Annotated in this window: 61 protein-coding genes, 1 pseudogene and 1 riboswitch (2 of these 63 running past the window's edge); of the genes and pseudogenes, 35 read left to right on the top strand and 27 right to left on the bottom strand. The window is 72.0% G+C overall.

The window, feature by feature from the left end; all coding sequences use genetic code 11:
• The 3 genes in view from JYK18_RS32520 to JYK18_RS32530 are tightly spaced (each overlapping or abutting the next) and all read left to right on the top strand, a layout consistent with a single transcriptional unit that may run on beyond the window.
• On the top strand, positions 1 to 2,326 hold the 3' portion of the coding sequence (locus JYK18_RS32520; protein WP_307796158.1) for a non-ribosomal peptide synthetase. 7,694 nt of this gene lie to the left of the window's left edge; only the last 2,326 of its 10,020 coding nucleotides appear in the window; its start codon lies beyond the left edge, outside the window; its stop codon occupies positions 2,324 to 2,326.
• Positions 2,323 to 3,723 carry a DHA2 family efflux MFS transporter permease subunit gene (locus JYK18_RS32525; RefSeq protein ID WP_206807232.1) on the top strand — a complete coding sequence of 467 codons (1,401 nt, stop codon included), beginning with the start codon at positions 2,323 to 2,325 and terminating at the stop codon, positions 3,721 to 3,723. Before JYK18_RS32520 ends, JYK18_RS32525 begins: the two co-directional genes overlap by 4 nt.
• Positions 3,716 to 4,708, top strand: a complete 993-nt coding sequence (locus JYK18_RS32530; RefSeq protein ID WP_206807233.1) for a 3-deoxy-7-phosphoheptulonate synthase — start codon at positions 3,716 to 3,718, stop codon at positions 4,706 to 4,708. The genes JYK18_RS32525 and JYK18_RS32530 overlap by 8 nt, the downstream gene beginning before the upstream one ends.
• A 241-nt stretch (positions 4,709 to 4,949) precedes the next feature.
• Here the strand turns inward: JYK18_RS32530 and JYK18_RS32535 are convergent, their stop codons facing one another.
• The 5 genes from JYK18_RS32535 to JYK18_RS32555 all read right to left on the bottom strand — a co-directional run bounded on the left by JYK18_RS32535 (position 4,950) and on the right by JYK18_RS32555 (position 9,396).
• Positions 4,950 to 5,333: a tautomerase family protein gene (locus JYK18_RS32535; RefSeq protein WP_206807234.1), complete on the bottom strand. Its 384-nt coding sequence runs from the start codon at positions 5,331 to 5,333 to the stop codon at positions 4,950 to 4,952.
• Positions 5,334 to 5,373: 40 nt separating this feature from the next.
• Entirely contained in the window at positions 5,374 to 6,180 is an 807-nt protein-coding gene (locus tag JYK18_RS32540; protein ID WP_206807235.1) for a hypothetical protein, read from the bottom strand.
• Between the two features lie 52 nt (positions 6,181 to 6,232).
• Positions 6,233 to 7,660, bottom strand: a complete 1,428-nt coding sequence (locus JYK18_RS32545; protein WP_206807236.1) for an amidase — start codon at positions 7,658 to 7,660, stop codon at positions 6,233 to 6,235.
• Positions 7,661 to 7,904: 244 nt separating this feature from the next.
• Positions 7,905 to 8,699 (bottom strand): arginase family protein, encoded by a 795-nt coding sequence (locus JYK18_RS32550; RefSeq protein WP_206807237.1) that lies wholly within the window; start codon positions 8,697 to 8,699, stop codon positions 7,905 to 7,907.
• Positions 8,692 to 9,396, bottom strand: a complete 705-nt coding sequence (locus JYK18_RS32555) for a GntR family transcriptional regulator (protein WP_206807238.1) — start codon at positions 9,394 to 9,396, stop codon at positions 8,692 to 8,694. Before JYK18_RS32555 ends, JYK18_RS32550 begins: the two co-directional genes overlap by 8 nt.
• A 96-nt stretch (positions 9,397 to 9,492) precedes the next feature.
• On the opposite strand from JYK18_RS32555, the gene JYK18_RS32560 reads away from it, so the two are divergent.
• A complete protein-coding gene (locus JYK18_RS32560) occupies positions 9,493 to 9,879 on the top strand; it encodes a hypothetical protein (RefSeq protein WP_206807239.1) in 387 nt (128 codons plus the stop codon).
• 97 nt (positions 9,880 to 9,976) lie between these two features.
• Here the strand turns inward: JYK18_RS32560 and JYK18_RS32565 are convergent, their stop codons facing one another.
• On the bottom strand, positions 9,977 to 10,354 hold the full coding sequence (locus JYK18_RS32565) for a hypothetical protein (RefSeq protein ID WP_206807240.1): 378 nt from the start codon (positions 10,352 to 10,354) through the stop codon (positions 9,977 to 9,979).
• A 184-nt stretch (positions 10,355 to 10,538) separates the two neighbouring features.
• On the opposite strand from JYK18_RS32565, the gene JYK18_RS32570 reads away from it, so the two are divergent.
• From JYK18_RS32570 to JYK18_RS32590, 5 genes are read left to right on the top strand one after another with little or no spacing between them, the layout of a single operon-like run.
• Positions 10,539 to 11,036, top strand: a complete 498-nt coding sequence (locus JYK18_RS32570) for a YbaB/EbfC family nucleoid-associated protein (protein ID WP_206807241.1) — start codon at positions 10,539 to 10,541, stop codon at positions 11,034 to 11,036.
• A gap of 2 nt (positions 11,037 to 11,038) precedes the next feature.
• On the top strand, positions 11,039 to 11,359 hold the full coding sequence (locus JYK18_RS32575; RefSeq protein ID WP_206807242.1) for a type VII secretion target: 321 nt from the start codon (positions 11,039 to 11,041) through the stop codon (positions 11,357 to 11,359).
• Positions 11,356 to 12,057 carry a WXG100 family type VII secretion target gene (locus tag JYK18_RS32580; RefSeq protein ID WP_206807243.1) on the top strand — a complete coding sequence of 234 codons (702 nt, stop codon included), beginning with the start codon at positions 11,356 to 11,358 and terminating at the stop codon, positions 12,055 to 12,057. The genes JYK18_RS32575 and JYK18_RS32580 overlap by 4 nt, the downstream gene beginning before the upstream one ends.
• An 8-nt stretch (positions 12,058 to 12,065) precedes the next feature.
• The gene (locus JYK18_RS32585; RefSeq protein ID WP_206807244.1) at positions 12,066 to 13,043 is read left to right on the top strand and encodes a hypothetical protein; all 978 of its coding nucleotides are present in this window, start codon (positions 12,066 to 12,068) and stop codon (positions 13,041 to 13,043) included.
• A 34-nt stretch (positions 13,044 to 13,077) separates the two neighbouring features.
• A complete protein-coding gene (locus JYK18_RS32590) occupies positions 13,078 to 13,740 on the top strand; it encodes a hypothetical protein (protein ID WP_307796159.1) in 663 nt (220 codons plus the stop codon).
• Here the strand turns inward: JYK18_RS32590 and JYK18_RS32595 are convergent.
• Positions 13,714 to 14,058: a MarR family winged helix-turn-helix transcriptional regulator gene (locus tag JYK18_RS32595; RefSeq protein WP_242582336.1), complete on the bottom strand. Its 345-nt coding sequence runs from the start codon at positions 14,056 to 14,058 to the stop codon at positions 13,714 to 13,716. The genes JYK18_RS32590 and JYK18_RS32595 overlap by 27 nt on opposite strands.
• On the opposite strand from JYK18_RS32595, the pseudogene JYK18_RS32600 reads away from it, so the two are divergent.
• Together JYK18_RS32600 and JYK18_RS32605 are read left to right on the top strand one after the other, a co-directional pair.
• Positions 13,997 to 14,215, top strand: a pseudogene (locus JYK18_RS32600) (DUF6790 family protein); the annotation flags it as partial. The gene JYK18_RS32595 and the pseudogene JYK18_RS32600 overlap by 62 nt on opposite strands.
• Before the next feature lie 5 nt (positions 14,216 to 14,220).
• Entirely contained in the window at positions 14,221 to 14,733 is a 513-nt protein-coding gene (locus JYK18_RS32605; protein WP_206807245.1) for a TMEM175 family protein, read from the top strand.
• Between the two features lie 27 nt (positions 14,734 to 14,760).
• Here JYK18_RS32605 and JYK18_RS32610 read toward each other — a convergent pair whose 3' ends face one another.
• Positions 14,761 to 15,600, bottom strand: coding sequence for an SDR family oxidoreductase (locus JYK18_RS32610; RefSeq protein WP_206807246.1), 840 nt, complete (start codon positions 15,598 to 15,600; stop codon positions 14,761 to 14,763).
• A gap of 91 nt (positions 15,601 to 15,691) precedes the next feature.
• Here JYK18_RS32610 and JYK18_RS47060 point away from each other — a divergent pair, with 91 nt between their 5' ends.
• On the top strand, positions 15,692 to 16,066 hold the full coding sequence (locus JYK18_RS47060) for a helix-turn-helix domain-containing protein (protein ID WP_206807247.1): 375 nt from the start codon (positions 15,692 to 15,694) through the stop codon (positions 16,064 to 16,066).
• A gap of 7 nt (positions 16,067 to 16,073) precedes the next feature.
• On the opposite strand, the gene JYK18_RS32620 is transcribed toward JYK18_RS47060, so the two are convergent.
• Positions 16,074 to 16,937 (bottom strand): alpha/beta fold hydrolase, encoded by an 864-nt coding sequence (locus tag JYK18_RS32620; RefSeq protein WP_206807248.1) that lies wholly within the window; start codon positions 16,935 to 16,937, stop codon positions 16,074 to 16,076.
• Between the two features lie 88 nt (positions 16,938 to 17,025).
• Here JYK18_RS32620 and JYK18_RS32625 point away from each other — a divergent pair, with 88 nt between their 5' ends.
• The 10 genes from JYK18_RS32625 (at position 17,026) to JYK18_RS32670 (ending at position 25,552) form a co-directional block, all read left to right on the top strand.
• A complete protein-coding gene (locus JYK18_RS32625) occupies positions 17,026 to 17,619 on the top strand; it encodes a TetR/AcrR family transcriptional regulator (protein ID WP_206807249.1) in 594 nt (197 codons plus the stop codon).
• Entirely contained in the window at positions 17,616 to 20,429 is a 2,814-nt protein-coding gene (locus JYK18_RS32630; protein WP_206807250.1) for a BTAD domain-containing putative transcriptional regulator, read from the top strand. The genes JYK18_RS32625 and JYK18_RS32630 overlap by 4 nt, the downstream gene beginning before the upstream one ends.
• Positions 20,430 to 20,447: 18 nt before the next feature.
• The gene (locus JYK18_RS32635; protein WP_206807251.1) at positions 20,448 to 21,218 is read left to right on the top strand and encodes a helix-turn-helix transcriptional regulator; all 771 of its coding nucleotides are present in this window, start codon (positions 20,448 to 20,450) and stop codon (positions 21,216 to 21,218) included.
• Positions 21,219 to 21,287: 69 nt separating this feature from the next.
• Positions 21,288 to 22,034, top strand: coding sequence for an SDR family NAD(P)-dependent oxidoreductase (locus JYK18_RS32640; RefSeq protein WP_206807252.1), 747 nt, complete (start codon positions 21,288 to 21,290; stop codon positions 22,032 to 22,034).
• Between the two features lie 85 nt (positions 22,035 to 22,119).
• Positions 22,120 to 23,262, top strand: a complete 1,143-nt coding sequence (locus JYK18_RS32645; protein WP_206807253.1) for a WXG100 family type VII secretion target — start codon at positions 22,120 to 22,122, stop codon at positions 23,260 to 23,262.
• Positions 23,263 to 23,277: 15 nt separating this feature from the next.
• The gene (locus JYK18_RS32650; RefSeq protein WP_206807254.1) at positions 23,278 to 23,631 is read left to right on the top strand and encodes a hypothetical protein; all 354 of its coding nucleotides are present in this window, start codon (positions 23,278 to 23,280) and stop codon (positions 23,629 to 23,631) included.
• Positions 23,628 to 24,404, top strand: coding sequence for an ESX secretion-associated protein EspG (locus JYK18_RS32655; protein WP_206807255.1), 777 nt, complete (start codon positions 23,628 to 23,630; stop codon positions 24,402 to 24,404). Before JYK18_RS32650 ends, JYK18_RS32655 begins: the two co-directional genes overlap by 4 nt.
• Entirely contained in the window at positions 24,401 to 24,832 is a 432-nt protein-coding gene (locus JYK18_RS32660; protein WP_307796160.1) for a YbaB/EbfC family nucleoid-associated protein, read from the top strand. The genes JYK18_RS32655 and JYK18_RS32660 overlap by 4 nt, the downstream gene beginning before the upstream one ends.
• Positions 24,829 to 25,131, top strand: a complete 303-nt coding sequence (locus tag JYK18_RS32665; RefSeq protein ID WP_206807256.1) for a type VII secretion target — start codon at positions 24,829 to 24,831, stop codon at positions 25,129 to 25,131. Before JYK18_RS32660 ends, JYK18_RS32665 begins: the two co-directional genes overlap by 4 nt.
• Positions 25,132 to 25,150: 19 nt before the next feature.
• Positions 25,151 to 25,552 carry a hypothetical protein gene (locus JYK18_RS32670; protein WP_206807257.1) on the top strand — a complete coding sequence of 134 codons (402 nt, stop codon included), beginning with the start codon at positions 25,151 to 25,153 and terminating at the stop codon, positions 25,550 to 25,552.
• Here JYK18_RS32670 and JYK18_RS32675 read toward each other — a convergent pair.
• On the bottom strand, positions 25,549 to 26,709 hold the full coding sequence (locus tag JYK18_RS32675; protein WP_206807258.1) for an epoxide hydrolase family protein: 1,161 nt from the start codon (positions 26,707 to 26,709) through the stop codon (positions 25,549 to 25,551). The genes JYK18_RS32670 and JYK18_RS32675 overlap by 4 nt on opposite strands.
• A gap of 63 nt (positions 26,710 to 26,772) precedes the next feature.
• Here JYK18_RS32675 and JYK18_RS32680 point away from each other — a divergent pair, with 63 nt between their 5' ends.
• Positions 26,773 to 27,747: a YafY family protein gene (locus JYK18_RS32680; RefSeq protein WP_206808263.1), complete on the top strand. Its 975-nt coding sequence runs from the start codon at positions 26,773 to 26,775 to the stop codon at positions 27,745 to 27,747.
• Here JYK18_RS32680 and JYK18_RS32685 read toward each other — a convergent pair.
• From JYK18_RS32685 to JYK18_RS32710, 6 genes are all read right to left on the bottom strand, one after another.
• Positions 27,727 to 29,064: an NtaA/DmoA family FMN-dependent monooxygenase gene (locus JYK18_RS32685; RefSeq protein ID WP_206807259.1), complete on the bottom strand. Its 1,338-nt coding sequence runs from the start codon at positions 29,062 to 29,064 to the stop codon at positions 27,727 to 27,729. The genes JYK18_RS32680 and JYK18_RS32685 overlap by 21 nt on opposite strands.
• Positions 29,061 to 30,125, bottom strand: a complete 1,065-nt coding sequence (locus JYK18_RS32690; protein ID WP_206807260.1) for an LLM class flavin-dependent oxidoreductase — start codon at positions 30,123 to 30,125, stop codon at positions 29,061 to 29,063. The genes JYK18_RS32685 and JYK18_RS32690 overlap by 4 nt, the downstream gene beginning before the upstream one ends.
• A complete protein-coding gene (locus tag JYK18_RS32695) occupies positions 30,125 to 32,014 on the bottom strand; it encodes an FAD/NAD(P)-binding domain-containing protein (RefSeq protein ID WP_242582339.1) in 1,890 nt (629 codons plus the stop codon). Before JYK18_RS32695 ends, JYK18_RS32690 begins: the two co-directional genes overlap by 1 nt.
• Before the next feature lie 251 nt (positions 32,015 to 32,265).
• Entirely contained in the window at positions 32,266 to 33,159 is an 894-nt protein-coding gene (locus JYK18_RS32700) for an alpha/beta hydrolase fold domain-containing protein (protein ID WP_206807261.1), read from the bottom strand.
• 9 nt (positions 33,160 to 33,168) lie between these two features.
• Complete coding sequence (locus tag JYK18_RS32705) at positions 33,169 to 33,678, bottom strand: DUF3237 family protein (protein WP_206807262.1); 510 nt, start codon at positions 33,676 to 33,678, stop codon at positions 33,169 to 33,171.
• The gene (locus JYK18_RS32710; RefSeq protein ID WP_307796161.1) at positions 33,675 to 34,214 is read right to left on the bottom strand and encodes a TetR family transcriptional regulator; all 540 of its coding nucleotides are present in this window, start codon (positions 34,212 to 34,214) and stop codon (positions 33,675 to 33,677) included. The genes JYK18_RS32705 and JYK18_RS32710 overlap by 4 nt, the downstream gene beginning before the upstream one ends.
• A gap of 153 nt (positions 34,215 to 34,367) precedes the next feature.
• On the opposite strand from JYK18_RS32710, the gene JYK18_RS32715 reads away from it, so the two are divergent.
• Positions 34,368 to 34,889: an OsmC family protein gene (locus JYK18_RS32715; RefSeq protein ID WP_206807264.1), complete on the top strand. Its 522-nt coding sequence runs from the start codon at positions 34,368 to 34,370 to the stop codon at positions 34,887 to 34,889.
• Here the strand turns inward: JYK18_RS32715 and JYK18_RS32720 are convergent.
• On the bottom strand, positions 34,870 to 35,190 hold the full coding sequence (locus tag JYK18_RS32720) for a DUF6223 family protein (RefSeq protein ID WP_206807265.1): 321 nt from the start codon (positions 35,188 to 35,190) through the stop codon (positions 34,870 to 34,872). The two genes, JYK18_RS32715 and JYK18_RS32720, sit on opposite strands and share 20 nt — an antisense overlap.
• 163 nt (positions 35,191 to 35,353) lie before the next feature.
• On the opposite strand from JYK18_RS32720, the gene JYK18_RS32725 reads away from it, so the two are divergent.
• Together JYK18_RS32725 and JYK18_RS32730 are read left to right on the top strand one after the other, a co-directional pair.
• Entirely contained in the window at positions 35,354 to 36,460 is a 1,107-nt protein-coding gene (locus JYK18_RS32725) for a sensor histidine kinase (protein WP_206807266.1), read from the top strand.
• Positions 36,457 to 37,122: a response regulator transcription factor gene (locus JYK18_RS32730; protein ID WP_206807267.1), complete on the top strand. Its 666-nt coding sequence runs from the start codon at positions 36,457 to 36,459 to the stop codon at positions 37,120 to 37,122. Before JYK18_RS32725 ends, JYK18_RS32730 begins: the two co-directional genes overlap by 4 nt.
• Here the strand turns inward: JYK18_RS32730 and JYK18_RS32735 are convergent.
• Positions 37,119 to 37,925, bottom strand: a complete 807-nt coding sequence (locus tag JYK18_RS32735) for an SDR family oxidoreductase (RefSeq protein WP_206807268.1) — start codon at positions 37,923 to 37,925, stop codon at positions 37,119 to 37,121. The two genes, JYK18_RS32730 and JYK18_RS32735, sit on opposite strands and share 4 nt — an antisense overlap.
• Positions 37,922 to 38,902 carry an alpha/beta hydrolase gene (locus JYK18_RS32740; RefSeq protein ID WP_307796162.1) on the bottom strand — a complete coding sequence of 327 codons (981 nt, stop codon included), beginning with the start codon at positions 38,900 to 38,902 and terminating at the stop codon, positions 37,922 to 37,924. The genes JYK18_RS32735 and JYK18_RS32740 overlap by 4 nt, the downstream gene beginning before the upstream one ends.
• A gap of 144 nt (positions 38,903 to 39,046) precedes the next feature.
• On the opposite strand from JYK18_RS32740, the gene JYK18_RS32745 reads away from it, so the two are divergent.
• The gene (locus tag JYK18_RS32745; RefSeq protein ID WP_206807269.1) at positions 39,047 to 40,513 is read left to right on the top strand and encodes a DHA2 family efflux MFS transporter permease subunit; all 1,467 of its coding nucleotides are present in this window, start codon (positions 39,047 to 39,049) and stop codon (positions 40,511 to 40,513) included.
• A 2-nt stretch (positions 40,514 to 40,515) separates the two neighbouring features.
• On the opposite strand, the gene JYK18_RS47695 is transcribed toward JYK18_RS32745, so the two are convergent.
• Complete coding sequence (locus JYK18_RS47695) at positions 40,516 to 40,644, bottom strand: hypothetical protein (RefSeq protein ID WP_277992309.1); 129 nt, start codon at positions 40,642 to 40,644, stop codon at positions 40,516 to 40,518.
• A gap of 107 nt (positions 40,645 to 40,751) precedes the next feature.
• On the opposite strand from JYK18_RS47695, the gene JYK18_RS32750 reads away from it, so the two are divergent.
• On the top strand, positions 40,752 to 41,165 hold the full coding sequence (locus tag JYK18_RS32750; RefSeq protein WP_206807270.1) for a hypothetical protein: 414 nt from the start codon (positions 40,752 to 40,754) through the stop codon (positions 41,163 to 41,165).
• An 84-nt stretch (positions 41,166 to 41,249) separates the two neighbouring features.
• Here JYK18_RS32750 and JYK18_RS32755 read toward each other — a convergent pair whose 3' ends face one another.
• The gene (locus tag JYK18_RS32755) at positions 41,250 to 41,876 is read right to left on the bottom strand and encodes a TetR/AcrR family transcriptional regulator (protein WP_206807271.1); all 627 of its coding nucleotides are present in this window, start codon (positions 41,874 to 41,876) and stop codon (positions 41,250 to 41,252) included.
• 101 nt (positions 41,877 to 41,977) lie between these two features.
• Here JYK18_RS32755 and JYK18_RS32760 point away from each other — a divergent pair, with 101 nt between their 5' ends.
• Complete coding sequence (locus JYK18_RS32760; protein WP_206807272.1) at positions 41,978 to 42,835, top strand: SGNH/GDSL hydrolase family protein; 858 nt, start codon at positions 41,978 to 41,980, stop codon at positions 42,833 to 42,835.
• Between the two features lie 136 nt (positions 42,836 to 42,971).
• On the opposite strand, the gene JYK18_RS32765 is transcribed toward JYK18_RS32760, so the two are convergent.
• Positions 42,972 to 43,538, bottom strand: coding sequence for a TetR/AcrR family transcriptional regulator (locus tag JYK18_RS32765; protein WP_206807273.1), 567 nt, complete (start codon positions 43,536 to 43,538; stop codon positions 42,972 to 42,974).
• A 113-nt stretch (positions 43,539 to 43,651) separates the two neighbouring features.
• On the opposite strand from JYK18_RS32765, the gene JYK18_RS32770 reads away from it, so the two are divergent.
• The gene (locus tag JYK18_RS32770) at positions 43,652 to 45,211 is read left to right on the top strand and encodes a GMC oxidoreductase (protein WP_206807274.1); all 1,560 of its coding nucleotides are present in this window, start codon (positions 43,652 to 43,654) and stop codon (positions 45,209 to 45,211) included.
• Between the two features lie 32 nt (positions 45,212 to 45,243).
• A complete protein-coding gene (locus JYK18_RS32775; RefSeq protein WP_206807275.1) occupies positions 45,244 to 46,434 on the top strand; it encodes a lipase family protein in 1,191 nt (396 codons plus the stop codon).
• Here the strand turns inward: JYK18_RS32775 and JYK18_RS32780 are convergent.
• A complete protein-coding gene (locus JYK18_RS32780; protein ID WP_206807276.1) occupies positions 46,431 to 47,183 on the bottom strand; it encodes a LysR substrate-binding domain-containing protein in 753 nt (250 codons plus the stop codon). The two genes, JYK18_RS32775 and JYK18_RS32780, sit on opposite strands and share 4 nt — an antisense overlap.
• Between JYK18_RS32780 and JYK18_RS32785 the strand changes: the two genes are divergently transcribed.
• Positions 47,182 to 47,559 (top strand): DUF5997 family protein, encoded by a 378-nt coding sequence (locus JYK18_RS32785; RefSeq protein ID WP_206807277.1) that lies wholly within the window; start codon positions 47,182 to 47,184, stop codon positions 47,557 to 47,559. The two genes, JYK18_RS32780 and JYK18_RS32785, sit on opposite strands and share 2 nt — an antisense overlap.
• A 76-nt stretch (positions 47,560 to 47,635) precedes the next feature.
• On the opposite strand, the gene lexA is transcribed toward JYK18_RS32785, so the two are convergent.
• The 3 genes from lexA to JYK18_RS32800 all read right to left on the bottom strand — a co-directional run bounded on the left by lexA (position 47,636) and on the right by JYK18_RS32800 (position 50,312).
• Positions 47,636 to 48,298 (bottom strand): transcriptional repressor LexA, encoded by a 663-nt coding sequence (gene lexA, locus JYK18_RS32790; RefSeq protein ID WP_206807278.1) that lies wholly within the window; start codon positions 48,296 to 48,298, stop codon positions 47,636 to 47,638.
• Positions 48,299 to 48,329: 31 nt separating this feature from the next.
• Complete coding sequence (locus tag JYK18_RS32795; protein ID WP_206807279.1) at positions 48,330 to 48,737, bottom strand: PPOX class F420-dependent oxidoreductase; 408 nt, start codon at positions 48,735 to 48,737, stop codon at positions 48,330 to 48,332.
• Positions 48,738 to 48,803: 66 nt separating this feature from the next.
• Positions 48,804 to 50,312 carry a glycoside hydrolase family 43 protein gene (locus JYK18_RS32800; protein WP_206807280.1) on the bottom strand — a complete coding sequence of 503 codons (1,509 nt, stop codon included), beginning with the start codon at positions 50,310 to 50,312 and terminating at the stop codon, positions 48,804 to 48,806.
• 99 nt (positions 50,313 to 50,411) lie between these two features.
• Positions 50,412 to 50,577, top strand: a riboswitch (cobalamin riboswitch).
• Between the two features lie 52 nt (positions 50,578 to 50,629).
• Here JYK18_RS32800 and JYK18_RS32805 point away from each other — a divergent pair.
• The gene (locus tag JYK18_RS32805; protein ID WP_307796163.1) at positions 50,630 to 51,625 is read left to right on the top strand and encodes an ABC transporter substrate-binding protein; all 996 of its coding nucleotides are present in this window, start codon (positions 50,630 to 50,632) and stop codon (positions 51,623 to 51,625) included.
• The gene (locus JYK18_RS32810) at positions 51,622 to 52,668 is read left to right on the top strand and encodes an iron ABC transporter permease (protein ID WP_206807281.1); all 1,047 of its coding nucleotides are present in this window, start codon (positions 51,622 to 51,624) and stop codon (positions 52,666 to 52,668) included. Before JYK18_RS32805 ends, JYK18_RS32810 begins: the two co-directional genes overlap by 4 nt.
• 4 nt (positions 52,669 to 52,672) lie before the next feature.
• On the opposite strand, the gene JYK18_RS32815 is transcribed toward JYK18_RS32810, so the two are convergent.
• Entirely contained in the window at positions 52,673 to 53,422 is a 750-nt protein-coding gene (locus JYK18_RS32815; protein WP_307796231.1) for a class I SAM-dependent methyltransferase, read from the bottom strand.
• 56 nt (positions 53,423 to 53,478) lie between these two features.
• On the opposite strand from JYK18_RS32815, the gene JYK18_RS32820 reads away from it, so the two are divergent.
• Positions 53,479 to 53,701: the beginning of a TetR/AcrR family transcriptional regulator gene (locus JYK18_RS32820; RefSeq protein ID WP_206807283.1), read on the top strand. 359 nt of this gene lie beyond the right edge of the window; 223 of the gene's 582 nt are visible here — the first part of the coding sequence; the start codon lies at positions 53,479 to 53,481; its stop codon lies off the right edge, out of view.

Here is a 53,701-nt window from a genome sequence, read left to right on the forward strand (position 1 = left end):
GCACCTGGTCGAGGACGCGCTGCGCATCCCCGAACCCGGCGCGGTCACCGGCGCCGACGTGCTCGACCACGTGCGGGCGGGGGAGTCCGACCTGCGTGCGCTGACCGACGAGCACATCGCCGCCGCCAGGGCCGCGATGGACCTGCGCACCGGGCCGCTGCTGCGCGCGGTCTGGCTCGACGCCGGGCCGGAGCGGCTTGGCAGGCTCGTGCTGGTCGCGCACCACATCGTGGTCGACGCGGTGTCGTGGCGGATTCTGCTCGACGACATCGAGCACCTGTACCGCACCGGTGGTCAGCTCACGCGGCACGGGCAGTCGTTCCTGGGCTGGGCGCTCGCGCAGCCGAAATCCGAACCGCCGAAGTCGCTGGCGCCGGTGAAGCCGCTGGCCCGGACCCCGCTCGACCCGGCCAGGGACACCGCCGCCACCGCGGTCCACCACCTGCTCCGGCTCGACCCGGACACCACCAAGGCCCTGCTCACCACGTTGCCCGCGGCGTACCGGACGACACCGGACACGGTGCTGCTGACCGCGCTCGCCGAGGCGGTGCGGGCGTGGCGTGATTCGCCGGAGCTGACCGTCGCACTGGAAAGCCACGGCCGGGATGGCGCGGACGACCTGTCCCAGACGGTCGGCTGGTTCACCTCCGTGCGGTCCACCCGGGTGGCGTTGCCGGACGGGGACACCGCGCGGGCGCTGAAGTCGGTCAAGGAACAGCTCCGCGCCGGACCGTCCGATGTGGACCCCGAAGTGAGCTGGAACTACCTCGGCCGCTTCACCGAACCCGCCGAGGGCGTGTGGCAGGCACCGCCGGACGCCGATCCGCTCGGCTCGGGCGGGGGCGACGACCTGCCGCTGCCGTACCCGCTGATGATCAACGCGATGGCCCGCGACGACGCGCTCGGCATCCGGTTCACCTGGCCGTCGGCGCTGTTCACCGAGGTGGAGATCGACCGGCTCGCCGGGCTCCTGCGCGAGGCGGCGGAACGGATCGCGGCCGATCCCGGTGTGCGTGCCGGGGCCGGGCTGACCCCGTCGGACGTGCCGCTGGCCGAGGTGGACCAGGCCGCCATCGACGCGCTGGAGACCCGGCACGCGGTGGCCGACGTGCTGCCGCTGACCCCGTTGCAGCGGGTGATGCGGGACGCGGCGGAGGTCTACCCGGTCCAGGCCGCGTTCTCGTTGTCCGGCCCGCTCGACGTGGACGCGCTGCGCATCGCCGGGATCGAACTGCTGCGGCGGCACCCGAACCTGGGCGCGGTCTTCCCGGACTGGCTGGACGTGCAGGTGATCCCGGCCGATCCGCGGCCCGCGTTCCGCGTGCTGGAGGTGTCCGATTCGGACGGTGCGGTGGAGCGGGCGCTGGACGCCGAGCTGGCCGAGCCGTTCGACCTGGTCAACGGCCCGCCGGTGCGGCTGACCGTGCTCCGGCGGGGGCCCGAGCGGCAGGTGCTGGCGTTGACCAGCCACCACGTGCTGTCCGACGGCTGGTCCGCGCCACGCATTCTCACCGAGCTGTTCGCCTTGTACGGCAAAGCTTCCTTGCCCGAGCCCGTGCCGTTCGCGCGGTACCTCCGGTGGCGGGCCGAGCGGGACGAGGCGGCCGAACTGCGGGCCTGGCGCGCCGAACTCGACGGCCTGCCCGAGGGTGACTACCTCACGCGGGACCGGCCGCGGACGCTCGGCGCGGTCCAGCCCGTGCTCTTCGAGGTCGACGCGCCGGTGGTCGCCGAGCTGACCAAGGCGGGCGCCGAACGCGGGCTGACGGTGAACACCTTGCTGCAGGGCGCCTGGGCCGCGGTGCTCGCCGCGCGCTCGGGCCGCCGCGAGGTCTGCTTCGGCGCGATGGTTTCCGGGCGCACGGCCGATTTCGCCGGGGTGGAGGAGATCATCGGGCTGCTCGCGGGCACGGTGCCGGTGCGGGCGCGCTGGCACGGCACGGTCGCCGAGGCGTTGGCGGATCTCCAGGCACGGCAACAGGAAATGGCCGAGCACCAGCACACCGGGGTGGCCGAGCTGGGACGGCTGACCGGCCGGGACCGGCTGTTCGACAGCCTGGTGGTGTTCGAGAACTACCCGGTCGATCCGGCGAAGCTGGCCGAGCCCGCGCCCGGGTTGCGGGTCACCGGCACGCGGTTCCGCGAGCGGACGCACCACCCGGTCACGGTGACCGTGGTGCCCGCCGAGGGCGGCTGGACCGGCGTGCTCGGGTACCAGTCCGGGATGTTCGGCGCGGCGGAGGTCGAGGCACTGGCCGCCGATCTGCGGCGGGTTCTCCGCGAGCTGCCCGGCCGCTTCGACGACGACGCGTCGAGCGTGTTGTGAGCACGGTGAAGCCCGAGGTCGGCGCCGCGCTGTGGCGGACGGCCTTTGTGCTGGTGCTGGGCACGTTCATGGCGACGCTGGACAGCACCATCGTCTCGGTCGGCGTGTCCACGCTGGCCGAGGAGTTCGGTGCGCCGGTCACCGGGATCCAGTGGGTGAGCACGGCGTACCTGCTCGCGGTGGTCGCCGCCGTGCCCGCGTCGGGCTGGCTGGCGGACCGGTTCGGCGGGCGCCGGGTCTGGCTGCTAGCGGTGGCCGGGTTCCTGCTCGGGTCGCTGCTGTGCGCGCTGGCCTGGTCGTTGCCGAGCCTGATCGTGTTCCGCGTGCTCCAGGGCCTGGCCGGCGGGCTGCTGCCGCCGACCGGGCAGGCGCTGCTGGCCCGTGCCGCCGGGCGCGACCGGATCGGCCGGGTGATCAGCATCGTCGGGGTGGTGCCGCTGCTGTCGCCGGTGCTCGGGCCGCTGCTCGGCGGGTCGATCCTCGGTGTCGCGGACTGGCCGTGGCTGTTCTACGTCAACCTGCCCGTCGGCGTGGTGGCGATCGTGCTGGCGCGGCGCTTCGTGCCGGTGGTCCCGCCCGCCGACGAGCGGTCGCCGTTCGACTTCCGCGGGGCCGCGCTGCTGTCGCCGGGGCTGGCCGTGCTGGTGTTCGGCCTGACCGGGATCGGCCACGAGCAGGCGGTACCGCTGTGGGTGGCGGTGCTCGCCGTGGTGCTCGGCGCGCTGATGCTGGCCGGGTTCGTGCTGCACGGACTGCGGACCAGCCGCGTGCCGCTGATCGACCCGCGCCTGTTCGCGCGGCCACCGTTCGGGGTCGCGGCGCTGGCGCTGGTGGTGCTCGGCGCGTCGGTGTTCGGCACGATGTTCCTGCTGCCCCTGTACCTGCAGACCGGGGAGAACCTGTCCGCGTGGGAGACCGGGCTGCTGCTCGCGCCGCAGGGCGCGGGGGCGCTGGCCGGGTCGTTCCTGGTGAACCGGCTGGTCGATTCGGTCGGCGCGCGGACACTGGTGCTGACCGGGATCGGGCTCGTCGCGGCGGGCACGGTCGCCTTCACCCAGCTCGGGCCGGGCCTGCCGGACGCGGTGATCGCGGTTTCCCTGCTGGTACGCGGATTCGGCGCGGCGATGATCGGCGCGCCGGTGATGACCATCGTCTACCGCCGCATCGCCCCGGCGCGGCTGCCCCGCGCGGCCGGGGCGCTCAACCTGCTCAACACCGTCGGCGGTTCGGTCGGGACTGCGGCGCTGGCCGTGGTGCTCCAGCAGCGCCTGGCCGCGCGCGGGACCGACCTGCCGTCGGCCTTCGCCGACACCTTCTGGTGGGTGCTCGGCCTGGCGCTGGTCGCCGCGGCCGGCGCGTTCCGCCTTCCCCGAGAGAGGGACACCCCGGATGCCTGACACCCTGCCCACTCCCGCCGAGGTCACCGGCACGCGGCCGCAGGCCGTGGACCGCCACCGCGGCACGATCGACGCCGTGCTCGCCCGGCGCGACCGGCGGTTGCTGGTGATCGCCGGGCCGTGCTCGGTGCACGACCCGGCGGCCGCGCTGGACTACGCGGGCCTGCTCGCCGGTGCCGCCGAACGGTACGCCGACGACCTCGTCGTGGTGTTGCGCGCGTACCTGGAGAAACCGCGGACGGTCGCGGGCTGGACCGGGCTGCTGCCGGACCCGACGCTGGACGGCAAGGGCGACATCGCCACCGGGATCCGGCAGGGGCGGTCATTCCTGCTCGACGCGGCGGCGACCGGGTTGCCGCTGGCGTACGAGTTCGTCGACCCGATGCTGGCGCACTACGTGGCCGATCTGGTCAGCTGGGCCGCGGTCGGCGCGCGCACGGTGGCCAGCCAGCCGCACCGGCACCTGGCGTCGTGGCTGCCGATGCCGGTGGGCATGAAGAACTGCGTGTCGGGTCGTTTGGACACCGCCGTGCAGGCGATCCGCGCGGCCGGGCTGCCGCACACCTTCCCCGGCGTGGCCGCGGACGGGCGGCTGACCACCTTGCGCAGCGCCGGGAATCCCGCCGCGCACCTGGTTTTGCGAGGTGGCGCGACCCCGAACTACGACGCGGCGAGCGTGGCCGCCGCACTGGCCACCCTGCGGGAGGCGGGCCTGCCCCCACGCTTGGTGGTCGACGCCGCGCACGGGAACAGCGGCAAGGACCACAACCGGCAACCCGTCGTGCTCGCGGACCTGGCCGCGCAGATCGCCGGTGGTAATACCGCGGTGGCCGGGGTGATGCTCGAGTCGTACCTGGCGGACGGCAACCAGCCGCCTTCGGGGGAGCCGCGGCCGGACTTGAGCGTGACGGACCCCTGCCTGGGGTGGCGCCGTACTGAGCCGGTGCTGGAGCAACTCGCCTTGGCAGCCCGGCGGCGGGGCTAGCTCCCTTCGGCCGACCCGCCTGTGCCGGCCCCCTACGGCCGGTCCGCTACCGCAGATCCGCTGCGGATGGCCTGCCACCGCTGCCCGGCGTCGCTGGCCCGCCACCGCTGGCCGGTGTCGCTGGCCCGCCACCACTTGCTCGCGTCTGTTGGCTCGCTGCCGCTAGGCCGGGATGGCCCGCGACCGCTGGCCTGCCACTGCTGGCCTGCGTCTGCTGGCCGCCACCGCTGATCCGCTACCGCTAGGTCGCGTACTGCGCTACACCGTTGCCCACCGACCAGTCGATGGGCGCGTTCTCGGTCAGTGCGACGAAGACGTTCCGCGGCTCGGTGCCCGCGTACTCCTGGGCGAGTTCGGCGATCCGGCGGTAGAGCGCCTTTTTCTGCTCCGGCGTGCGACCGGCGCGCAGGGTGATGGCGACGTAGACGATGCCCTCGTCGTGGGGCACGCCGAGGTAGTCGTCGTAGCGGAGGTCGCTCCTCGTGCCGTCGTGGCTGGTCAGGATCTGGAAGCGGTCGTCGGGTGGCACGTCGGCGGTTTCGCCGAGTGCCTCGTGCACGGCGCGGCCGAGCGCGTCGAGCTTCTGCGGGGAGGCGTTGAGCGCGTCAATTCTCACCAGGGGCATGCCCGGACCGTACATACTAGTAGGTACAAAACACAAGGGGTCACCGATGCAGCCGCGCGAGCGACCGGTGGCGCGCGACGTACTCCTCGTATTCCTCCCGCCGCTTCTTGCGCGTCATCGAGAGTCCGTACGTGAAGCCCACGACCGGCGCGCCGATGAAGCAGAGCAAGGTCACGATCGTTTCGCGCATAGTCGGTTCCGCGGTCTCGAACCAGCCGTCGAATTCGTCGAGATCGGTGTAGATGTAGAGCGCGACGAACGTGAAGAGCGCGGCCATCCCGAAACCGGTGCCGAGACCGGTGGTGAACCGGACCGGCTCCGGGGCGTTCGGGTCCTGGGTCCGGTAGTGCTTGCCGACCGGGCGTTCGGCTTCCGGCAGCGTCACCGACTGGGTCCACTCCGGACCGCGACCGGCCAGCCACAACTTCTTCAGGTCGGCGAGCGCCCGTCGCGTCGGCGGGACGTGGTAGAGCGGGTGGCCACCTCCCGCCGAGTCGTAGGCGAGCACCGCCTTCGACGTCAACCGCAACCCCTGCACCTCGGACCAGGACAGGTCGACCGTGCGCACCCGGACCGTCGTCAAGCCCTCCGCGTCGGCGGTGGTCCCGGCGACCAGCAAGCGCCAGACCAGACCACCGGCCGAACCCGTGGCGAGCACCGCCACCACGAGCCAGGCCACCAGGTGGAACTCGGCCGCGACCACCACGATCGCCAAGATCACCAGCCCGATCCCCGCCCCCAGCAGGCCGAGCAGCCAGGTCTGCCCCGCCACCTCGCGCAGTACGGGCCGGAAGACGAGCTCCTCGTCCGGTTCCGCCTCCGAAATCACCACATATCGACGCGCCATTCCCGCCCCCCAGGTCACCACCGACGATACGGCGACCGCCGAAACCGCACCATCACGATTCGGCCGGTACCTGGAAGCCGCCGGTGCTCGGGGCGAGCAGTTCGGCCAGGCGAAGCGGGGTGCGGTCCTCGAACGCCGGCCCGACGAGCTGCACGCCGACCGGCAAGCCCTCGGGGGACCGGCCCGCCGGGATGGCGGTGGCGGGCAGACCGGGCATGGTGGCCAGACCGGCCCAGACGAGCTGGTCGAAGTAGGGGTACTCGGTGCCGTCGATGTCGATGCGGCGTTCCATCGGATTCGGGTGGTGGTCGTGCGGAAACGCGGGCGTCGGCGTGATCGGGCAGACCACGGCGTCGAATTGGGTGAACAATCGCCGCCAGGCGTGGCGGTGGAGTTCACGGCGGTTGTTTGCCTCGATCCAGTCGCGGTGGCTGAACCCCATGGCGCGCAACCGCACGCTGTCGAGACTTTCATCAGCCGCGCTGAACTCGGTGACGGGAAACCGCGCCACAGAGCCGGAAACCAACAGTTGCATGTAGACCGTCGCGGCTTCGGCCAGATCGGGCAACAAGGAACTGTGCCGTTCGACGCGGGCCCCACCGTCGGCGAGCGCGGCGGCCACCCTCTCCACGCCCGCGCGCACGGCGGATCCGGTCGGGATGAGCGGATGTTCGTCGAGCACCAGGACCCGGAAATCGCTGAGCCGCTCGTGGCGGGCGGGTGGCAGCGCGAGCCGCTGCGCTATGCCGGACGTCAATGGATCCGGTCCGGCCATGACGTCGAGCAGGAGTGTGAGGTCGCGGGCGGAGCGCGCCATCGGCCCGACGACGGCGAGGTCGAGGTCGATCGGCAAGGCCGGTTCGGGCGGTGCGACCATGCCGCGGGGGGCGGCGAGGCCGAGCGTCGGCTTGTGGGCGTAGACACCGCAGAAATGCGCGGGGGTGCGCAGCGAACCGGCGATGTCGGAACCGATGGACAGCGCGCCGAACCCGGCCGCCAGCGCCGCCGCGGACCCGCCGGACGACCCGCCCGCCGTACGGCCGTGCTCCCACGGATTGCTCGTGGTGCCGTAGATCTCGTTGAAGCTCTGGATGTCCTGCAGTCCTAAGGGGACATTGGTCTTGCCGAGCACGACCGCGCCCGCGTCCTTGAGCCGGGTCACCTGGACCGCGTCCTCGACCGGCACGAAATCCCGATGCGGCGGCATGCCCCAGGTCGTGGGCAACCCGGCGATGTTGTACGACTCCTTGACCGTCACGGGAACCCCGAGCAACGGCCGGTCGTCCCCGCGCGCCCGTGCCCGATCGGCGCGGGCCGCGGCGGCCCGTGCCCGGTCGAAGTCCGGAACGCAGATCGCGTTGATCACCTCGTCGTCGCGTTCGATGCGGGCGATCGCCTCGTCGGTCAGTTCTGCCGACGTCACCATCCCGCCCCGCAACGCGTCGATGAGTTCTTCGGCCGTGTGAAAGCTCCACTCCATGAATCCGAAGCTATCCGGCCGCCGCTGAGGCCACGAAATTCTTCTTCGCGCAATAGGGAAGCCGACGACAACGGGGTCGACTGTCGAAGCCAACCAGGAGATCGGTTGGTTGAACGCTCGTAGCCGCGACATCCCCGGACCGAGCGCCGAGCGGCGACTGGTTCATGGAACTGGTCGGTCGCGCGATCAACGGCGTCGAGCTGCCCGACTACGCTGTCTGATTTGGACGGTCAGCCGCGACGAGCTAGGGCCAGGTCAGGGACGCGCCGAGCGCCGCGGTGAGGCGGGTGATGGCCTGGCGGCTGGTGGCGTCGGCGGCGTGTTCGGGGAGCCAGGCGCAGGCCAGGCAGGCGGCGGCGAGCCGGGCGGTGGCGCGGGCGGCGGCCAGGCATTCCTCGATCTGGGCGAGGGAGGGGCCGGGGCCGGCGGGGAAGCGCGCCCCGGGCACCTGGGCGCCGTCGATCACGTCGATGTCGAGGTGGAGGTAGACGGGGACGGGGCCGAGCCGTTCGAGCGCCGAGGTGACGGCGGCGGGTTCGGCGGGGATGCGGTGGACTTCGCTGGTGGTGAGGGCGTCGTGCTCGGCGGGGTCGAGGTCGCGCGCGTCGGCGAGCACGATGCTGGTGTCGGGGACGGGGCGCAGGCCGAGCGTGTCGTCGAACAGATCAGGGGTGCGGCCGGTCAGCGTGGCCAGCGCCATGCCGGCGAGATAACCGCTGGTCGAGATGGCGGGGGTGTTGAAGTCGCCGTGGGCGTCGAACCAGAGCACGGCCAGGTCGGGGTGGTGTTGCTGTTGTGCGGCCAGCACCGCGCGGGCGGTGGAGCAGTCGCCGGAGAGCACCAGGGGCCGGGTTTTCCGCGCCACCGCGTCGGTCGCGGCTCGGTGCAGGACGCTCATCCGGGCGGGGACCGGGCCGTCGGGGAGGGCCGGGCGCGCCACCACGGTCGCGGCGGCGGGGACGGGGAAGTCCGGGATGTGCTCGTCGAGGTGCCAGGGCGCGACGAGCAGGTCCCACGGGTCGGCGGTGCTGTCAGCCACGTGGTGTCTCCCTTTTGTTGTGGGCGAGCAGGTCGAGTAGCCGTCGGAGTTCGGTGGCGCCGGCTTGCAGGTGTGCGGTGAGTTCGGTTCTGGCTTGTTCCGGGGTGCCGTGCAGTGCGTCGAGCAGCTGGCGGTGGTCGTCCGCGGTGCGGCCGAGTTCGCGGCGGGAACGCTCGGCCAGCGCGAGGGCGAGGCGCTGTTCTTGTTGGAGTTGCTGGTGAATGCGGCGCAGCCGGGGGCTGCCGGTGGCCGAGACGAGGGTGGTGTGGAAGAGCCGGTCGCCGTCGAGCACTGCGGCGGTGTCGCCGCGGTCGAATGCGCCTTCGATCTGGTCGACCACTTCGGCGAGGTGCTGGTAGATCAGCGGGTCGCGGTGCTCGGTGAGGGCGTCAGCCGCGGCTAGTTCCACTGCGGCGCGGGCCGCGTAGATGTCGACGACGTCCGGCCCCGTGACATCGGCGACGACGATGCCGCGGTTCATCTGGTAGCGGACCAGGCTCTCGCTTTCCAGGGTGCGGGCGGCCTCGCGCAAGGTGCTGCGGGAAATGCCGAGCTCAGCGGCGAGGGCGGCCTCGCGCAGGGGAGTGCCGGGTGGCAGGCGGCCGGTCAGGATGGCCTGGCGGATCGCTTCGGTGGCCTGCTCGGTGGTGCTCTGCCGGTGGATGCTCGCACCGAGGCCACGGATCGGGTTCGTCATGGCCTCCTCTGGGGGATCCGATGCCTGCGGAGACCAAGTTGCCCTATTGTCGGGCAATCTGGCAAGGAACCGGGCAGTCGGCGATAAGGTGGGCTTGTGGCATCGGACGACATCGACTGGGGCGGACGGCGCGAGGGCGAGCCGACCAGTGCCGAACTCGCCTTCGCGAGCTCGCTGAACGTGCTGGTCCCGGGGTTGGATTACTGGCTGCACGCCGATGCCGACGGCACGCCCTGGCTGCTGGTTTCCCTGGATCTTGTTGAAGGGCAGTCCATTCGCGACACCTTGCGTCTCGATTTCGACGACGACGGCATCCGCGGCGGGTGCAGTCCGTCCTGCCTCAACTGGGACGACGGGGTCAGGGCCGAGGAGGCGTCGATCGACCTCTCCGGCCCCGACGGCCTGGTGGTCCCGGCGAACGGCGCGTCGAGCGAGGACCTGGCGCGCCGCGTCGCCGAGTGGTTCACCACGGTGAGGCGCTAGCGGCAGGGCGACCACAGCGATTCGTGAGAGATGAGCGGACGTGCTTGTGGTGCGCCAGAGGGCGGGCCCCGGAGCGGGCCGGCCGCGGAGAATCGCGTCAGCTTGTCGGTTCGGACTGCCAGGCGGTGAAGTGGTCGGTGGAATCGCCCTTGGTGTCGTAGCCGCGGTAGTAGGCGGTGGTGTTCGGGTTGAGGCAGTAGTCCCTCACGAAGATCTTGTCGCCATCGCGGACGAAGCAGACGTGCACATAACTGTTGTTCGACACCTCGTTGCCGCTGCAGCCGTGGCTGTCGGCCTGGATGGCGAAGTCGAGCGCCGCGACTTCGGTGGCGCTGGCCGGCTGGGCGATCTGGACGACGGCACGGATGCCGGTGCTCGCGCCCGGTGCTTCCTCGGCGATCACCGGTGACGCGAGCGCCAGCGCCGCCGCCCCCACCGCACCCGCGGCCACCATCGCCCGAATTCTGTTTCTCATCAGGGTTCCCCTCGATCGATACGGCCGTCGCGTTTCGAGTCGACCACGTGTTTCCGGGGCCCTGCACGGAAAGTAAGCGCTTTCACTCGAAAGCTGGCCCCGCGGACAGCAAACCGGATATGTGGGGTGTTCGACCCACACCGCCTCCCTGGCCGCGGAATACCGTTCCTGCCAGGGAGGGGACATGGACGACAGGATTCTCGACCCGGACGGCGCGTCCCGGCGGCTCGCGGCCTGGAAGGGCCGGATCGGCAAGCTGGCCGCGGCCACACAGGCGATGAGCGACCAGCTGAGCCAAGCCCGCGTGACCGCCACCGACCCGGCCGGGCTGGCCAGGGTGACCGTGGATTCGACCGGGGCCCTGGTCGGCCTTCAGCTGACCGACCGGATCCGCGGCGCGGCACCGGCCGCGGTCGCGCAGGCGGTGATGACGACGCTGGCCGCGGCGCGGCGTCAGATGGCCGACCGGTCGCGGGAACTCATCACCGGCACGCTCGGCGACGGATCCCCGACGGGACAGGCGATCGCCGAGGCGGTCGGCCGCCAGTTGCGCAGCACGCCCGTCCCCGCACCGGAAACGCCGCCCGCCGAACCGAAGAGCGAGCGCCGGCGGCCGAAGCTGCCCGTCCCCGACGATGACGACGACGGCTACGACCTGCGGTCCTACCTGCGGAGGGACTGAACATGGGCCAGGGATACCACGTCGACCCGGCGCAACTGCGCGCGCACGTGACCAATCTGGAGAAGCTTCGCGCGCGGTTCGACGCGATCAAGGCCGCCAGCGCGCACATCACCCGCGACGACGAGGCGTACGGCCTGCTGTGCGGCTGGATCGCCGGCGTGCTGGAAGACCGGCACCGCAAGCAGGACGAACTGATCGCGTACCTGGAGGAGAACCTGTCCATGGTGGCCGAATCCGTCCGCGCGGGCGCCGACGCGTACGAAAAGATCGAGGGCACCAACTCGGACCTCATCCGGACCGCGGGCGAGCTGGAACAGGCATGACCGGGACCTCGCTGATCGCACCGGTCGAGTCGTCACGGGAAGCGTGGACCGGGGCCGGGCTGGCCGACAGCGTCGAAAGCCTGTCCGACGCCATCAAGAGCGAAGGCTGGGTCGACGACGCGCTGGCGGGCGCGGGGCTCGCGATCGAAGTCGCGGCCACGGTGATCGACCCGTTCGGCGCGTTGCTGGCGAACGGCCTCGGCTGGGCGATGGAGCACTTCGAACCGCTGCGCGAAATGCTGGACGAGCTCACCGGCAAACCGGATGTGGCCAGGTCGCACGCGGCGACGTGGAACAACATGGCCGGCGAACTCGCCGCCGTCGCCAAGGAGCTCGACGCGAGCCTCAAAGGCGATCTGGCGGGCTGGACCAGTGAGGCGGCCGATGCTTACCAGGGGCTGATGGCCAACAACGTCGAGGCCATCGGCGGCCTCGGCGCGATCTCCGCGGCGCTGGCGGAGGCGACCGAGGGGGCGGCCGGACTGGTCGAGTTGACCCGCGAGATCGTCCGCGACCTGATCGCGGACCTGGTCGCCCGCGTCATAGTGTGGGCCGTCGAGGCGGTTTTCGTGGTGACGCTCCCGGTGGTCGCCGCGCAGATCGCCGCCGCCGTGGTCAAGTGGTCCGCCCGGATCCTGCTGTACACCACCGCGCTGATCGACAGTCTGACCAACCTCAGCAAGCTACTCAACGATTAGGCAATCCGATGCGCCTGTTCATCACGCTCGCGTTGGCGGTGTGGTTCGCGATGCACACCAGAAGAGGCACTGGCGGCACTTCCGCGCCCGGGAAGAAGAACAGTCAGGTTTCCGGCTCGGTCGACGCGAGTTCCAGCGTCGAACTGGCCCAGGTCAAAACCGGGGAACTCGGCGTGAAAGGCCGTCCCACCGGTCCGTTCGCCCGATTCCCGCTGAGCCCCACCGAGGCCGCGTCCCTGCCCCAGGACGCACGAGCCTGGCGGCGGCGGGACATCCCGCGCATCCACGAAGCCGATCAGGTGCGCAAGGACGCCGCCCCCGGTATCCGGAAGGCGCTCGACGACGCCGTCGCGGAGTTCCTGGCGCGTTCGCCCGACCAGGCGTACACCGGCGGTCGGGAAAAGCAGCTGAACGGCTGGATCGAGCAACGTGACGCGGCCACGCGGCGCAAGCACGAACTGCAGGACCTGGCGAAAGAAGGTCCGCTCAGCGAGCAACAAAAGAAAGACCTCGCGGAGGCGAAGGAAGAAGAAGGTAAGCTTTCGAAGCTGATCGAGAATGCGCCACCCCGGCTCAACGGGCTCGAAATCCACGCCATCTTCGAGCGCAACATCAACAACCGTGGCGCGGAGATCCTCGGGCCACACGCCGAAAACTACCAGTTGCGCGCCGAAGCGCCCTACCACATCGGCGGTCGTGGACAGCATCCCGAGAACGCCCCCGCCGACCTGAAAATGGTGTACCAGCGCCCCGACCTCGTGCTGGAAAGAATGTCCGACGGGACCGCCCAGTACACCGCGCACACCTACGACGTGAAGACCGGCAAGGCCGGAATCACTCCGGAGTGGGAGCAGAAGGTCGAACGCAACGCGCGCGGTTTGTTCCAGCCCGAGGAACTCCGGCCGACCGCGCAGGACCGCGCGGAGCTGGCCCGGATGGGCAAGGAGATCGCGGCCCACGCGAACGGCCGCCGGGTGGCGCCCTGACCGCACCCCGGTGGTGGTCGGATATCTTGCGCGAGTGGATATTCAGGTGCTGGAGGGCGCGTTCACCGAGGTGCCCACGGAGGCGGTCACCGGCATGGACCGGCGGGCGTTCGGGGAGTTCGTCGGCCCGGGTGGCGAGCTGGCTTCGTACGCTTTCGGCTGGACCACCGGGGCCGACCCGCACGTGGCCCGGCTGTCGGTCGGGATCGGCGCGGGCAACCCCGGCGGCGGGACCTTCCACGCGGTGATCTTCGTGGACGAGGGCGGGCACGCGTTCTCCCTGGTCGACGACCCGTTCGAGCGCGTGCCGCAGGGCGGCCCGGATCTGACCGCGGACCAGGCACGCGCCCACCAGGACCTGCCGTTCGTCTGGTGGGTGACCGACCAGGTCATGCAGCGCGATCGGCGTGCCTGGTGGTTGCTGCACTGGCTGCTGCGGACCACCTGCGTCCAGACGCTCGAAGTCTTCGAACACCGCGAGCCCGTGCTGTTCGTCCACCACGACGCCGAGGACGGCGTCTGGCAGCTCGCCGGCACCTCGGTCGCGGACGTCGGCACCGCCAAGACCGGGCACCTGCACCACGCCATCGACGAGGACCCGAGCCTGGTCGACGTGCTCAGCCTGCCACCCGGTCGCGGTGCGACCCGGACGGGCGCCGGGCAGCCGTGGTCAGCCGGCTTCGAGGAGCTCGGCTAACCGCCGGGTGTCTTCAAGGTAGCGCTCGTAGGGGAACCCGGCGGCGACGAGCACCGCGCGGAACTCGTCGTACAGGGGTTTCCCGTTGGCGTGGAAGGCTTTCCGCCCGGTGGCGGTGAGCGTGACCAGGCGCCGCCGGGCGTGGGCGGGGTCGACGATGATCTCCACCAGGCCATCCGCTTCCAGGGGGCGCAGCGCCCGGCTGATCGCCGGATCCGACACCGACAACGCCTGCGCGAGCTGGTGCTGCGTCGCCGGCTTTCCGCGGACGCCCTTCCTGGTCGAGATCGCCTTCGCCAACCTCGGGCTGGCGATCATGGGCTTCCGCGCCGCTTCGGCGTCGGCACGCGAGCGGGTCACCATCGGCCTCGGCGGCGGCATGTTCCTGTGGGGTGCGCTCGCCGGACACGTCTACCCGGCCGTGATGATCGTGCTCGCCGTGCGGTCCCGGCGCCTGGCCCCCGTGGCGGCCTGACCACCATGGAAAACCAGCACGGCGCCGACCGGCTCACCATGTTCGCCGACGCGGTGATCGCGATCGCGCTCACCCTGCTCGCACTGGAACTTCCCGTCCCCGCCGGCGACACCACCGGCGCCATGCTGAGCTCGGCGGTGGCCCACGGCAAGGAGTACCTGGCCTTCGCGCTCAGCTTCACGGTGATCGCCGCCCACTGGCGGGCCCACCACGAGATCTTCCGCCACGTCGGTTCGCTGACGCCCCGTCTGACCAGCCTCACCCTGGTCTGGCTGTTCATGCAGGTCCTGATGCCGTTCGCCACGCGCGTGCTCACCGCCGAAGGCGCCTTCCCGCCTCGGTTCAGTTGGTACGCGCTGGTGCAGAGCTTGGTGCGCAGCGTCTGCCTGGCCGCCGTTTTCGGGGTATCGATTTCGGTTTCGTTCGTGGCGCCAGGCACCGGCGCGTACCTGTGCTGGCTCGCCGCGCCGATCGTGCTGACCGCCGCCCGCCGCGTGCAGAGGCGTGCTGCTCCCTGAATGCTGCCTCGCGGCGGGAGGGCGGTGTCAGCGGAACGCGGCGACGTTGCGCCTGGCCCAGTCCGCGAAGGAACGCGGAGCGCGGCCGAGCACCCGCTCGACGTCCGGGCTCACGCGGAGTTCCTCGGCGGTCGGGGCGCTGATGATGTCCAGGGTGTCGTCGGCGAGTTCGGCGGGCATGCTTTGCGTCATACCGGCTTTGGCTTCCTCGCGGGTGAGTTCGTGGAACCGGATCGGCGAACCCAGTGCGGCGGCGAGGGCTTCCGTCTGCTGGCGCGGCGTGATCACCTCGGGCCCGGTCAGTTCGTACACGCCGCCGGTGTGCCGGTCGTCCAGCAGGCAGGCCGCGGCGACTTCGGCGATGTCCGCCGGGTCGACGATCGGCACGCCGGTGTCGCCGAAGGGGGCGGCGACCAGCTGCTGCGAACGGATGGATTCGGCCCACCACAAGGCGTTGGAGGCGAAGCCGCCCGGTCGCACGATCGCCCAGTCCAAACCGGACTCGCGCAGGGTGTCCTCCAGCGCGCGCATCGCGATCCGCGTGGTGCCGAACGGTCTGGTGGACACGCCCTGCGAGGACAGCAGGACGATCCGGCGGACCCCGGCGGCCGCGGCCCGGCTGATCACGTCGGCCGGGTTGGCCCCGGTGGCGTGCAGATCGCCGGACAGCAGGATGAACAACGCTTTCGCCCCGGCCAGTGCGGGGTCGAGGCTGGCGGGCTCGGCGAGGTCGGCCACCACGTGGCGGACGCCGTCCGGCACCGCCGCGGTGTGCCTTGACACCGCCGTCACCTCCTGACCCGCCTCGGCCAGTGCCTTCGTCAGCGGTCGGCCGACGTTCCCGGTAGCTCCGGTCACCACGATCATGCGACAAACTCCCTTGCGTCCGAATGTGTTCGTGACGGTAGGAGGCCGGGCTTACCCTTGGTAAGGACATACCTTTCGGTAAGCTCATGACGTGACCGGAGGCGTGCAGCTCACCCAGCCCGATACCAGGACCCCGTATGAGGTGTTTCACACCGACTGCCCCGCACGCGACGTGGTCGACCACGTCACCAGCAAGTGGGGCATCTGGGTACTGATCTCCCTGCTGGGCAACGACCTCCGGTTCTACGAACTGCGCGAGAGCATCCAGGGCGTCAGCGAGAAGATGCTCGCCCAGTCCCTGCGCGCGCTGGTCCAGGACGGGCTGGTGTGGCGGAAGGTCGAACCGACGACACCGCCGCAGGTCACCTACGGGCTGACCGAGTTCGGCCGGGAGGTCGGGGAGCCGCTGACGGAGTTGTTCGACCGGATCACCCGGCGGCTGCCCGCGCGCGACGCGGGCAGCTAGGCCGCCGCTAACGGAGGAACCGGGCGAGGGTTTCGGCTAGTTGCACGGGGTTCTCCTCGGCCATGTGGTGGCCGGAGTCGATGCGGGCCGAAGTCAGTCCGCCGCTGACCCAGGGTTCCCAGACGGCGGCGGGATCGCCGTAGAGGTGCTCCATGTCGTCCCGGGTCGACCAGGCGACCAGGGTGTCGCAGGCGATGGTGCGCCCGGCCGCCCGGTCCGCCTCGTCGTGCGCGCGGTCGATGGTGAGCCCGGCCCGGTAGTCCTCCAGCATCGCCAGCACGGTCGCCGGATCGCTGATCGCCCGCACCATGTCGCGGTAGTTGCCGGACCCCATGCGGTTCTCGTCGGGGCGGTACCAGGCGAGGGGATCGGCGGTGATCACCCGCTCGGCGTGCGGTGAGGCGCCGAAGAAGAACCAGTGCCACCACTCCTCGGCGAACCGGGCGTCGGCGCGTTCGAGCGCTTCGAGGATCGGCACGCTGTCCAAGACGGCGAGGCGGGTCACCGCCTCGGGGTGGTCGAGGGCGGTCCGGTAGGCGACGTAACTGCCGCGGTCGTGCCCGGCGACGGCGAACCGCGGGTGGCCGAGGGCACGCATCAGGGCGACGAGGTCGGCCGCCATGGTGCGGTCGCAGTAGACCTCGTGCCGTTCGTCGGGGACGGGTTTGGCCGACCGGCCGTATCCGCGCAGGTCCGGGCACACCACGGTGAAACCCGACTCGGCGAGCAGCGGGGCCACGCGGTACCAGGTGGTGTGGGTCCGGGGATGGCCGTGCAGCAACACGACGGGTGGTCCCGTGCCGCCGCTCCGGCCGTGGATGGTCACGGTGTCGGTGATCGGGACGTCCCACTCGTCGAAGGTGTCGAACATGCCCCCACCATCCCATCGTCGTGGTGGCCGGGTCCCACGACCTACCTCGAGTCTGAGACATACACGGCGTAGGTCATATACTGCCCGCATGTCCACGCCCCGGAGCCGGCGCGAGCAGTACTCCGACGCGACCAGGACCGCCCTGCTGGCGGCCGCCACCGCCCGGTTCGCCGAGCACGGGTACGCCGCCACCACGCTGGAGGACGTGGCCGCCGACATCCAGGCCACCCGCGGCGCGGTCTACCACCACTTCGCCAACAAGACCGCGTTGTTCGAGGCCGTGGTGGAGGAACTCCAGATCGACCTGGTGCGTCGCATCACCGAGGCCGCGGCGGGGATGACCGATCCGTGGGAAGTGGCGTCCCGCGCGGTCGGGGTGTTCCTCGACCGGTGCTGCGATCCCGTCTACGGGCGCGTGGTCTGGCAGGAGGCACCGGTGGCCTTCGGCTTCCGGCGCTGGCTGGAGTTCGAGGAGAAGTACGCCTACGGGCTGATCGAGCGACTGGTGCGGGCGATGCTCGAGACCAGCGAGGGCGACGCGCTACCGGGGGAGCCGATGAGCCGCCTGACCTTCCACCTGCTCGGCGGGGCCGGCCTCGCGCTGGCCGAGACCGCCGAACCGGACAAACCCCGGGTGAAGGCCGAGTACCAGCAGGTCGTGCTCCGGATGCTGGGCCGGTGACCGGGCTGCGGTTCGCCGTGCTCGGCCCGGTGCGGGCGTGGCACCGGGACCGGCCGCTGGACCTGGGGCCGGTGCGCCAGCAGGCGCTGCTCGCGGCGCTGCTGCTGCGCCCGGGCGTCACCTTCGGCAAACGCGAGCTGCTCGACCGCGTCTGGGGCGACGAACCACCGGGCACCGGGGTGAAGGTGGTGCCCGGCTACGTCTTCCGGCTGCGCCGGGGACTGGCCGCCGCCGGGGTGGACGCCGACGCGGTGATCACCAGCGACCGCGGTGGTTACCGCTTCGCCGCCGACGGGATCGCGCTGGATTCGGTGCGGCTGGAGGAGATCGCGGCCGAAGGCGCCGAAGCCGGGCGAGCCGGTGAACTGGCCACCGCGGTCGAGCTGTATTCGACGGCGCTGGGCCTGTTCGGTGGCGAGCCCCTGGACGGCCTGCCCGGCCCCTTCGCCGATGGGGAGCGCCGGCGGCTGACCGAACGCCGGATCGTCCTGTCCCAGGAGAAAGTGGACTGGCAGCTGAGGCTGGGCCTCTACACCGAGGCAATCGACGAGCTGTCCGTGCTGAGCGCCGCCCACCCGCGCAACGAGACGCTGGCCGGGCTGCTGATGCGCGCCTACTACGCCGGTGGCCGCCGCGCCGACGCGCTGGAGGTGTTCGCCAGGCTCCGGCACCGGCTGGTCGACGAACTCGGCATGGAGCCCGACGCCGAAGTGCAGCAGGTGCACCAGGCGATCCTGCGGGGTGACGACGCGCTGCTCGGGGTGGCGGCCCGGCGCGAAGAGCCCGTCGTGCGGCGGGCCAGGTTCGAACTGCCGCTCGGCGCCGGGGAACTGGCCGGGCGCGACCGGGAACTCGCCGTGCTGACCGCACCGGCGGCCGACGGCGCGGTGACCGTGGCCGCGGTGGACGGGGTGGCCGGTTCCGGGAAGACCGCACTGGTCGTGCGTGCCGCGCGGGAGCTGCGCGAGCAGTGCCCCGACGGCTGCCTGTTCATCGACCTGCACGGCCACAGCGACGATCGGACGGCCCCGCCCTCATCGCGGGTGCTCCGGCGGCTGCTGCGCGCGGTCGGCGTGGACGACAACGAGACCATGGACGACCTCGACGAGCTGGCCGCGTCCTGGCGGGCGGCGACCGCTTCGCTGCGCCTGCTGCTGGTGCTCGACGACGCCTCCGGTGCCGAGCAGGTGCGTCCCCTGCTGCCCGCGGGTCCGGGCAGCCGCGTGCTGGTGACCAGCAGGCGGCGACTGTCCGGTTTGGACGCCGCGCACCGCGTTTCGCTGGGGCCGCTGGGTCTCGACCAGGCGCAGGACCTGCTCAACCGGATCGTCGGCGGGGCGCGGGCCGGACGTGAGCAGGAGGCCGTGCGCGAGGTGGCCCGGCTGTGCGGCCGCCTGCCGCTGGCCCTGCGGATCGCCGGGGCGCGCCTGCAGAACCGTCCGATGTGGACCTTCGAGTACCTGGTGTCGCGGCTGGCCGACGACGGCAGCAGGCTCGGCGAGCTGACCGCCGAGGACCGCAGCGTGGAGGCGGCGTTCCGGCTGTCCTACGAGCAACTGGCGGACTTCGAGCAGCGCGCGTTCCGCATGCTCGGCCTGTCCCCGACGCCGGAGCTCGACCGGCTGGTGCTGGCCGCGCTGCTCGGCTCGCCGGCGGCCGAGGCGGAGCACGCGCTGGAGTCCCTTGTGGACACCAGCCTGCTCCAGCAGCCCGCGCCCGGCCGGTACCGGCTGCACGACCTGGTGGCGGTGTACGCCCGGCGGCTGGCCGCCGAGGAACCCGCGGAGGTGGTCGAGGCCGCGCGGACCGCCGTGGTGGACCTCTACATCGGCGCCGGGCGCCACGCCAGCGAATGCGGTCTGGCCGGCTTTCCCACCGGGCCGGAGCTGGACGGCGGGCCGTTCACCGGCTGGCGGGACGCGACGGCGTGGCTCGACCAGGCGGGCGACCTGCGTGACGTGGTCGCCTACGCGGTCGCCGTCGGTGGGGTGGACCGGGCCTGCTGGCTCGCCGAAAGCCTGGTCGACTACCTCATCCGGCTCAGCCGCTACGACGAGTGCCGGGCCGCCGTGCACCTGGTGCTGCCGCTGGCGAGCCGGGCCGCCGATCGCCGGATGCCCTCGGCGGTGCGGCTCTACCTCGGGTTCGCGCACGCCATGCCGGGTTACTACGAGCAGGCCCGCGACTGGTTCACCGAGGCGCTGCGGATCAGCGAGCACGCCGGTGCCGGCCGGGAGACGGCCAGGGCGCTCACCGGGATCGCCACGCTCGACGTGCTGGACGGGCGGTACGAGGAACCGATGGGCCTGCTGACCCGGTCGCTGGCCATGGCCACCGAGCACGAGGACGACTGGCTGGCGGAGCGCGCCATCTCCACCCTCGGCTACCTGCACCACCTCGGTGGCAGGCACGAGGAGGCGCTCGGGTACTTCGCGCGCTCGCGGGTGCTGGGGGAGAAGATCGGCAATCCGGCGATGGTGGGCCGGACGCTGTACTATTCGGGCTCGGTCCACCTGGTGATGGGCCACTTCGCCGAGGCCGCGCGCTTCCTGCGGCTCGGCGCCGAAGCGGCGAAGGACGTTTCCGACGGCAGGCTCTACGCGAGCTGCCTGACCCGGCTCGCCACCGCGGAACTGCAGATGGGCAACCTGGAGACCGCACTGGAACTGCAGCAGCGGGCGTTCGGCGAACTCACCGAGCAGATCGCCTACACCGCGCTGACGAACGAAGTCCACGAAGGACTCGCCACCACCCGGCGCGCCATCGAGCGGCGGGACCGGAGACTCCAAGCCGCGGGTGGACCGGCCTGAGCCGCCTACGATGGCGGTGTGACCACCGAAGTGCTGCCCGGCAGACGGGCGCAGCTGCGGGATTTCCTGCGCACGCGCCGCGCACGGCTGAACCCGGCCGATGTCGGACTGCCCGCGGCGGGGCAGCGGCGCACCCCGGGGCTGCGGCGTGAAGAAGTCGCGGTGCTCGCCGGGGTGGGGGTGTCCTGGTACACCTGGCTCGAACAGGGCCGTGAGATCAACGTCTCGGCCGAGGTGCTGGACGCGATCGGTCGCGCGCTGCGGTTGTCCGGACCGGAACGCGCGCACCTCTACCTGCTGGCCGGGCTCAACCCGCCGGTCGCCGAGGCGGCCACCGGCGATCCGGGGCGGTTGCGCCGGGTGCTCGACGGCTGGCCCTCACCCGCGGTGCTGCGTGACCGCTACTGGAACGTGCTGGCGGTCAACGAAGCCGCGCGCGACCGCTTCGGGTATGACGGGCCGGGGCACAACTGCCTGGTTTCGTTCTTCACCGACGACCGGTACCGCGCCGCGGCGGAGGAGTGGGCGGCGGCCGCGCCCGCGGTGGTCGCGGCGTTCCGGGCCGACGCGGCGCATTTCCCCGGTGACCCCGAATTCGGCCGGGTGGTCGGTGAGCTGAGCGCGGTCAGCCCGGAGTTCGCGGAGCTGTGGGCACGCCACGACGTCGGCACGCCGGTGCAGGACGTGCTCGCGGTGCGGGACGACGACTTGGTGTGGCGGTTCGAGAAAACGACGCTGGTGCCCGCCGACCGGCCGGACGCGTACCTGGTGCTGTACTCGCCCGCCTGAGGGTGGTGGTGGCAGACCCAGGTCGACCGAGCACTGCCACCGGAGGCGCGCGGGACGCACGCTGGGGCCATGAGATTCGACGGCAAGATCGCACTGGTGACCGGCGGCAGCGCGGGCATCGGGCTGGCCACCGCGCGGCGGTTGCGCGGCGAGGGCGCGACGGTGGTGATCACCGGCCGCGACCAGGCCCGCCTGGACACCGCGGCCGATGCGCTCGGGGACGTGCTCGCGGTCCGCGGTGACGCCGCCCGCCCCGACGAGCTCGACGCGCTGATGAGCACGATCCGCGACCGGTTCGGCGGGCTGGACGTGGTGTTCGCGAACGCGGGCGCCGCCGCGTTCCGGCCGAACGCCGAGATCACCGAGGCCGAGTTCGACCGGGTCGCGGACAGCAACTTCAAGGCCGCCTTCTTCACCGTGCAGAAGGCGGTGCCGCTGGTGCGGGGGCCGGCGTCGATCGTGCTCAACGCGTCGTGGGCGGTGCACCGCGGGGTACCCGGCTCGGCGGTCTACGCCGCGGCGAAGGCGGCCGCGCACAACCTCGCGCGGACCTACGCGGCGGAACTGGCAGGCACCGGGATCCGGGTGAACTCGGTGAGCCCCGGGTACATCGCGACCGGTTCGTTCCGGGAGAACGTCTCCGCCGAAGCACGGGCGGTGGCCGCCGCCGCGGTGGCCACCGGCAGGCTCGGCACACCCGAGGACGTCGCCGCCGTGGTCGCGTTCCTCGCGTCGGAGGACGCCGCCTACGTCAATGGCCAGGACCTGCCCGTCGACGGCGGGCTGATCGCCGTGAGCCCCGCGCCCATGCTCTGACCTGCGAGGATCGGCGTTACATCAAAATTTCATCACGGCGCCCTAGCGTCGCACCATCAGCACAAGTGCAGATGGAAGACGGGAAATGACCGACAACTCGGGTGACGGAACGCTGATCGACCAGGCCTCCGACGGGGTGCAGGACCTGGCCGCGGCCGCCACCGCCGGACTCGAGCAGGCCGGACCGGCCGGGGCGCTGGCCCAGCCGGTGGTGGATCTGCTGCGCAACGTGTGGGAGGGCTACTTCGGCTCGCCGATCCCGCCCGACGGCACGAACTGGAACGCCTACACCCACGAAGAGCTGTACCGGATGCTCTGGGACAACGCCGACGTCGGCGAGGTCAGCTCGATGGCGGCCGAGTGGGGGCGGCACGGCAGCGAGATGTCCGACCAGGGCGAGGAACTGCACACGCGGCGCGGGGCGCTGCAGTCGAACTGGAGCGGGGGCGCGGCCGAGCTGGCCACCACCCGGCTTGGCGAGATGGGGGACAAGAGCTCCGACATCGGCTCGCGGGCGAACACCGTGCAGGGTGCCACGCAGGACGCGGGCGACGCGCTCGCCGTCGCGCGCAACACCATGCCGCCGCCCGCGGACGACCCGCTCGGCGCCGGGGTGGCCGGAGCGGCCGCCGGGGCCGGGGCGGGCGCGGCCATCGGGGCGATCGTCGGATCGGGCGCCGGTGGGGTGGGCGCCGGTCCGGGTGCGCTGATGGGCGCGGCGATCGGCGCGGTGGCCGCGGGCGGGGCGAGCTACTTCGTGGCCAGCGCGGCGGCGGCCGAGCAGAAGGCGCAGGCGGTGCACGTGATGCAGCGCTACGAATCGAGCCTCAACGGCAGCAGCCAGCAGCTCAGCCCTGGTGCGGCGGCGCCGTCGGGCGGGGTGAACAGCGGGACCACCGCATCCGGTTTCGCCGGGACGGCGGCCGGGATGCCCGGCACCGCGACCGGCAGCGGCGGGCTGGCGTGGAGCCAGCTGGTCGGCTCCGGACCGCTGGACGCCGGTAACTCCAGTGGCGGCGGCGCGCTCGCCCGCGGCATGGCGGGCCGCGGCTCGATGGGCGGGCTGATGGGCGGCCGCGGCGCGAACGCCGGCGGCATGCTGCCCGGCGCCGGGGGCGCGCGGGGCGAGGGCGCCGAGGACGAGGTGCACGTCAACCGCCTGCCGACGATCGACCAGCGCCTCTTCCACGTCGAGGACAAGACCAGCAGCCCGGTCATCGGGCTCTAGCCAAGGGGAGAAAACGTGACTTCGGGGGCGACCCAGGGCGGCTTCCAGGTCGAGCCGCGGGAACTGTCCGCGCAGGTGGCTGCGCTGGCCAAGCTCGGCGACCGCACCACCGGCCTGGTGTCATCGGCGAACCGGCTGGCCGAGCAGCTGCCGCGGCTGGGCACCGCACCGCCCGCGCTGCACCTGGCGAGGCGGCTGCGCGAGGCGGCGGGACAGAGCGGCCTCTCCGGTGAAGTCACCGCGGCCGACGGGAAGCTGAACGACTACCACCGCGCGCTGCACGCGACGGTCAACCGGTACACCGACGCCGAAGCCGACCACACCAGGGCGCTGCGATCGGCCGAGCACACCGAGGGCGCGGGCGCATGACGGCGGTGGCCGAACCGGACACCGTCCACTTCGGACTCGTCGAGCTGGACCTGCTCGCCGCGCACGCCGGGGTGCCGGTGCCGTTCCCGCTCCGGGTGCCGTCTTTCGGGCGGCTCGCCGGGGAACGCGACGTGCTGCTCGCCACCGCGGGGGAGGCGCTGGCGCTGCGCGGGCTGGCCGACGACCGCGGCCCGGTCGGGGTGGCGGCGGAGGTGGTCACCGCGTTGCGCGAGCAGCGCGGCACCCTCGACCTGGTGCTGGCCGGGGAAACCGGCACCACCGCGGTCGCCGCGCTGGTCTACCGGTCCTCCGTGCTGGTGTTCCGCCAGGAACCCGGGGACACGCGGCGGCTCGGGGTGCGGCGGTTCGCCGACGCCGCGCTGGTCGCCGAACTGCTGAAGCTGGTGCCCGACCTGGCCGCGCCGGTGACCATGCCGATCACGCTGCCCGCGTCGGCGGTGACCGCGGTGACCGGGCTGCCGGCGGAAATCGGCGAGCAGGAGATGCGGGAGCTGTTCCGCGACCACGGTGCCGACCCGGCCGCGCTGGACAACCTGGTCGGCCTGCTGGTGCCGCTGACCGGGCGGGGGCAGCTCGGCGCCACCCGCGCCGGGCGGCGCACCGGGCCGGAACTGTCCTGGTTGGACGGTCCGAAGGGCAGGGTCAGGGTGGACCCGGCCGCGGACGGCTGGCTGAGCGTGAACCCGCTGCGGCGGGCCGCGGTGCGGTCGGCGCTCGAAGAACTGGCGACGATCGTGCGGAGTCCGCGATGAGCGAAGGGAACACCATGGATCCGGCCCGGTGGCTGGCCGACTACCAGTCCGACCTGGAGCGGCTCGACGCCACGGCGCGAGCGGTGGAATCGAACCTGCGGCAGGTCGGCGGCGCCGCGAGCTCACCACGCGGTGAGGTGTCGGTCTCGGTCGGGGTCAGCGGCGCGCTGGAGGGCCTGCGGCTGACCGCGGCCGCCCGCTCGCTCGACGCCGACCAGCTCGCGCAGCTCATCCTGGCCACCGCGCGGGAGGCGCAGCGGGTGGCGGGCGCGCAGGTCGTGGAGATCATGACCGAGTACACCGGCGAGGGCCCGGCGCTGGACCTCATCCGGCGGAACCTGGCCGCCGCCGAGGAACCCGCCGGTACGCCCGCGCCGGTCGATGACGACGACTACTTCTTCTCGACCCCACCGGAGATCTCCCGATGAACCCCGTGCTGGTCGACCCCGACCGCATCCGCGCGCACGCGAGCACAGCGGACGGGGTGGCCGCCGAGGTGTCGACCGTCGCCGCGGCCCTGCCCGGCGGTCTGGACAGCGCCGCGTTCGGCACCTTCACCCAGTTCCTCACCGAGGGACTGCGGGAGGTGCTCGACCGGACCGCCGGCGCGATCTCGCACGCCTCGGCCGCGGTGGACAGCATGAGCACCCGGCTCGGCCAGGCGGCGGACGGCTACCAGAGCACCGACGGCGACGGCGTGACCCGGGTGCGCGCGGCGGAGAACTGACCGGTGACCGCGGTCGCCGGTGTCGGACGGGCTTCGGCTGGGTGCTGGAGTTCGTCTCGTTCCCGGAGGAGCCGTTGACCACGTTTCCTCGGCGGCCGCGGCATATCGCGAGGCGAGTGTCGCGGAAACCGAGGACTGGAGCGGTTCCGGTGGTGCCGACTACCGATCGTCGGCAGCGCAGCTGGCCGACGGCATCGAGGCCGCCGCGCAGGCGAGCACGGCGGCCTCGGGTGGCGCGAGCGCGGCCGCCGCGATCCCGCAGGTGGTGCGGGTCGCCGTCGAGTACGGCGGGAGGATCGCCGAGAAGATGGGCGTGCTGCTGTCCAGCGCGGCGAACCTGCTGAAGCTGGTGCACGGCGCGGTCGCCGCGCTGGACGTCCTGGACGAGGCGCTGTCGAGCCTGGAAGGCCCGCGCGTCTAGCGGACCTTCCGGAAGAACACGCGCACGTCGTCGACCAGTGCGGCCGGGGCCTCCATGGCGAGGAAGTGCCCGCCGTGCCCGAGATCGGTCCAGTGCACGATGTGGTGGTCGCGCTCGGCCCAGCGCCGGATGGTGACGTCGTGCGCGGACACCAGGACACCCGTGGGCACCCGCGGCGCCGGTTCGGCGGTCCACTCACCCGAGCCGCCGCTCCAGTCCTGTGCCGCCAGCTCCTCGTAGTAGATCTGCGCGGCCGAGCCCGCGGTACCGGTGAACCAGTACAGCGAGATGGTGGCGAGCATGCGGTCGCGGTCCACGCACTCCTCCGGCAGCGCCTCCTCGGGCATGGTCAGTTCCTTGAACTTCTCCACGATCCACGCGAGCTGACCGGCGGGCGAGTCGTGCAGGCCGTAGGCCACCGTCTGCGGGCGCTTGGAGTTGCACTGCAGGTAGCCGTCGTTGAACTCCTGCATCGCCTGCCAGCGGCGCTGATCGGCCTCGGGCAGGTCGTCCAGTTCGCCCTCGGCGCCGATCGGGAAGGCGATCATCGCGTTGAGGTGGACCCCGATGACGTGCTCCGGATCCTGCTTGCCGATCTCCGGGCCCACCCACGAACCGGTGTCGTAGCCCTGCACGCCGTAGCGCTCATACCCGAGCGCGGCCATCAACGGCGGGAACAGGCTCGCCATCTTCGCCGCGTTCATGCCCGGCCCGGCCAGCGGGGTGGAGAAGCCGAACCCCGGCAGCGACGGGATCACCAGGTGGAAGGCGTCGGCCGGATCGCCGCCGTGGGCCCGCGGGTCCGACAGCGGGCCGATGACGTCGAGGAAGTCGGTCACCCCGCCGGGCCAGCCGTGCAGCAGGACCAGGGGAGTGGCGTCCGGTTCCGGCGAGCGCACGTGCAGGAAGTGCAGGCGCTGGCCGTCGATGGTGGTGACGAACTGGGGGTGCGCGTTGAGCGCGGCTTCCTGCGCCCGCCAGTCGAAACCGGTGCGCCAGTACTCGGCGAGGTCGGTCAGGTAGGCGACGGGCACGCCGCGGCTCCAGCCGACGCCGGGCAGTTCGGCGGGCCAGCGGGTGGCGGCCAGCCGTGCGGCGAGGTCGTCCAGCCGGTCCTGCGGGATGTCGATCGAGAAGGGGTGGATCTCCGGTGTCATGGGAACCACGCTAGGACCCGGTTAGGACAGCTCCGGTCCTAACGATCGGGCAGAATGGAACTCATGCTGGAGACCTCGGCACGGCTGCTGAAACTCCTGTCGCTGCTGCAGGCGCACCGCGACTGGCGGGGCACGGACCTGGCCGAACGCCTCGGCGTCTCCACCAGGACCGTGCGGCGGGACGTGGAACGCCTGCGTGAACTCGGGTATCCGGTGCACGCGCTCCAGGGCACGCCCGGGTACCGGCTCGGCGCGGGCGCGGCCCTGCCACCGCTGCTGCTCGACGACGACGAAGCTGTCGCGGTGGCCGTCGGGTTGCGTACCGCCACCAGCAGTTCGGTCAACGGCATCGAGGAGACGGCCTTGCGCGCGCTCACCAAACTGGAGCAGGTGCTGCCCGCGCGCCTGCGCCACCGGGTGAACACGGTGCAGACCGCGACCGTGCGGGCCGGGGTGGCGCCCGGACCGCGGGTTTCGGCGGACGCGCTGATGACCATCGCCGACGCGTGCCGCCGCCACGAGCGGCTGCGCTTCGACTACACCAGCGCGCGCGGCAGCGCGTCCCGCCGGAACGCCGAGCCGTACAGCCTGGTCAACTTCGGCAGGCACTGGTACCTGGTCGCCTTCGACGTCGACCGCGAAGACTGGCGCACCTTCCGGGTCGACCGGCTCGTCCCGAAAACGCCGGGCGGCCCCCGGTTCACCCCGCGCGAACTGCCCTATGAGGACGTCGCGACCTACCTGTCGCACCAGCTTTCCGCGCGAGCTTGGCCCTGCCAGGCGACGGTCACCCTGCACGAGTCCGCCGACGCCGTGGCGGACCGGGTCTGGCCGGGCATGGGCGCGCTCGAAGCCGTCGACGAGCGGAGCTGCCTGCTGCACCTCGGCGCCGAGACGGTGCCGGACCTGGTCTGGATGATCACCTCGGTGCACGCCGACTTCACCCTGGTCAGCGGACCGCCCGAGCTGGCGGTCGAGTTCCGGCGGCAGGCCGGGCGCTGCCTGTCCGCGCTCGCGTCAGTCGAGCCCGAGGTGTGAGCGCAGCGTGCTGCCCGCGTACTCGGTGCGGAACACGCCCCACTCCTGCAGGATCGGCACCACGGTGCGGGCGAACCCGTCCAGCCCGCCCGGCGTGAGGTGCGGGACGAGGATGAAGCCGTCGGCCGCGTCGCGCTGGGTCAGGTCGTTGATGGACCGCGCGACGGTCTCGGGCGCGCCGACGAACGTCTGCCGCGAGCTGACCTCGATCATCAGGTCGCGGATGGACAGCTTCTTCGCCTCGGCCAGCGCCCGCCATTCCTTCGCGGTGGCCAGCGGATCGCGGTGCATGCGCACGCTCGCGCGGCCGCGGGCCACGGTGTGCTCGCCGACCAGCGGGTCGACCTCGGGCAGCGGGCCGTCCGGGTCGTAGGCGCTCAGGTCGCGGTTCCACACCTGCTCCAGCAGCTTGATCGCGGTCTGCCCGCTGACCTGCCGGCGCCGCACGACCGCGGCCTGCTCGAGCGCGTCCGCGTCGGTGTCACCGAGCACGAAGGTGGCCGCGGGCAGCACCTTGAGCTGGCCGGGCTCCCGGCCGTACTTGGCGAGCCTGCCTTTGACGTCGGCGTAGAACTTCTGGCCCGCTTCCAGGGTTCCGTGGCGGGAGAAGATGGCGTCGGCGGTGGCCGCGGCGAATTCGCGGCCCTCGTCGGAATCCCCGGCCTGGAAGATCACCGGGCTGCCCTGCGGGCTGCGTGGCACGGTGAAGTGGCCGGAGAGGGCGAAGTGCTCGTCGTGGTGGTCGAACGCACCGGCGCCGGGTTCGGCGAGGAAGCGCCCGGTTTCCTTGTCCGCCAGGATTTCGTCACCGCGCCAGGAGTCGAACAGCAGCCACGTGGTGCGCAGGAACCGCTCGGCGCGGCTGTAGCGGTCGGCTTCGGCGAGGAAGCCGCCGCGCCGGAAGTTCTCGCCGGTGAACGCGTCCCACGAGGTCACCACGTTCCACGCGGCCCGGCCGCCGGAGAGGTGGTCGAGCGTGGCGAACTGCCGGGCCACCTCGTAGGGCTCGTTGAAGGTGGAGTTGATCGTGCCGGCCAGGCCGAGCCGGTCGGTCACCCCGGACAGCGCGGCGAGCACGGCGAAGGTGTCCGGCCTGCCGACTACGTCGAGGTCGTAGATCCGGCCGTTCTGCTCACGCAACCGCAGTCCTTCGGCGAGGAAGAGGAAGTCGAACTTCGCGTCCTCCGCGGTCCTGGCGAACCGGCGGAACGAGTCGAACTCGATGTGGCTGCCCGCCTCGGGATCGCTCCACACGGTGGTGTTGTTGACGCCGGGGAAGTGCGCGGCGAGGTGGATCTGCTTGGTCGAGTTGGTCACTGCGTCTCCGTGGCGTAGCGGCTGGCAGGGCGGGTCAGGCCCAGGCGGTCCCGCAGGGTGCCTTCGGCGGGGCCCGTCCGCAGCCGGGGGAGGACGTACCGCGTGAGCGCGGTCAGGTCGTGCGGCAGCGTGCCGGGGATCAGCCGGAAGCCGGTGAGCCCGGCGTTGCGCGCGTTGATCAGCGCGAGCAGTTCGGCCGGGGTGCCGGTGAAAACCGGGCTGCCGGGGTCGAAGGCGGTGCCGTCGAGGTCGTCGAGGCGGTTCAGCCGGTCCTGGGCCGCGGTCGCGGAGCCGTCGAGGAAGACGACCAGATCGCCGAACACGTGCCGCCCGCCGAAGTCGGTGGCCTGCCTGCCGGTCCAGTCCGGCAGGAGCACCGCGTCGGCGACGTGGGCCAGCTCCGGCGGGGCGAACACCGGCGGCTGGCCCTGCGGCGGCCGGGGCGTGATGGACGGTCCCTTCACGCTGAACCACCGGCCCGTGAAGTCGATGTAGTGCAGCTTGTCGCGGTCGACGAACCGGCCGGTCGCGGCGTCCCTGATCTCGGCGTCGTCCTCCCAGCTGTCCCAGAGCCGCCGGACGACCTCGATGTAGTCGGCGCCTTCCTCGATCAACTCCTGCGGGGACAGCGCGTTCGCCGGGCGCCTGCCGACGTGGGCGGCCGCCGCCGGATCGGCCGAAGTCCGCACGAGCAGCCCGGCGCGGCCGGTGCTCGCGTAGTCGAGCGTGGCGATCGCCTTGGCGAGGTGGAACGGCTCGGTGTGGCTGGCGACGAGCGTGGGCACCAGGCCGATCCGGCTGGTGTTGGGCGCGATCGCCGAGGCGGTGAGCACCGCGTCGAGCCTGCCGTGCACGCGGTCGGCGCGTCCCGCGTTCGGGGCGCCGAACGAATCTTCGAGGGTGACCAGGTCGAAGCCGCCCGTCTCGGCCTCCCGGATCAAATCGAGCCAGTAGCGCGCGGTGAACAACTCGGCGGGCCGCGCTTCGGGGGTGCGCCACGCGGCGGGGTGGCGGCCGGCGCCGTCGAGCGCGACCGCGAGCAGCGGCGGGGTAACGGTCATCAGTGCCTCCGGGTGAGCAGGGACAGCAGGTGGCGGGCGACGGCGTCGTTCTGCCGGAACACCACGCCGTTGGTCTTCGGCCGGGTGAACGCGCCGGGGGAGCGGGCGCTGGTGTGCGGGCCGAGCGCGATCCGCCGGTCGTGGGCCCGCCCGTCCGCGCCGACCAGGTGCCCGTCGGCGGTGGTGCGGATGCGGCCGGTGGTCCGGCCGCCGGGCAGGTCCTCCTGGGTCAGCTCGCCGCGGTCGCGCAGGGCGCGGATCAGCGGGTCGGCCGCCCGTGCCACGCTCGGTGCCGGGAGCCGGGCGTCGATCAGCGTGGTCGCCGCGACACCGCCGTCCCGGACCGCCGGGCTGCTGCCGTGGAACCGGCCGTCACGTGCTTCCACGACAAGGTCGGGGCCGAGGAACCGCACCAGCCCGGCCTCGTTCAGCGCCAGCAGTTCACGCAGCCGGTGGCCCGGCGGTCCGCTGGCGAAGAAGCTGAAGAAGCCGAACCACCAGCCGTCCACATCGTCCACTTGGGACGCGGAATCGAGCTTCCCGGCCTGCACCAGCCTGGCCAGCTGGCCGAACACCGACAGCAGCGCCAGGAACGCGCCCAGGTCCGCGCTGAACTCCGCGTTCGCGCGCCGGTCGAGATCGGCCTCGATGTGCGCACGCAGGTACCGGGTCAGCTCCTCCGGGCCGGTGAACCCCAGCCCGGTCAGCGGCCGGTCGATCGCGGCCGGGTCGAACCGGTCCGCCGGATCCGGCACCGCCTTGTCCACAAGGGACTCCAGTTCACCGCTGCCCCAGGCGGATTCGGCGTAACACGCGGTGAACTCGGCGAAGTCGACGCGGACGCGCTCGGGGTGCCCGGTGAAGAGCTCGTGGTAGTGGCCCCAGGCGATGTCCTTGGCCATCAGCGGCCAGAGGTCGCGGGTGAAGTCCAGTTCACCGGGTCTGGCCAGCAGCTCGTCGACCTCGGGCGGGCCGAAGAAGCGCGGCAGGGGCGCCGGTGGGCCGAGCAGGCGGTACTCCGGCTTCGCGTGGTAGGGCACCCCGCGCCGGGAGCCGGCGTGCAGCACCGGTTCCCGGCCGGAGGGGTGGTAACGCAGTGAACCGTCGGCGCGTTCGGTGAACCGGCCGCCGCGGCCTTCGGTCAGCAGGACCACCAGGTCCACGAAGGCCAGGCCGAATCCGCGCGCCAGCACGGTTTCCCCCGGTTCGATGGCGGACAGGTCCAGGTCGGCGGTGTAGGCGGGCGGGTAGTACCGCAGGCCCTCGGCCTCGGCGTAGGCGGCCAGTTCGGCCTCCGGTGGTGCCGGGTCCGCGTCGAGGTGGCCCAGTGCCAGCACCACCGCGTCGACGGCGAGCGGCTCGGCGCCGTCGAGGTGCACGGTCTGCTGTCCGCCGGGTGCGCCGGTGACGTCGACCGCGCGGCCGTGGTGCGAGCGCACCTCGATGTGCGCGGGCAGCGAATCGCGCACGTGGCGGTGGAACCAGTCCAGGTAGGCGCTTTGCAGGCGGCGCGTGGGGAAGGTGGTCGAGGTGACCGCCCGGACTTCGGCGGCTACCCCGGGGTCGAGATCGACCGCGAGGTCGCCGTCGCGCACCGCGTCCACCCATTCCGCCAGCGTCGGGCCGGGCCGGATCGGGCCGTCGCAGCGAACGGTCTCGTCGGTGAACATGGTGACGTCCTCGGGCATGGAGTTCATGCGCAGCAACGGTGACTGCGCGAACCGCCACACCCGGCCGGGGCCGCCGGGGAACGGGTCGATCAGGTGCACGGTCAGCGGTCCGGTGGCGAACTCCGGTGCGCTCGCGGCAATACGTTCGAGCAGCCCGGCGCCGCGCGGCCCGGCACCGACCACCGCGATCGCCTTCGCGCCGTCCACAGTGGACGTCAACAGGTGGCCAGCCGCATCGCCTGCACCGCGTCGAGCTCGGTGCGCACCGGCAGCCAGCGCCAGATCCAGCTCATGTACTCCTCCTCAAGCCCCGTGGATGTGGTGCGGGTGCTCGGGAAGCGATCAGAACTGGCCGGCGATGCGCGCGAAGTCCAGGTGGCGCCGCCGCGTGAGGAGCGGGCGATCCGTGGTCATGCCCGGAGTGTAGGCAGATTTCCCGGCGGTGAACGGGGTGTCCACCTGACGGGAAGTCAGCCGCCGGTGGCGCGGCGGAGGTGCGCGGCGATCAGGTCGTAGGTCCGCTGGGCGGCGCCGGGTGCGATGCCGAGGAGGTCGTAACCGTGGTCGGCGCCGGTCACGTCGTGGTGCTCCACCAGCGAACCGGCCACGTCGAGCTTGCGGGCGTAGGTGATCGCCTCGGCGCGCAGGCGGTCCAGTTCGGCGGTGATCACCAGCGCCGGGGCGATGCCCGCGAGGCCGTCGGCGTTTTCGCCCCAGGCGGGGGAAGCGAGGCGGTGGCCGCGCCGCGTCCGGTCGGGAATGTAGGCGGTGTCGAAAATCTCGGACATCCACGGCGCGATGACCGCCTTGCGGCCGAGCGGGGAGTGCTTGTCCCTGGCTTGGGTGACCAGGTCCAGCGGTGGGTAGTGCAGCACCTGCAGGGCGAGGGTGGGGCCGCCGGTTTCCCAGGCGAGGCGGGCAGCTCCGGCGGCGAGCGCGCCGCCCGCGCTCTGGCCGCCGACGGTCAGCTTGCCGCCGTCCCAGTCGCGCTCGTCCGAGGCGGCCCAGGTGAGCACGTCGTGCAGTTGTTCGACGGGGACGGGGAAGCGTCGGCGCGGGGCGAGGGCGTAACTGGTGTTGACCACGACGACGCGGGCGTGGGTGGCGAGGTGGCGGCAGAGGGCGTCGTCGAGGGCGGGTTTTCCGGCGACGTAACCGCCGCCGTGGGCGTTGACGTGGACGGCGGGGGTGGTGCCGGTGGGCGGGTGGTAGAGCGTGGCGCGGACGTCGCCGTGGCGGGTGGGGATGGAGATTTCCTCGGTTTGCACGGGAAATCCGGGGTCGGCCGGCTTCTGCCGGTCGGCGAGCTTGGCGAACGCGCGGGCGACGAGGTCGGCGACCGGCGGGAACGACAGGATCGACATGGGTGTCCTTCAGCTCGCTTGGTGGAACTCCAGCGCTACACCGGTGCGGTCGGGGAGGGGGGTGAGCGTGCCGACCAGGGCGGCGTCGTTGAGCCAGGCATACGGCCCCTCGGCGGGGGCTTCAATACGCGGCTTGGTGATCCCGACTGGGGTGCTTGGGCCACCCTCGGTGGTGGCCCCGTGCGGTGGCTTGTCGAGGCGCGGACGGCTCTCGGCGGTGGCGTCGTGCGGTGTGTCGCCTTCAGTGGTGGTGGCGGCGAAGCGCAGTGTGCCTTCGTTCGTGATGGTCAGCACGGCGCCATCGCGCGTCCGCACCAGGTAGCGGGCTGACACCTCCGCGACACCGTCGGGGCGCATCAGGTTCCAGTCCGCGCCGAGGGGCAGGACGTCGCCTTCGATGTGGGGGCCGGTCGCGCTGCCGCCGGTGATCGGGATGATCCGGCGGTGCCCGCCCGGCACGGGGCCCGCGTCGACCGGGGTGCCGATCAGCACGGTCAGCCGGGCCACGAGGGCGGTCATCGCGCCAGCCCCAGCCCGCGCCACAACCGGTGCAGCCGCTCGGCGAACCGCTCCGGATCGGGTTCCTCGTCGTCGAGCAACCAGGCGTTGATGATCGAGCCCATGCCGCCGGTGAAGAACACCGCCAGATCGTCCAAGGTTTCCGGATCGACCTCCGCCGCGGCGAACAGCTGCCGGTTGACCGGGGCGAGCAGTTCACCCAGCGCGCGGGTGAACTCGAAGGCACACGGCCCGGACAGCATCGCGCGGTAGAACGCGCGATGCCCGGCGAAGTGCTCGACCGCCGCCATCAGCGCGGACCCGGTGCGCGTGAGCAGTTCACGGCGGGCCAGGTCGACCGCCGCGCCGACGAGCAACGCGTCGCGGTTGGCGAAGTGCAGGTACACCAGCTGCCTGCTGACCCCGGCCGCCTCGGCCAGCTCGGTGATCGGCACGGCGGTGGTGCCGCGCTCGGACACCAGGCGCACGGCCGCCTCGAACAACGCGGCGCGGGATCGCACCACACGGCGGTCGGGGGCTCGGGTCTCGGTGGCCACGCACCGTTTATACACAGGTGTAAATAAGTGGACAAGTGTCAAATTGCCCGAGTGTCCGCTGTGGACGGTCATCCCACAGTGCGGGTGCCGTTGCGCCCGGTCGCCACCCGGCCGCACGCTCGGCGCAGATCCCCTTCTGGAACGGAGCCCTCGATGACCGTGGAAGTGCAGCAGCCGCTCAACTCCGTCGACCTCGAAGCCGTGGGCGGCCTGGTGGCCGCCGTCCAGGCCGACGCCGAGAAGGCGAAGACGACCTGGGCCGCGCACGTGAGCTGGCAGGGCGGGTTCCGCTCGTCGGCCAAGGTGCGTGCCTTCGACCCCACGCCGTCCGACGAGCCACCCGCCCTCGGCGGCGGTGACAGCGCGGCGAACCCGGTCGAGCAGCTGCTGAGCGCACTGGGCAACTGCTTGGCCGTCGGGTACGCCGCGAACGCCACCGTCGCCGGCATCCAGCTCGACGCCCTCACCATCGACGTGAAGGGCGACGTGGACCTGCACGTCTTCCTCGGCCTGACCGAGGGCCACGCGGGCTTCGACTCGATCACGGCGAACGTGAAGATCTCCTCGCCCGCGTCACGCGAGGAGTTGGAAGCCTTGCACACCAAGGTGATTGCCAGCTCCCCGGTCGGTCACACGCTGAACAACGCAGTGCCGGTCAACGTCCGGCTGGCCTAGCCGAGCGGTTCAGCGCCACCCCGCCCAGCACCACGGCGAGCAGGCCGATCACCAGCGCCACGACGCCGCCGCCCAGGCCGTTGCCGGTGCCGGCGCCACCGTCGGCGGTGACCACGATCAGTCCGCCGACGACCATCCCGACGGCTCCGGCCGCCACGGCGATGACGGCACCACGGCGCCAGGCGCGGGCGAGTGCGAGTCCGCCGGTGATCACGCCCGCCAAGCCCAGGGCTCCGGCGATGAGGGCGCCGATTCGTCCCGGCCCCAGGGAATAGGCGTCGGCGGCGAGCAACACGGTCATGGTGACCTCCTTCGTTCGGTTCCGCCGAGAATGGCCGCGCGGTCCCCTGCCGGTCGTCGTGCGGGCGCAGACAGTTCCGGCCGCGGCGCTACCACGGCCGCGGTAGGCGGGAAGTCTTCTCGTGGAGGACTTCTTCGCGCGCGTGGCCGATTAGGGTGCACGCATGAACCGGATCGGTGCCGGAGACTGGGTGATCGCCGCCGGGGTGGCGGCGACGCTCCTGATCGCGGGGCTGTCCGGGCACGACGGGCCGGGCGGCCTCGCCCCGCTGGGGTACGCGTTGCTCGTGGCGGGCGGGCTGTCCTTGGCCGGGCGCCGCCGCGCCCCGGTCGTGGTGCTGGCGGTGACCGGGCTCTGTGCACTGGGCTACCAGGCGGCCGGTTTCGACGTGCCGGTCATCGCGTACCTGTTCGCGGTGTACGCCGCGGTGCGCGCGGGCCACCGCTGGGTCACCGTGGTGGCTTCGGTGCTCATGCTGGCCGTCCTCCCGCTGGCCATCCTGTTGTCCTCGCACGAATTGCCCACCGGAGAGCTCTTCGCCCGCTCCAGGGACGTGCTCGAAATCGCCTGGCTCATCGCGGCCGGTGCGGCGGGCGAAGCGCTGCGGCAGGCCGAGCGCCGGGCCGACGAGGCGGAGCGCACCCGCGAGGAGACCGCGCGCCGCCGCGCCGACGAGGAACGGCTGCACATCGCCCGCGAACTGCACGACTCGCTCACCCACCAGATCTCGGTGATCAAGGTGCAGGCCGAGGTCGCCGTGCACCTCGCGCGGAAACGGGGTGAGGAGGTGCCCGAAGCGGTGCTCGCCATCCGCGAAGCCGGGCGGGAGGCGGCCAGGGAACTCCGCGCGACGCTGGAAGCACTGCGCGAGGACGACCCGAACCCCGCGCGCGGCCTCGGCGACGTCCCGGAACTGGTGCGGCGGGCGCGGTCCACCGGCCTGGACGCGCGGCTGACGATCGGGGGAGACCGCACCGACGTACCGGAAGCGGTCGGCCGGACCGCCTACCGGATCGTCCAGGAGTCGCTGACCAACGTCGCCCGGCACGCCGCCGCCACCAGCGCGACGGTCCGGATCGAACACCGCCCCGGCGCGCTCGCCATCCGGATCGACGACGACGGCAAGGCCACCGTCGGGCCCTCACCGGAACCCGGCGTCGGGTTGCTCGGCATGCGCGAGCGGGTCACCGCGCTCGGGGGCAGCCTGAGCGCCGCACCCCGTGGTGAGGGCGGATTCACCGTCCAGGCCGAACTGCCGGTGGATCCGTGATCCGGGTACTGCTGGCTGACGACCAGCCGCTCCTGCGCAGCGGGTTCCGCGCCCTGTTGGACATCGAGGACGACATCGAGGTGGTGGCGGAGGCCGCCGACGGGGGCGAGGCGGTGGCGCTGGCCCGGCGGCACCTGCCCGATCTCGCGCTCGTCGACATCCAGATGCCGGGCGTCGACGGCATCGAGGCGACCCGCCGCATCGCCGCGGATCCGGCACTGGCCGCCGTGCACGTGGTCATCCTGACCAACTACGGGCTGGACGAGTACGTCTACGAGGCGTTGCGGGCGGGCGCGGCGGGCTTCCTCGTCAAGGACATCCAGCCGGAGGACTTCCTGCACGCGGTGCGCGTCGCCGCGCGGGGTGACGCGCTGCTCGCGCCGTCGATCACGCGGAAGCTGATCGACCGGTACGTCGCCCAGCCGCCCGGCACCGGCGCGGGACTGGCGGAACTGACCAACCGCGAACGCGAGACCGTGGCACTGGTCGCGCGCGGCCTGTCCAACGACCAGATCGCGGCTCGCCTGGTGATCAGCCCGCTCACCGCCAAGACCCACGTCAACCGGGCGATGACCAAGCTGCGCGCCCGCGACCGCGCGCAGCTCGTGATCCTCGCCTACGAATCCGGTCTCGTGGTCCCGCGCGTGCCCGAAGAGGGTTAGGCCCGCATCGAGGCGACCACACCGCCGTCGACGAGCAGGTCGGTGCCGGTGATGAAGGTGGCCTGCGGGCCCAGCAGGAAGGCCGCCGCGTCGGCGATGTCGTCCGGGGTGCCGATCCGGCCGGTGCCGGAGCGGTCGACCATCGCGCGGATCGTCTGGCCGGACGGGCCGTCCAGTTCCGCGCGGCCCATCGCGGTGGCGATGATCCCCGGGCTGATGGAGTTCACGCGGGCGCCTCGCCGTCCCCAGGTGTTCGCCGCGGCCTGCACGCGCAAAGCGTTGGCGCGCTTGGAGATCGCGTAGGCGCCCTGGGGGCCGAGCGCGTCCGGGGACAGGAACGGGAGGTCCAGCAGCTCGGCGGCGGGAGTGGTGGCGAGCGCGCGCTGCTGGTCGACCGGCAGCTCCTGCTGCAGGTGCCCGGCCATGCTGGCGATCACCACACCCGCGCCACCGGGCGCGACCACCCGCGCGAACTCGTCCAGCACCAGCGCGACGCCGCGCAGGTCGACGCGCAGCACGGCCTCGGCAGCCGCCTGTTCCGGCGAAAGGCCAGCCGTGTGCACGACGTGCGTGACGCGGCCCAACTCCGCGGCCGCGTCGGCCAGCGCGGCGACTGCCTCGCGGTCGGACACGTCGGTCACCAGTGTGGTGACGTCGTGGCCTTCGTCCCGCAACGCCTCGGCGGCGGAGGTCAGGGCCGGTTCGCTGAAGTCGGCGAGCAGCGTCCGTCGCCCGGCGGCCAGCCGCCGGGCGATGGCCAGGCCGATCCCGCCCGTCCCGGTGAGCACTACGACATCGTTCATCCGACAGCCTTTCCGAGCGCGCGCAAGGCGCTCTCACGCAGGGCTCGCATCAGCGGCGCGTCCGGCATCAGCGAGAAGGCGCCGTGGTACATGCCCGGCACCACCTCCACCTCGCACCGGTCGAGGCGCCGCGCGTAGTCCACGTTCTCGTCGTGGAACAGGTCCAGGTCGCCCACCCCGATCCAGGCGGGCGGGAGACCGGTGAGATCGGCGCGCCGGGCGGGCACGGCGTGCGGCCGGTCCTCGTGCTCGCCCGGGGCGTGCCCGAGGTAGGCGGTCCAGCCGAACTTGTTCGAGGCGGGCGTCCACACCAGGGTCTTCGGGCGGTCGGTCAACGTGGTCCGGTCGTCCAGCATCGGGTAGACCAGCAGCTGGAAGCACACGCCGAACTCGCCGCGATCGTGCGCGCGCTGGGCGAGCGCGGCCGCGAGCCCGCCACCGGCGCTCTCCCCGCCGACCGCGATCCTGGCCGGGTCGACGCCCAGCTCGCCCGCGTGCTCGTGCAGCCACGCCAGTGCCGAATAGCAGTCGTCCAGCCCGGCGGGGAACGGGTGCTCCGGGGCCAGCCGGTAGTTCACGCTGACCACGGGAATGCCGAGTTCCCTGGCGAACCACGCGCACGTGGCGTGATCGGTCAGCGCGTCGCCCATGATGTAGCCGCCGCCGTGGATCCACAGCAGCGCGCCCGACGGCTCGGTCCGGCCGGGCACGTCGTAGGTGTAGACCTCGGCACCGCCGGGCAGGGGCCGCTTTTCCACCGTGACGCCCACGGGGATCGGCGCCGGTGGCATCGGCGCGAGCCGGATCAACCGCAACACGGCCCGGCTGCCGATGTCGAACGGGAGCCGCAGCATGATCGGCCCGCGCAGTTCCGGCGCCACGGTTTCGAGCAGGCGCGAGCGCGCCCGTGTGCTCTTGACGACCGCCGCCGCCCCGGCCGCGGCCACCGCGGCGAGGCCGAACCTCCAGCCGTTCACCGGCTTCTCCCTTCGAGCGGAAGGCTTTCCGCCGAGCCCGGACAATTCACTGGCGAGCCCGTGTTACCCCACGTATACACTGATCTTGCCGGCCGCATCGTGGCGCTCTGGCCCCATCCGACTTTCCTGTGAGGTGCTTTACCCATGCCCGGCCCCGCCACCGCGACCGAGACCACCGCGGCCGAGCGCGACACCACCCCGGCGCGGGCCGGCCTGCTCATCGGCGTGATGGTCATCGCCGCCTTCGTGATGATCCTCAACGAGACGATCCTCAGCGTCGCGCTGCGTGACCTGACCGTGGACCTGTCCGTGTCCACCACCACCGTGCAGTGGCTGACCAGCGGGTTCCTGCTGACCATGGCGGTGGTCATCCCGACCACCGGCTTCCTGCTCGAGCGGTTCACCCCGCGCCAGGTCCTGCTCGCCTCGCTGACCCTGTTCAGCTCGGGCACCCTGCTCAGCGGCCTGGCGCCCGGGTTCGAGGTGCTGCTGGCCGGCCGGGTGGTGCAGGCGTGCGGTACCGCGATGATGCTGCCGCTGCTGATGACCTCGGTGATGCGCCTGGTGCCGCCGGAGCGGCGGGGCGCGACGATGGGCACGATCACCATCGTCATCGCGGTCGCCCCGGCGATCGGGCCGACCGTCGGTGGTGCGGTGCTGTCTTCGCTGGGGTGGCGCTGGATGTTCTGGATCGTGCTGCCGCTGGCGCTGGCCGCGCTGGCCGTCGGCGTGGTCTGGTTCCGGCTCGACGGCCACCCGCGCAAGGTGCCGCTGGACGTGGCTTCGGTGCTGCTGTCGGCGGTCGGCTTCGGCGGGGTGCTCTACGGGCTCGCGTCGTTCGGCGAGGGCAGCGGGGAGTCCCACCCGGTGCCGCCGTGGGTCCCGGTGGCGGTCGGTGCCGTGGCGCTGGTGGTGTTCACCTGGCGGCAGACCCGGCTGCAGCGCGAGGACCGCGCCCTGCTCGACCTGCGCCCGTTCACCCACCGCAGTTTCGTGGTGGCGCTGACGCTGACCGCGCTGCTGTTCGTCTGCCTGATCGGGGTCGCGTCGATCATGCTGCCGCTGTACCTGCAGACCGTGCTGCGCACGTCCACGTTCGTCAGCGGGCTGGCGGTGCTGCCCGGCGGGCTGGTGCTCGGCCTGCTCGGCCGCCCGGTCGGCGCGTTGTTCGACCGGTTCGGCGCCCGGCCGCTGGTGATCCCTGGCGCGGCGGCGATGGCGACCTCGCTGTGGTTGTTCGCCACGATGGGGCCGGAGACACCGCTGCCGGTGGTCATCGCGATCAACGTGCTGCTGATGGCCGGGCTCGGGTTCATGATGACGCCGCTGATGGCGGAGTCGCTCGGCGTGCTGCCCGAGCACCTGCATTCCCACGGCAGCGCCATTCTCGCCACGCTGCAGCAGGTAGCCGGGGCGTTCGGCACGGCGGTCTTCGTCAGCGTGGCCACGCTCGGCAGCGCCGCGGGGGCCACCGGCCCGGACGCGGCGGGCCTGCGCACCGCGTTCATCGTGGCCGGGGTGGTCGGGGTGGCGGCGCTGATCACGTCGCTGTTCGTGCGGCGCCAGGCCGCGGACCGGCCGTCAGTCGCGACGGCCGGTCACGGGCACTGAGGTCACTGGCAGGCTTCGCAGTCGGGGTCGTCGATGCGGCAGGCGGCCCCGTCGGTGAGTTCGAAGTCGAAGTCGTCGAGCGCCGGGACGGCGAGGCCGGTGGTCTCTTCGGGCGTTGCGGTGGCGGACAAGGTCACTCCTCAAGCGCGGGAACGGTTTCCTATCCCTCTGTAGCGCCCAAGATCGACAGGCATTCCGTGACCCGTGCCACACTGGTCGCCGGCGGGAGGAGCAGCGCATGGCGGTCGCCGCGGCGATCACGTTCACCTGGCTCGGGCTGGTGCTGGGGATCTCGTTCCTGGAAGCACCGCTGAAGTTCCGCGCTCCCGGGGTGACGCTGCCACTGGGCCTGGGCATCGGGCGGCTGGTGTTCGCCGCGCTGAACCGGGTCGAGGTGGTGCTCGCGGTGGCGGTGTGGGCGGCGCTGCTACTGGGCGCCCGCACGACGGCGGCACTGGTGGCCGCGGGGGCGGTGAGCGTGGTGCTGCTGGTGCAGTTGGCCGCCGTGCGCCCGGCGCTGACGCGCCGCTCGGACCGGGTGCTCGCCGGTGAGGAGGGGCCGCGGAGCCACGCGCACCTGGTCTACATCGGACTCGAGGTGGTGAAGGTGGCGGCCCTGATCACGCTGGGTACCTTCGCACTCGGCGGCTGACGTGTCCTGAGGCCTCGGGCCCGTCCGGGCGCCCCGGTGCTGTGAATGTGGCTTTCACTGCCGAATCCGCAGTGAAAGCCACATTCACTGCGTCGGGCCGGGGTTCGTGCGGCGTGCGGCGGCCAGGAAGCCACCGGCCGCGTGCAGGAAGAGGGTGCGCAGTTCCCGCTCGCTGACGTCCGGTTTTTCCAGCCACTGCGCCAGAACCGCCTCGATGAACGCGATCCAGCCGTGCACCGCGTGGCGCAGGAGCGGGGTGTCCGGCAGCGGCGGCTTCCCGAGTTCGGCGCCCGTCCGCCGCAGGCCGTCGAGCATCATTTCGGCCTGGCGGTCCCGGCCCGCCTGGACGATCGCGCGCAGTTCGGGGTCGGCGCCGGTGTTCTGCGCGAGCAGCAGCCGCGTGCTTTCGCCGTACTCCTTGGCCCACGCGATCACCGCGTCCAGCACCGCCGCCGTGCGCTCGCCCGGTGGCAGGTCCGGATCGGGGGCGGTCCGCGCCGCCAGCTCCTCACCGGCCGCCCGCACGACCTCCAGGTACAGCGCCCGCTTCCCGGTGAAGTAGTAGTACAGCAGCCCCTTGGCCAGCCCGGCCTCGGCGGCGATCTCGTCGATCGACACCGCCTCGTAGCCGCGCCGGGCGAACAACCGGCGCCCGGCGTCGAGCAGCGCGCGCTCGGGATCGCCCCGGCGGGCACGCGAAGGCCTGGTCACACCCGCGCAGCCTACCCGGGTTGAATCCCGGTCAACTTCTTGACCGCTATTCAAACTCGCCAGTAGCCTCCCTGTGACCCACCTCACCCCGGGAGCTGACCATGGCCTCGAAACGACGACGTTTCGCCTTGTCCGCCGCGGTGGCGGTGACCGCCGCCCTGCTCGCCGCCCCACCCGCCTCGGCCACCGAAGACGCCGGAGACCGGTACGTCGCGCTCGGCGACTCCTTCACCTCCGGCCCGCTGATCCCGAACCAGGTGTCCCTGCCGTGCCTGCGTTCGGACCACAACTACCCCTCACTGGTCGCCGCCGAGCTGGATCCGGCGGAGTTCGTCGACGTCAGCTGCGGCGGCGCGACCACCCGCGACCTGACCGGCCGCCAGTTCGGATTCGTGCCACCGCAGTACGACGCGCTGACCGAGGACACCGACCTGGTCACCATGGGCATGGGCGGCAACGACGTCGGCTTCGGCGAGATCGTGGTGACCTGCAGCCTGCTCGCGGTCACCGATCCCCACGGCGCACCCTGCGAGAAGCACTACACCGCGGGTGGCACGGACCAGCTGCGCGAGCGGTTCGAGGAGTTCGCGCCGAAACTGGGCGACGCCATCGACGGCATCCGCGAACGGGCGCCGAAGGCGCGGATCGTGCTGGTCGGCTACCCGGCGATCCTGCCGGAATCCGGTGGCTGCTTCCCGATCGTGCCGATCGCCGCGGGCGATGTGTCCTATCTGGACGGTGTGGAGCAGGCGCTCAACGAGGTGGTCGCCGACCAGGCCGCGAGCCACGGCGCGGAGTACGTGGACACCTTCACCGCGAGCCGCGGGCACGACGTGTGCACCCCGCCGGGCACCAAGTGGGTCGAGGGCCTGTTCCCGACCGCGCCCGCGGCGCCCATCCACCCCAACCTGCTCGGCATGAAGGACAGCGCCCGCGCGGTGCTGGCGCACCTGGGCTGAAGGGGGTTCTGGCCGGCTCGCGAGTGTTGGGGGGCGGTACCCCGCGAGCCGGCCGGTCCCCCCAGTGGGGTCTGGGATCCCCACAGGACTGGGTTCGCGCGGTGGTCACGCTAGTCCGGCGGGCGCCCCCGGGGTGTCACCCGTTCGCACCACACGGGAACATGCCGTCGAGCAGTACCTGCACCAGCCGCCGCACCGCCTCCGGGCGGTCCCGCGGCGCCGGGCCGCCGGAAAGCGCGGCTTCGAGCATTTCGAACAGCAGCGCCAGATCCGCGGGCTGGATGTCGCGGCGCAGCGTGCCGTCTCGCTGTGCTTCGTCGAACGCGGGCCGCAGCACGGCGATCAGCGAGTGGGTGATCTGCCGCTGGCTGCGTTCGGGCAGTTCGCGGAACAGGCGGACCAGCGAGCGGCGCTCGGCCTGCATGGACAGCACGGTGTGCAGCAGCTCCCGGAACGACGGGCGCTGCCGCACCACCAGCTTGAGCGCGCTCAGGTGCTCGGCGGCCACGCCCAGCGCGAGTGCCTTGCGGTCGGGGAAGTGCCGGTAGACCGTGGCGCGGCCGAGTCCGGCGCGGCGCGCGATGTCCTCCAGCGCCACCGTGCCCTCGGTCTCGGTGAAGGCCTGGTCGGCCGCGCGCAGGATCGTCTCCCGGTTGCGGCGGGCGTCCACGCGCCGGGGCGCAGCCGGGGGCACTGGGCGCATGGAGTTACAGGCTACTCATGAGTAGTGAGACGGGCAATCGGTTCGATCTCTCGGTTCGGCTCCCTAATGTAGCCCTCGGTAACCACTCGATCGCTCCCCTCGGAGGACCGCCTGTGCCCAGTTTGAGCCGCCGTTCCGTACTCGCGGGTGCCGCCGCCGCGACCGGCCTGACCCTCCTCGGCAGCGGCAGCGCGGCCGCCGGGATCCGGCTCACCCGCGAGGAGCACCGCGTGGTGATCATCGGTTCCGGCTTCGGCGGGGGCGTGACCGCGCTGCGGCTCGCGGAGGCGGGCGTGCCGGTGATCGTGCTCGAACGCGGCCGCCGCTGGCCGACCGGCCCGGACGCGGAGACCTTCCCGCACGCCACCGCGCCGGACAAGCGGATGTTCTGGTTGGGCTCGGCGCCCTCGCTGCCGGGGATCCCCTCCGTGCCGTTCGAGCCGTACACCGGGTTGCTGGAGCAGGTTCCCGGCCGGGGCATGAGCATGATGTGCGCGGCGGGCGTCGGCGGTGGCTCGCTGGTGTACCAGGGCATGACCCTGCAGCCGACCGCCGAGCTGTTCGACAGCTGCTTCCCGGCCCAGCTCGACTACGCGGAAATGGACCGCGTCCACTACCCGCGCGTGGCTCGGATGCTGGGCGTGGAAACCGCGCCGGACGAGCTGATCGAAAGCAAAACCTACGCCGCCGCAAGGGTTTTCGCCGCCAGTGCGGAGAAGGCGGGTTACGGCGTCTCGAAGATCCCGATGCCGATCGACTGGACCTACGCCCTGCGTGAACTCGATGGCGAGATGCGACCGTCCTACACGAACGGTGACTGCTCGCTCGGCGTGAACAACGGCGGCAAGCATTCGGTCGACGTGACCTACCTGGCCGCCGCGGAGGCCACCGGACGGTGCACGGTGGCGACCCAGCACAACGTCACCGAGGTGGCCAGGGCGGCGGACGGCCGGTGGGAGATCAGCGTCGACCGCATCAACACGCGCGGCGAGGTGCTGGAGCAGAAGTTGCTGACCACCAAGTCGCTCGTGCTCGCGGCCGGGACGGCGAACACCACGCGCCTGCTGATGCGTGCCGCGGCCAAGGGCACCATTCCCGATCTGCCGGACGGCCTCGGCACCGGCTGGGGCAGCAACGGCGACCGGATCTACACCTGGACCGACCTCGCCGACGACTTCGGGGCCCCGCAGGGCGGCCCGGTGATCTACGGCAGCAAGGAGTGGGACGACCCGGCGCTGGCCAACACGGTCATCCAGGCGTCCCTGCCACCGCTGCCCGACCTGCGGACGACCATGCTGGTCGGCTTCGGCGTGAGCGAGGGTCGCGGCCGGCTCGTCTACGACGCGGCCAAGGACGACGTGGTGCTGCACTGGCCCGCCGACGCCGATCGCGCGCTCGCCCGGCGCATCCACGAGCGGATCTCGAAGATCGCCGGTCCGCTGAGCGTGCTGCTGGACACCACCGCGGTCGCGCCGACCACCTGGCACCCGCTGGGCGGCGCGGCGATGGGCTCGGTGTGCGACCTGGAAGGCCGGGTGCTCGGGCAGCGCGGCCTGTACGTGCTCGACGGCGCGCTGATGCCGGGCACCACCGCCGCCTGCAACCCGTCGATGACCATCGCCGCGGTGGCCGAGCGGGCACTGTCCCGGCTGGTCACCACCGGCGAGTTCTGACGCTGTACCCCGCAACTCGACGAGGAGTTCAGATGCGCAGCTTCGGCAAGACGTGGCGGGCGTTCGCGCTCGTGGTGGTCGCCGCGTTGTCGTTGTCCATGGTGGGTTCGGCTCCCGTGCTGGCCGCCGATCCACCGCAGGGGCCCGAAGGCGACGCCTTCTACACGCCGCCGTCGCCGTTGCCGGAAGGCGGCAACGGGGACGTGATCTGGTGGCGGCAGCTGCCCGGTCAGCTCGGTGCGCGCGGGTACCTGGTGCTCTACCGGTCCACTTCGGCCACCGGCACGCCGATCGCGGTGTCCGGCCGGGTGCTGGTGCCCACCGCGGCGTGGACCGGGGCGGGGGAGCGGCCGATCGTCTCGGTCGCGAGCGGGACCCGGGGCATCGGTGACTCGTGCGCGCCGTCGAAGTTCCAGCCGGACTACGAGAAACCGCTGTTCATCGACGCGATGCTGCGGAAGGGCTGGGCGGTGGCGATCACCGACTACGAGGGCCTCGGCACGCCGGGAACGCACACGTACGTGGTCGGCCAGTCCGAAGGCCGCTCGGTGATCGACGCGGTGCGCGCGGCGACACGACTCCCGGCGGCCGGGCTGGCGTCCGGTGGTCCGGTGGCGTTCTCCGGGTATTCGCAGGGCGGCGGGGGAGCGGCGTGGGCCGGGGAACTGGCGCCGTCGTACGCCCCCGAACTGGACGTAGTCGGCATCACCGCGGGCGGTACCCCGGCCGATCTGACCGCCGTTTCGCAGTTCCTGGACGGCAGCATCGGGTTCGGCTTCCTGCTGCTGTCGGCGCTGGGGCTGGACGCCGCCTACCCCGAACTGGACCTGCCCGACTACCTCAACGCCAAGGGCCGCGAGCTGTACGAGACCCAGCAGGGCGCCTGCGTGGACGCGGTGTTCGGGTACGCGTTCGGGCACATCGCGGACTACACGACGTCGAACCCGCTGGCCGAACCGGACTGGCAGGCGCGGCTGGCGGAGAACGAGCTCGGCACGCGGGCGCCGGAGGCGCCGATCTACCTGTTCCACGGGCTCGGCGACGAGATCATCCCGCTGGCGCAGGCCCAGGAGCTGCGCTCGCGGTACTGCGCGGCCGGGGTCGACGTGCAGTGGGCGACGTTCCTCGGCGAGCACGTCACGACGCTGGTGTTCTCGGCGCCGGACGTGCTCGGTTACCTCGGCGACCGGTTCGCCGGGAAGCCGGTGAAGAGCAACTGCTAACCGCGGCGGCGGGGCTTCCCCCGTCTGGGCGCCCCGCGCTGCTGGGGTTTCTTCGGCGGCTGGGCCTTGGGCTTCGGCTTGGCCTTGGGCTTCGCGGGTTCCGGCTGGCGGCCGCGGGTGCTGTTCACCGTGCGGCCGCGCACGATCCCGATGAACTGCTCCATCAGGTCCGTGGTCTCCTCCTCCAGCCACGACAGCGCCACCTGCGACTCCGGGGCGTCGGTCAGCGGCCGGTAGGTGAGGTCGCGGCGGTGGTGCAGGCGGGCCAGGGACTGCGGCACGACGAGCAGGCCGACGCCCGCGGCAACCAGCTCGACGGCGTCGCCGGTGGTGGCGGGCCGGTGGAGCGCGAGTTCTCCCGGCGGCTGTTCCCAGCCGAGGGTGTAGTCGAGCGGGTGCAGCAGCACGTCGTCGGCGAGGTCCACGGTGGACACCTCGTCGGCGGCGGCGATCAGGTGGTCCTTGGGCACCACGACCACGGTGTTCTCGGTGTACAGCGGGATCGCGTGCAGACCGGTCCGGTCGATCGGCAGGCGCAGCAGGGCCGCGTCGGCGCCGCGGTCGCGGATCTTCGCCTCGGCCTCGCCCGGCGGGACCTGGAGCAGGTGCAGCGGCACCCGCGGCAGGCGTTCCGACCAGATCCGCGCCCACTTGCCCGGCGTCACACCCGGCACGTACGCGAGGCTGAAGGATTCGGTCACGGCGGCCAGATTACCGGGCGTGATCGGGCTGGTTACCCTGGAGGGCATGACGTCGCACAAGACCTCCCAGACGATGAAGCCGGCGACCGCGGCGAAGAAGCTGGGCGTGTACCTCGAGGCCACCCCGGCCCGGTTCCAGGAGGGTGTCGTCTCGCGCGACGAGCTGAACGCGCTGCAGGCGGACCCGCCGGAGTGGCTGCGCGACCTCCGCCGGAACGGCCCGCACCCGCGGCAGGTCGCGGCCGCGAAGCTGGGCATCTCGATCGGCGGCCTGGCGCGGGCCGGGCTGACCGACCCGCTGACCACCGAGCAGATCGACACGCTCAAGGCGGAGAACCCGGAGTGGCTGGAGCGGGAACGCGCCACGCAGGCGGAGGTGCGGAAGGAAGCCGCCCGCCTGAAGGAGAAGTCCGACCGGAACTGAGGTCGAATGCTATGAGTGGGGCATTACTTGCGTTGAATGCAAGTAATGCCCCACTCATAGCATTGGGCCGGTGGGGTCAGACGCTGCGCAGGACCGAGACGACCACGCCCAGGATCACCGCGCGGTCCCCGTCGATCACCTCGTAGGCCGGGTTCCGCGGCTCCAGGTACACGTGCCCGTTCCGCCGCCGGTACACCTTCACCGTCGCCTCCTCGTCGATCATGGCGGCGACGATCTGCCCCGAGTGCGCCTCGTGCTGCTGGCGCACCACCACGGTGTCGCCGTCGCAGATGGCGGCGTCGATCATCGAGTCCCCGCGCACCTGCAGCCCGAACACGGTGCCGCGCCCGGCGAACTGCCGCGGCAGCGTGAGCACGTCGTCCACGTGCTCCTCCGCCGAGATCGGGGTGCCCGCCGCGATGTGCCCGACCACCGGCACGCTCACCGAATCCCCGTCCGCCCGCTGCGACGCGGAACCACGCAGGAACAGGCGCACGTCGATCGGCCGCGACACGGTGGCGCCCCGCCGGAGGAAGCCCTTCTCCTCCAGCGCCGCCAGGTGCTTCGACACCGAGGACGAGGACCGCAGGCCGACCGCTTCGCCGAGTTCGCGGGTGCTGGGCGAGTACCCGTGCCGGTTCACCCAGTCCTGGATGGTGACCAGGATCCGTTGCTGGCGCTCGGGCAGGGCCGAGGCGTCCAGGTGATCCAGCTCGTCGAACTCGTGGTAGGCGGTCATCCGCGCATGGTACCGGCCCTCCACAGTGGACTCAGTGGACGGTCCGCGTGGCCTCGTACCAGTTCTCGCCGACCGGCTCGCCCGCGAGGTTCCAGCTCCACGAGACCACCGGCGTGATCGGCAGGTAGTGCCCGGGCCCGACCGTGCCGACCCGCTCCTGCGGCACCCCGGCCCGCCCGTACACCCGGATTCCCCTGGCCACGAACGGGTCCATCGAGACCAGGTCGTCGACCACCAGCGCCACCCGGTCCTGCCCGGCGGCCACGTTGCGGAACTTCCGCGTGTGCACCACCGTGGCGCCACCACCGACCCAGAACCCGGCGCCGTCGAACTCGAACGCCACCGGCACCACGTCCGGCTGCCCTTCCGCCGAGACGGTGGACAGCCGGGCCAGCGGCTGCGAGCGCAGGTACGCGATCTCTTCTTCGCTGAAGGCCATGGACGGGGACTCCTTTCGTGTGGATGGTCACTGCCTACACGAACGGAGCCCCCCGCGGATCGACAATCAGCCTGCCGGGCGAACCGCGAAATCGTCGAAGGACGCCGCCGCGCCGAACACCCGGACGCCGTTCGCGCCGGTGGGGTGGGTGCCGTCGGTGACCCGCAGCTTCGGCGTGCTCAGGTCGTCGACGTAGACCTCGATGACCGGCCCGGTCGCGGTGACGCGCAGGTGGCGGGCCTGGCCGATGGCCCCGGCCAGCGGCGCCGACGCCAGTTCGGTCCACGAGTTGCCGGCGCGCCCGAGCACCACGCGGCCGGACGCGCTGATCCCGGCGTAGTACCCGGCGTAGCTGTCGGTGCCCACCGCGGCCTTCGTCGCCCGGAACACCACCCCCGCGTCGCCGCGGCTGGAGGTGAGCCGCACCTTCGTGTCCTGCGTGAAGTCGGCGAAGTTGGTGTCCAGCAACGCTTTCCCGCCCGCCGACCGGTCGGCCCGCAGCTGCCCGGCGCGAGCGGTCCACTGCCCGCCGTAGGTCTTCCACCCGAACGTGTTGCCGTCGGCGAAGTTGTCCTCGACCTTCATGGTGATCCGCGCGATGGTGCCGTCGGGGTGGAAGTTCATCCGGTCGTAGGCGAGCTGCCGGTGGTTCCCGTCGGTCTCGCTGAGCGGACGGCGGTGGTAGACGATGTACCAGATGTCGGTGCCGGGCACGTTGATCACGGAGTTGTGCCCGGACCCGCGCGCGACCGCCGGGTCCTGCGCGAGCACCTTGTCGAGCTTGGTGAACGGCCCGGTCGGCGAGTCGGCCATGGCGTAGGAGACCGAGTAGTTCGGCCCGGTCCAGCCGCCCTCGGACCACATCAGGTAGTACTTGCCGCCGCGCTTGAACATCTGCGAACCCTCGACGTACTCCGGGTTCGGGGTGATCTCGCGGTAGGTGGTGCCGTCGTCGAAGGTGCCGAGGCTGGTCATGTCGGCGTTGAGCTTGACCACGTTGGCGTGCCCCCAGCCGCCGTAGTACATGTACGCCTGACCGTCGTCGTCGATGAAGACGTCCTGGTCGATCGGCTGGGCGCCGTTGTGGAAGCGGTCGATCAGCGGTTTGCCCAGCGCGTCGCGGTACGGGCCCTCCGGCCGGTCGGAGACGGCCACGCCGATGCCGCCGAGTTCGTTGTCGCTCTGGATGTCGTTCGCGGCGAAGTACAGGAAGTACTTGCCGTCGCGCTCGATCGGGGCCGGCGCCCAGACCGCCTTCTCCGCCCACGAGACGTTCTCGGTGGTCAGCACGTTCGGGTGCTTGGTCCAGTGCACGAGGTCCTTGGACGAGAACGCGTCGAGATGGGTCTGCTCGGCGTAGACACGCGAGGTGGTCGGGAAGACCCAATAGGTGTTGTCGTAGATCGCCACGTCCGGATCGGCGTACCAGCCGTCGACGAACGGGTTGCCCGCTTCGGCGGTGCCGTAGTCGGGGACGGCGGGTGCGGCCGGCGCCACTCCCGGATTGGTCACCGTACTGAACACGAGCAGGGCGGCCAGCGCCCCGGTGGCGAGTCTTCTCGGGAGAGCGGTCATCTTCGGCAGCTCCTGCACGCTATTCAACAACAACGAACATCTTCGGAAAAGATTGCACGACATCGGACAGGCTGGTCAAGCGTCCACCAGGGGGCCGCGTGATAGCGTGCGCTCGCCAGTCGTAGGGAATCCGGTGTGAATCCGGAGCTGACGCGCAGCGGTGAGCGGCGACGGGCAGGACAGTGGCCACTGGACTCCGGTCCGGGAAGGCGTTCTGCTCGGACGACCCCGAGTCCGAAGACCTGCTGGCACCCCGGCGCCGCCGGGGTCGTTGACCGACCGGGCTCCGCGTTCGAGCCCTCGACGCAGGGATTTCCGTGCCGAAAATCCGTTCTCCCCACCTGCTGCTCGCCGCGGCGCTGTGCCTCAGCGCCTGCGGGACCGACCCCGCGCCGCAAGCTCAGGCCACGACGACCGTGGAAAACTGTGGTCACCAGGTGCCGGTGGGCAAGCCGCCCGAGCGCGCGGTCGCGCTGAACCAGGGCAGCGCCGAGATCATGCTCGCGCTGGGCCTGGCCGACCGGATGGCGGGCACCGCCACCTGGACCGACCCGGTGCTGCCCGCGCTGGCCGCCGACAACGCGAAGGTGCCGCGCCTGGCGGAGAACAACCCGTCCTTCGAGGCCGTGCTGGCCACCGAACCGGACTTCGTCGCGGCCTCGTTCGTCTCCACGCTCGGCGAGGGCGGGGTGGCCACGCGCGAGCAGTTCGAGCAGCTGGGTGTGCCGACCTACGTCTCGCCCACCGACTGCCTCAAGGACAACACCGCCGGCGGTGACGGCGTGCGGACCGAGACGCTGACCATGGACGTGGTCTACACCGAGATCCGGCAGCTGGCCGCGGTGTTCGGCGTCGGGCCACGCGGTGAGCAGCTGGTGAGCGAGTTGCAGGGCCGGATGCAGCGCGCGTCGACGCGGGCCGGTGGGACCAGCGTGCTGTACTGGTTCGCCAACGCCGAATCGCCGTACCTGGCCGGGTGCTGCGGCGCGCCCGGCGTGATCACCACCGCGCTCGGGCTGAAGAACGTCTTCGACGACACCCGCGCGGAATGGCCGCAGATCAACTGGGAGACGGTGGCCGAGCGGAATCCGCGGGTGATCGTGCTCGGTGACCTCACCCGGCGTTCGCAGACCGCGGAGAACGGGGAAGCGAAGATCGCCTTCCTCGAGTCCCATCCGGTCACCAAGGACCTCGACGCGGTGAAGAACAAGCGGTACGTGCTGCTCAGCGGTCAGGCGATGAACCCGTCGCTGCGGACCGTGGACGGGACCGAGCAGGTCGGCGAGGCGCTGCGGAAGTTCGGCCTGGCGTGAGGCGGCCGCCGCCGACCGGGCCGCAGGTCGCCTGGTTCTGCGTGCTGGGCCTCGGCCTGCTCGTGGTGTCGATCGCGGTGGCCATCACCATCGGCCCGGCCGGGATCGGCATCGGCGAGGTCTATTCGACCGTGCTGGCCCACCTCGGCCTCGGCGAGCCGGTGCTCGCCCCGCTGCGGGACGGCATCGTCTGGCACCTGCGGCTCCCGCGGGCGCTGCTCGCGGCGGTGTGCGGGGCCGGGCTCGCGGTGTGCGGCGTGGTGATGCAGTCGCTGCTGCGCAACCCGCTGGCCGAGCCGTTCGTGCTGGGCGTGTCCTCGGGTGCGTCGACCGGCGCGGTGCTGGTGGTCGTGCTCGGTGTGGGCGGGGGCGTGATCTCCTTGTCCGCCGGGGCTTTCGCCGGTGCCGCGGTGTCGTTCGCCGCGGTGCTGGTGCTGAGCCGCATCGTCGGTGGCAGCACCGACCGGGTGGTGCTGTCCGGGGTCGCGGCGATGCAGTTGTTCTCCGCGCTCACCTCGTTCATCGTGCTCACCGCCGCCGACGCGGAAACCACGCGCGGGGTGTTGTTCTGGCTGCTCGGCTCGTTCGCCAGTGCCTCGTGGACCGAGGTCGCGGTGTGCGCGGCGGTGCTGGCCGTGTCGCTGGCCGTCTGCTTCGGGCACGCCCGCGCGCTGGACGTGTTCGCGCTCGGGCAGGACACCGCGGCCGCGCTGGGGGTGGCGGTCGGGCGCATCCGGATCGTGCTGTTGTGCGCCACCGCGTTGCTGACCGCCGCGCTGGTCAGCTCGGTCGGCGCGGTGGGCTTCGTCGGGCTGGTGCTGCCGCACGCGGTGCGGGCGCTGACCGGGCCGGGGCACAGCCGCCTGCTGCCGGTCACCGCGGTGGCCGGGGCGGTGTTCCTGGTCTGGGTGGACACCCTGGCCCGCACCGCGCTCGACCCGCAGGAGGTGCCGGTCGGCGTGGTGACCTCGATCATCGGCGTGCCGGCGTTCGTGGTCATCCTGTACCGGACCGCCCGGCCCCGCGAGCGGGTGGGTCAGTAGAACCTCAAGCACGCGCGGCGGTCACCGAGACCGTGGTGAACCGCATGCTGAAGCCGCCGCCGAGCTCGTCGATCGCGGCGCCGACCTCGTCCAGCACCACGGCGAGCCGGTCGGGCGGCAGCTGGGTCAGCGCGCCGGTGGTGGGCAACTGGTCGAGCCATTCCGCCCGGGTGTAGTACCGGTCCCACGTGTAGCGCGCCTGCGACGGCTCGCCGAACCCGCCCGCGGCCCGGATGCCTTCGGCGGCGCGGTCGAGCATCGGCTGGTAACCGACCTTGGCCACCTGGCTGAAGTCGAACGGGTGGCCGGGATTGACGCGCTCATAGGCTTTCGCGAAGGCCGCGCCGATTTCGTCGGGTGGCAGGAACACGTGCCAGAACGCGGACAGCGTGCCGTGGGGTCGCAGCACCCGCGCCGCCTTGGCCGCGCCGGCCACCGGATCGACCCAGTGCCAGGCCTGCCCGGCGACAACCGCGTCGAACCGGCGGTCGCCGGGTTCCCAGTCCTCGAACTTCGCCACCTCCACCTCGATCCCGGTGCGGCGGGCGAACCGGGCCATCCGCTCGTCCGGTTCGACACCGAGCACGGTGCACCCGGCGGCCTGGAGTTGGCGTGCCGCGATCCCGGTGCCGCAGCCGACGTCGAGGAGGTCGGTGCCCGGGCTGGCTTCGACGATGGCCTCGATGAGCGGGGCGGGATAACTGGGACGCGCGCGGTCGTAGCGCTCGGCGTCGACGCCGAAGGACTCGCCTATAGTGGGCATGTGCCCACCCTAGTGGGCAAGTGCCCACTCGTCCACCGAGGAGACCGATGCCGACCGGAGTCGCGCTGCGCGAGGTGCGGGCGCAGCTGTTCGCCGCCGCCGACCGAGTCCTGCGCCGGGACGGGCCGAGCGGGCTGACCAGCCGCGCGGTCACCGCCGAGGCAGGCTGCGCGAAGGGGGTGCTGCACCGGCACTTCGCCGACTTCGACGCCTTCCTCGCCGAGTACGTGCTCGACCGCGTGAACCGGATGGACGACCAGGCCGCCGCGT

Source organism: Amycolatopsis sp. 195334CR (assembly GCF_017309385.1).
Classification (GTDB): domain Bacteria; phylum Actinomycetota; class Actinomycetes; order Mycobacteriales; family Pseudonocardiaceae; genus Amycolatopsis.

Coding starts and splice junctions, on each gene's coding strand:
- JYK18_RS32530 (WP_206807233.1), top strand. CDS start 3,716: ATGCCTGACACCCTGCCCACTCCCGCCGAGGTCACCGGCACGCGGCCG.
- JYK18_RS32535 (WP_206807234.1), bottom strand. CDS start 5,333: ATGCCCCTGGTGAGAATTGACGCGCTCAACGCCTCCCCGCAGAAGCTC.
- JYK18_RS32540 (WP_206807235.1), bottom strand. CDS start 6,180: ATGGCGCGTCGATATGTGGTGATTTCGGAGGCGGAACCGGACGAGGAG.
- JYK18_RS32545 (WP_206807236.1), bottom strand. CDS start 7,660: ATGGAGTGGAGCTTTCACACGGCCGAAGAACTCATCGACGCGTTGCGG.
- JYK18_RS32555 (WP_206807238.1), bottom strand. CDS start 9,396: ATGACGAACCCGATCCGTGGCCTCGGTGCGAGCATCCACCGGCAGAGC.
- JYK18_RS32565 (WP_206807240.1), bottom strand. CDS start 10,354: ATGAGAAACAGAATTCGGGCGATGGTGGCCGCGGGTGCGGTGGGGGCG.
- JYK18_RS32570 (WP_206807241.1), top strand. CDS start 10,539: ATGGACGACAGGATTCTCGACCCGGACGGCGCGTCCCGGCGGCTCGCG.
- JYK18_RS32575 (WP_206807242.1), top strand. CDS start 11,039: ATGGGCCAGGGATACCACGTCGACCCGGCGCAACTGCGCGCGCACGTG.
- JYK18_RS32580 (WP_206807243.1), top strand. CDS start 11,356: ATGACCGGGACCTCGCTGATCGCACCGGTCGAGTCGTCACGGGAAGCG.
- JYK18_RS32585 (WP_206807244.1), top strand. CDS start 12,066: ATGCGCCTGTTCATCACGCTCGCGTTGGCGGTGTGGTTCGCGATGCAC.
- JYK18_RS32595 (WP_242582336.1), bottom strand. CDS start 14,058: ATGATCGCCAGCCCGAGGTTGGCGAAGGCGATCTCGACCAGGAAGGGC.
- JYK18_RS32605 (WP_206807245.1), top strand. CDS start 14,221: ATGGAAAACCAGCACGGCGCCGACCGGCTCACCATGTTCGCCGACGCG.
- JYK18_RS32610 (WP_206807246.1), bottom strand. CDS start 15,600: ATGATCGTGGTGACCGGAGCTACCGGGAACGTCGGCCGACCGCTGACG.
- JYK18_RS32620 (WP_206807248.1), bottom strand. CDS start 16,937: ATGTTCGACACCTTCGACGAGTGGGACGTCCCGATCACCGACACCGTG.
- JYK18_RS32625 (WP_206807249.1), top strand. CDS start 17,026: ATGTCCACGCCCCGGAGCCGGCGCGAGCAGTACTCCGACGCGACCAGG.
- JYK18_RS32640 (WP_206807252.1), top strand. CDS start 21,288: ATGAGATTCGACGGCAAGATCGCACTGGTGACCGGCGGCAGCGCGGGC.
- JYK18_RS32645 (WP_206807253.1), top strand. CDS start 22,120: ATGACCGACAACTCGGGTGACGGAACGCTGATCGACCAGGCCTCCGAC.
- JYK18_RS32655 (WP_206807255.1), top strand. CDS start 23,628: ATGACGGCGGTGGCCGAACCGGACACCGTCCACTTCGGACTCGTCGAG.
- JYK18_RS32660 (WP_307796160.1), top strand. CDS start 24,401: ATGAGCGAAGGGAACACCATGGATCCGGCCCGGTGGCTGGCCGACTAC.
- JYK18_RS32665 (WP_206807256.1), top strand. CDS start 24,829: ATGAACCCCGTGCTGGTCGACCCCGACCGCATCCGCGCGCACGCGAGC.
- JYK18_RS32675 (WP_206807258.1), bottom strand. CDS start 26,709: ATGACACCGGAGATCCACCCCTTCTCGATCGACATCCCGCAGGACCGG.
- JYK18_RS32680 (WP_206808263.1), top strand. CDS start 26,773: ATGCTGGAGACCTCGGCACGGCTGCTGAAACTCCTGTCGCTGCTGCAG.
- JYK18_RS32690 (WP_206807260.1), bottom strand. CDS start 30,125: ATGACCGTTACCCCGCCGCTGCTCGCGGTCGCGCTCGACGGCGCCGGC.
- JYK18_RS32700 (WP_206807261.1), bottom strand. CDS start 33,159: ATGTCGATCCTGTCGTTCCCGCCGGTCGCCGACCTCGTCGCCCGCGCG.
- JYK18_RS32705 (WP_206807262.1), bottom strand. CDS start 33,678: ATGACCGCCCTCGTGGCCCGGCTGACCGTGCTGATCGGCACCCCGGTC.
- JYK18_RS32715 (WP_206807264.1), top strand. CDS start 34,368: ATGACCGTGGAAGTGCAGCAGCCGCTCAACTCCGTCGACCTCGAAGCC.
- JYK18_RS32720 (WP_206807265.1), bottom strand. CDS start 35,190: ATGACCGTGTTGCTCGCCGCCGACGCCTATTCCCTGGGGCCGGGACGA.
- JYK18_RS32725 (WP_206807266.1), top strand. CDS start 35,354: ATGAACCGGATCGGTGCCGGAGACTGGGTGATCGCCGCCGGGGTGGCG.
- JYK18_RS32735 (WP_206807268.1), bottom strand. CDS start 37,925: ATGAACGATGTCGTAGTGCTCACCGGGACGGGCGGGATCGGCCTGGCC.
- JYK18_RS32745 (WP_206807269.1), top strand. CDS start 39,047: ATGCCCGGCCCCGCCACCGCGACCGAGACCACCGCGGCCGAGCGCGAC.
- JYK18_RS32750 (WP_206807270.1), top strand. CDS start 40,752: ATGGCGGTCGCCGCGGCGATCACGTTCACCTGGCTCGGGCTGGTGCTG.
- JYK18_RS32760 (WP_206807272.1), top strand. CDS start 41,978: ATGGCCTCGAAACGACGACGTTTCGCCTTGTCCGCCGCGGTGGCGGTG.
- JYK18_RS32765 (WP_206807273.1), bottom strand. CDS start 43,538: ATGCGCCCAGTGCCCCCGGCTGCGCCCCGGCGCGTGGACGCCCGCCGC.
- JYK18_RS32775 (WP_206807275.1), top strand. CDS start 45,244: ATGCGCAGCTTCGGCAAGACGTGGCGGGCGTTCGCGCTCGTGGTGGTC.
- JYK18_RS32785 (WP_206807277.1), top strand. CDS start 47,182: ATGACGTCGCACAAGACCTCCCAGACGATGAAGCCGGCGACCGCGGCG.
- JYK18_RS32780 (WP_206807276.1), bottom strand. CDS start 47,183: ATGCCCTCCAGGGTAACCAGCCCGATCACGCCCGGTAATCTGGCCGCC.
- lexA (WP_206807278.1), bottom strand. CDS start 48,298: ATGACCGCCTACCACGAGTTCGACGAGCTGGATCACCTGGACGCCTCG.
- JYK18_RS32795 (WP_206807279.1), bottom strand. CDS start 48,737: ATGGCCTTCAGCGAAGAAGAGATCGCGTACCTGCGCTCGCAGCCGCTG.
- JYK18_RS32800 (WP_206807280.1), bottom strand. CDS start 50,312: ATGACCGCTCTCCCGAGAAGACTCGCCACCGGGGCGCTGGCCGCCCTG.